This window comes from Phaeobacter sp. HF9A (assembly GCF_011806385.1).
GTDB lineage: Bacteria > Pseudomonadota > Alphaproteobacteria > Rhodobacterales > Rhodobacteraceae > Epibacterium.
In genome coordinates this window covers 1-53,945 of sequence record NZ_JAATOX010000011.1, presented here as the reverse complement: position 1 = coordinate 53,945, position 53,945 = coordinate 1, and the positions used below count along the sequence as shown (strand labels likewise).

Genomic DNA, 53,945 nt, shown 5'->3' with positions numbered 1-53,945 from the left:
AACCCATCTGCCCTTGGTCGAGGAACATATGGGCGATCTGATGGAAACGGTGGAGGCCAGCCGGGGCCTTGCCGGCGGGCCGGATGTGCCACCCCCCTATCTGCTGATCGCCACCATCACCTTCCCCGACATGGAGGCGCTGGATCAGGCCATGGGCAAGGCCGGGGGCATTGTCGCCGATGACGTGGCGAATTTCACCAATGTGCGCCCGCAGATCCTGGTCGGCGATGTGCTGATGAGCTGAGCAAAAAAGGGCCGGCGGCATGTGTACCTGCCACCGGCCCAGATACCCGGCTCTCAGAAAACCGGGGCCCCCGTGAGTGGGGCAACAAGCGACAGGCAAGGCGCTTGTTAAGAGATCAAACGGGCGCGCGGCGGAGATCCGTCGCATGGTTTGACATTTTTTGGCGCCAGAGCGGCAGCCTCGCTCACCACATCGTCTTGGCGGCGCGCGGGGCCCAGGCTTCGTCATAGGCGCGGCCGCCCTCTTCGCCTGCGGTCTGCTCGGCGAGGATTTCGCCCACGGAGGGCAGCTCTGCGCTCTCGTCGCCGCTGCTCCAGGTGCGGGCGCGCATCAGGGCGCGGGCGCATTGGCTGTAGATTTCGCCGATCCTGATCACGATCACCGTCGCGGGCTGTTTGCCATTCTTGTCAAAGCGCGCCCGCAGCTCGGCGTCCGCCGTCACCTGCGCGCGGCCATTGACCCGCACCACATTGTTGGAGCCGGGCACCAGGAACATCAGCGATACCCGGTCGTCGCGCACGATATTGCGCAAGGAGTCGATCCGGTTGTTGCCGCGCCAGTCCGGCAGCGCCAGCGTGCCGGGATCGAGCTCCAGCACCACCGGGCCATCATCGCCGCGCGGGCTGTCGTCGGTGCCCTCGGGACCGACGGTGGCCAGCATGCAGAGCCGCGAGGCCATGATCCATTTGCGATAGAGCGGCGTCATCTGCCGCGCCACCTTACGTAACGAAGGCGCCCCCGGTGTCCCGTAGAGCGCCTCCAGATCTTCAACCGTCTTGAGGAAGTCCATCCTGTTCAAATCCCAGTTCAGCCATCAATGTATTGGATTTGGCCTCGATCCGTTTTTCCAGCTCGGCCATGAAACTATGGCGCTCCATGCCCGGCGGGATCGGGTCGAGGAACTCTACCACCCCCAGCCCCGGTTTGCGCAGGATGCCGGTGCGGGGCCACAAGAGGCCCACGTTGGTCGCCACCGGCACGCAGGGCTGTTTGAGTTCGGTATAGAGCACGCCGCTGCCCGCCTTATAGGGTTTCTGCGCGCCGGGGGCGACGCGGGTGCCCTGCGGGTAGATCACCAACTGGCCCGGCTCGGTGAACTCGCGGGCGACATCCTGCACCATCTTGGCGATCGCCGCGCCGCGCTTGCCGCGATTGACCGGGATGCAGCCGAGGCGTTTGGCGTAGACGCCGATGATCGGCGTCCACATCAGCTCGCGTTTCATGATGAACTTGGCCTGCGGCAGCGCGTTGAAGATGACCATGATATCCAGAAAGCTCTGGTGTTTGGCGGCCACGATCACCTCGCCCCGGGGCACCGGACCGCGCACCTCGCAGCGCAGCCCCACCATCCAGCGCGCCGACCAGATGGCCCAGCGGGCATAGGTCTTGCAGGCCTGCCGCGCGCCGTTTTTCGAGAGCAGCGCATAGGGGGCAAAGAGGATGCCGATGATCAGCATCATCGCATAGATCTGCACCACATAGAGGATGGATCGCAGATATTGCAGGGCGGTTGTCATGCCAGCTCTCCCAATCGTTTGCGGGCGGCGCGGGTGGTGGCGGCAAAGGCCACCAATGCGGCAAGGGGCGGGATCACCAGCGGCAGCAGCCAGCCCCAGCTCTGGAAGCTCAGCCCGGTGAGAAAGCCCCCTTCGGCGGAGGCTTCGGGCATCAGCCAGACACCGATCAGGCCCAGCACGACACCCACGGCCGCGCCAGAAAGCGCCCGCAGGGTAAACCGGCGCACAAAGGCCTGCGCGATATAGTGATCCTGCGCGCCGACCAGCCGCAGCACCTCGATCACCTGCGCATTCGCGGCCAGCGCCGCATTGGCCGCCAGGGTAATCATCGCCGCCATGGCGCCGCCAATCAGCAGGATCGACACCACGCCAAGGCGGCGCAGCGCAATCGCCGCCTCCACCAGGGGGCGCCGCCAGCGGGTGTGATCGTCCAGCACCGCGCCCGGCACCTCGGCCTGAAGCCGCAGCCGCAGCCCCTGCGCGTCATAGCCGGGATCGCCCTCGGTGACCTCGATCAACTGCGGCACTGGCAGCGTGTCGAGCGGGATATCGGCACCGAACCAGGGTGCCAGCAGCGCGGCTTGTTCATCGTCGCTGAGCGCGCGGGCATTGGCAACGCCGGGGGTCTGGCGCAGGATCGCCAGCGCCGCCTCGGTCTGGGCCGCGCGTTGTTCCGCCGGCGCGTTGATGCGCAGGGTCGCGGCGCGGGCGAGCTCTTCGGACCAGCGATGCGCCACCCGCCCGGAGGCCATCGACAGCGCCAGCGCAAAAACGCAGAGAAAAGCCATGGCGCCGGAAACAAACAGGGTCAGATGCGCGGTAAATCCCGAGGGCGGCACCACCCGGTCGGCCTGCGCATCCCCGAGGATCAGCTGCTTGAGCGCGTTCATAGATCCGCCCCCGCCGAGATGATCCGCCGGTTTGACAGCCGCAGCACCCGCGCCTGCACCTGGTTCTTGGCAGCGCGAATAAGCGGCAGATCATGGGTGGCCACCAGAATGGTCTTGCCCATGTGGTTGAGTTCGACGAGGAGGCGCAGCAGCCGCTGCGACATTTCCCAATCAACGTTGCCGGTGGGCTCGTCGGCGATGATCACCTCGGGGCTGAGGATCACCGCGCGGGCCAGGGCCGCCCGCTGGCGCTCGCCGCCCGAAAGCTCTGGCGGCAGGGCGTTCATACGGTCAGAGAGCCCGACCCAGTTCATCAGCTCGGCGAGGTTGGCCTGCTCATCCTGCAAGCCGCGCCCCGATACGGTCAGCGGCAAGGCGATGTTTTCCACCACCGGCAGGTGATCCAGAAAGCGGCAATCCTGATGCACCACCCCGACGCGCCGGCGCAGGAATGCCATCTGATCGCGGTCCAGCCCCTTCACATCCATATTGAAGGCGCGCACATGGCCGGTGGTCGGCGTCAGCGCGCCGTAGCAGAGCTTTAGCAGCGTGGTCTTGCCCGCGCCGGACGGGCCGGTCAGAAAATGAAAGGAGCCGGGCGCCAGCTGCACCGAAAGATTGCTGAACAGCTCTCCCCCGCCATAGTTGTAACCCACATCTTCGAGTTCGATCACGTCTGGTCCCCAGTCGGCCTGCTGGCCGGTTTGTCCTGCGGTGGTCTTGCCGCCGTCGCGGTGTTTTGCACGAGCTCAGCCGCAGTTTCAATGGCCCCGCAGGGCCACGGCGGACGCATTCTGCACGGTGGCCGGGGATTGGCTCTTTCTTGCCTTTCAGGAAGTTACTATGATTGCGGGGAAATTCACCCATTTCACGGTGACGCCGCGCACCAAGGAGACCGGATGAGACTGATTTGCCCCAATTGCGGCGCACAGTATGAGGTGCCCGAGGATGTGGTCCCGGACGAGGGCCGCGACGTGCAATGCTCCAATTGCGGCGAAACCTGGTTCCAGCCCTCGGCCCGCATGCTGGCGCAGGAGGCCACCGCGGCCCCCGCCCCAGATCCGGCGGCAGATCCGGCGCACGAGACCGCCCCGGAAGAGGCGCCCGAGGCCGAGACCACCTGGCCCACCGCGCCCGAGGCGGATGTTGTGGCCCAGGATGACGACGCCCATTGGCAAGAAGACCCCGACGCCCCGGAAGAGGACGAGGAGGAGGAAGACACCCCCGCCCCAGCCGCCTTTGGTGCAGAGCCGCCGGTCAAGCGGCAACTCGACCCGGATATCTCCCGCGTGTTGCGCGAAGAGGCCGAGCGCGAGGCCAGCCTGCGATCCCGTCGCGAACAGATCGAAACCCAGACCGAGCTGGGCTTGCATGATCCCGACCGCCACCCACAGCCCGGCCCCGCCGACGCGGAGCCATCGGCCCCGCCCCGGCGCTCCAGACTGGATGATGGTGATGTGCGGGCGCAGGAAGCACAGGAGCGTCTCACCCGGATGCGCGGCCCCGAGGCCACCGCAGGGACCATCCCCGCCGGCTCGCGCCGGGGCTTGTTGCCGGATATCGAGGAGTTCAGCTCCAGCCTCAGCCCAAGAGCGGACGGCCATGTGGACAGCAGCGAAGATGTGGCAGCGGCGCCGGCCCGCACCAGCGGGTTTTCGCGCGGCTTTGTGCTGGTGATCGTGCTGATGTGCCTGGCCATTCTGACCTACAGCAATGCCAGCAGCATCGCCGCGCATGTGCCCCAGGCCGATCCCTATCTGAACGCCTATGTGGCCTGGGTCGACCAACTGCGCCTGTGGCTGAGCACCAAGGCCAACGCCCTCGCCGCAGAATAAGCGGCGAGCCGCGGGCAGATCCCGCCAGCCCTTGGGCTCCGGCACGACGGATGCGCTGGCGGTGGCATGGTGGCGTTCACGGTTCCACAGATCCCGTCGACTGTCACTTGCGGGACAAATCCGCCACCTCTCATTCTGCCTTTCGACAAGGAGCCGTTTCCCGCGAGATGATGTGGGGTTCGCACGCTTAGAGGAGCAAAACTGACATGGCCACGACCCTAAGCGATCTGAAATCGCGCTACCCATCGGCTGAAACATTCAGATTTGGAGATAGCCCAGCTCTAAGCCGCGCATTGTTGTCATTGGTACGCAGTGGAAGGAAGGTCGCAACCTGTAGCGCGTTGCATGAGTTCCAAGATGGCGAGCCTTTTCCAAAGGTAGGCCGGCGCGATATCTGTCTCAATTGGGACGGCACTCCCGCTCTCGTGATCGAGACTCTTGAGTTGATCCGGTGCAGGTTCGATGAAGTGACCGAGGATATGGCTCTTGCCGAAGGCGAGGATGACAGCTTGGAAGACTGGCGCGTGGGACATCGTGACTATTTCGAACGGAACGGCGGGGTTTTATCGGGTATGCAGCTGATTTGGGGGCGGGTCGCTCTTTTCGAAGACTTTTCGCAAGATGGATTACCCACTTGAAGGACACACCCGCCTGAACGCACAGAGACCCAAACGACCCGGTCGTTCTGATCCCCCAATACGACGGTCTGCAAACGAAGCGGTATATATGTTCACGCCGCTTCACGCTGCGCGACATGGGTCCGGCTTTGCGTGAAACGGCGCAACATTCCGGCCAATTATTCGGGCCAATTATTCGGGCCAGTTTTGCGGGGCGCCGCCCGTTGGTCACACACATCAAATTCGCCCTGCGGTATCACACCTGTGTGAATGCCAAAGGGATGGCGCCGTGTCAGAACTGGTCCAGCAGCCGTTGCAGGTAGCTGCGTTCGGTGTCGCTGCGGCCGCGATCTCCGGCGCGGCGGCGGATTTCTTCCAGAAGGTCCCAGGCGCGGCGATAGGCTTGCCCGTCGCCCAGCGTGTCGCGGCTGAACATGTCGCTGCCCTGCCCGCCCCGGTCCCGGCCAAGCGGGTCGAGCGCATTGCCCTGACGGCTGGATTGGCCGCGCTGCGTGCCGCCGGGTTGCTGGCCGGGCTGCTGTTGCTCCGCCATCGCATCGCCCAGCGCTCGCATGCCGTCGCGCAGCGCCTCCATCGCCTGGGACTGGCGGTCGATGGCCTCGGCATAGTCGCCCTCGCGCAGGGCCTGCTGCGCGCCCTCCATGGCGCGTCCGGCCTGATCCAGCGAGTCGCGGGCGGCCTCGCCCTCGGCGCCGCCCAGTGGCAGCCCGTCACGTTGCTGTTGAAGCTGATCGCGCAGGGCCTGCTGTCGCTGGGCCAGATCGCCGGGGCTGCCCGGCTCCGAGCCACCGCCCTGCCCCTGACCGCCCTCGGCGCGGTCCTGACCGCTGCCCTGCTCGCCCGGATTTTGGCCCTCGCCCGCGCCCTGACCCCCTTGCCCGCCCTCGTGGCTCTGGCCCCGGCCAAGCCCGCCGTTGCGGCCCTCGTTGCCCTGTGACTGGCCCCGTCCGGCGTTGGGATTGAACTGTTCCTGAAGGTCGCGGAAGGCCTGATCCGACAGGCCCTGCTGTTCGCGCAGGGTCTCGGCGAGCCCCTCCATCGCCTGTTCGCCGGGGCTGCCGCCCTCGCCGCCCTGGCCCTGGGTGACCTGCATATTCTCCATCATCTGCTGGAACTCGCGCAGCGCCTGCTCGGCCTCGGCCATGCGGCCCTGCTCCATCAGCTCCTGAATGCGGTCCATCATCGCTTGCAGATCCTGCTGGCTGAGTTGCAGGCTCTCCTGTCCGGCCTCGCCCTGCTGGGAGTCGTCATTCTGCTGCTGCGCCTGACGCGAGATCTGGCGCAGGTAGTCCTGCGTTGCCTCGCGCAGCTCCTGCATCAGCCGGGCGATTTCCTGATCGCTGGCGCCATCGCGCATCGCCTGACTGAGCCGCTCCTGCGCCTGCCGCATGCGTTCAAGCGCATCGCCCACGTCGCCCTCTTCAATCTGATTGGCCAGCGCCCAGAGCGCGGCGGCGATTTCCTCCTGCCCGGAGGGTTGTAAGCCCTCTGGCGCCCGGTCGTAGGCTTCCAGCCGTTTCAGAATGGTGCGCAGTTGCAGGTAGATGCCCATATCGGCAAAGACCTCCTCGGGCCGGTGGCTGAGCGTGCGCAGGATCTGCGCCACCCGCGGCCCATTGGCGCGCGCCCAGAGAAGATCCCGGCGCTGTTCGATCAGTGCCGCCGCCATCGGGTCAAAGAACCGTCGCGCGGTCAGCGGCGCCGAGAGCGTTGCGGGGGCGCTGAGCTGCCCGGAGGCATCCTCGGCCCGCAGCGTATAGGTCACCGGCATATTGGCCCAGGGATGGTCGGAGAAATCCTCCACCAGCGCCTCGGTGAACTGGCGGCGATCACCGGTCAGGGCCAGCGGCAAGGGCAGCGTGAGCGGCTCGCGCGCATCCGGCGGGGTTGCCAGCCCGTAGCGGCGATCCAGCGCGGCGGCGTCCAGGGTGATGGTCACGCTGCCGCCGACCACGCCGTAATCATCGACCACCTCAAAGGGCAGCGCCATGCTGCCATCGGAGGCGAGCTCCGGCGCGCCCGCAATGGTCAGGCCCGGCGGCGCATCGGGGATCGTTTCCACCCGCCAGTGCTGCCCGCCGGCACCGTTGATGCTCAACTCGCCCGCGCGGGTGATGTCAAAGCTCTGTTCCGGGTCGGAGGCAGAGGGCAGCTCGCCGGTGCGGCCAGAGACGGTTTCCGCAAGGGTCAGATCGCCGATTTCGCCATAAAAGCGCAGGGTCATATGGCTGCCTTCGGGCACCCGCAGCACGTCGTCTGCCATGTCGCCAAGGTAGAGCGTCGGCAGGCCGGTGTAGCGCGGCGGCTGCACCCAGCCCTCCCAGGTGGGGCCGGTGAGCCCGGCATTGGCCCGCCCCGGCAACAGATCCACGACCGAGCCCGCCCGCCAGGCACTGCCAAAGAGCGCGCCGGTGACCAGCACCAGAAGCGCCACATAGCGCAGGGCAAAGGGATCGCGGGCGGCGATGCGCAGGTTGGGCGCGGGCGCTTCGGCTTTGGCGGCGCGGGCGGCCATACGGGCCTGATGCGCCTGCCAGAGCGCGACGGAGGCGGGATCCTGCGCGCCGGAGGCCTGACTGTCGAGCAAGGCGGTGATGGGACGTCCCGGCAGGGTTTCATCGAGACGCATCAGCGCCTCGGACCGGCGTGGCCAGCGCATGCGCCAGATCCCCCAGGCCAGCGCCGCCACGGCCCCCAGCAGCAGGAGCACCGCCAGCGTCCAGGCGGCCTCGACCGGCATCCAGTCCTGCACCCCGAGCAGCAGCAGGCCGAAGGTCAGCAACACAACCGTGGCCAGCGGCCAGAAGGCCCGCCAGAGCCGCTCCGCCGCCATGCCCGCCCAGGTCAGCGCCAGCGCGGGCCGCAACGCGGCGAGCGCCATGGCGCTGTCGTCGGGACGGGCCTCAACAGGGCTCTCGGGGGGGATGTGATCGGTCATTCCGCTCTGCCTCCGCGCGCGTTCTGGCCGGAGTGCGCACCCCGGCCATCAGCCTGCCCGCCGCGGCAAATACTCAGGTCAGGACCTGCCGGGGCGTTACAGCCATTCCGGGATGGTATCGCGGTTTATCATTTCGTCAAAGCTCGGACGTTCGCGAATGACCGCAAATTGATCGCCTTGCACCAGAACCTCGGGGATCAGCGGGCGGGAGTTATATTCGCTCGACATCACCGCGCCGTAAGCCCCGGCGCTGCGGAAGGCGACCAGATCGCCCGCGCTCAGCGGTGGCATCAGGCGCTGCTTGGCAAAGGTGTCGCCGCTCTCGCAGACCGGGCCGACGATGTCATAGGGCTGCGGCTCCACCCCCGGCGCCGGTTCCTGCACCGGTACGATATCGTGATGCGCATCATACATCGCCGGGCGGATGAGGTCATTCATCGCGCCATCCAGGATCAGGAAATCCCGTCCCTCGCCCTGTTTCAGATAGATCACCTTGGAGACCATCAGCCCCGCGTTGCCCGCGATCAACCGACCCGGTTCAATCTCGATCTCGCAGTTCAGATGACCCAGCTCATCCTTGATCAGCTGGCCGTATTCCACCGGCAGCGGCGGCGCTTCGTTGGAGCGGGTATAGGGGATACCCAAGCCGCCCCCCAGATCGAGGCGGCGGATGTCATGACCATCGGAGCGCAGGGTCTGCGTGAGCTCGGCAACCTTTTGATAGGCCAGACGGAAGGGCTCCAGCTCGGTAAGCTGCGAGCCGATATGCACGTCGATGCCGATCACCTCCAGCCCGGGCAGGCTGGCGGCATGGGCATAAACTTCACGCGCGCGGGCAATCGGGATGCCGAATTTATTCTCGGATTTGCCGGTGGCGATCTTGGCGTGGGTCTTGGCGTCCACATCCGGGTTCACCCGCACGGTGATCGGCGCGGTCACACCCAGCTCCAGCGCGACGGCGTTGATGACCTCCATCTCCGGCTCGGATTCGACGTTGAACTGGCGAATGCCGCCGCTCAGCGCGCAGCGGATCTCCGCGGCGGTCTTGCCAACGCCGGAGAACACGATCTTGTCACCCGGCACATCGGCGGCCTTGGCGCGCAGATATTCGCCCTGGCTGACCACATCCATGCCCGCGCCCGCCTGCGCCAGCGTCTTCAGGATCGCCTGGTTGGAGGCCGCCTTCATCGCATAGCAGACCAGATGCTCGGTGCCCGCGAGTGCCTCGTCAAACAGGCGAAAGTGGCGCAGCAAAGTGGCGGTGGAATAGACATAAAACGGCGTGCCCACAGCCGCAGCAATCTCGGCCACTGGGACGTCCTCGGCGTGCAATGCGCCATCGCGATAGAGAAAATGATCCATGATCAGCCTTTAGGGCAAAAGCGGCGGCGGGATCAACTGGCCAGATCATGCAACCGCACAAGACATTGCGCGATCCTGACACCAATTTGGTGGCCCGGCCCCCGTTGACCCTAGGCTCAGTCGCCCCAGACCACGCCGATGCGGGCCTCACCGGTGACATGGATGCCCGGCTCGGTCGGCTCTGTCGGATCGCTGCGGCGTGGGGCGGCGCTGTCGCAGCCTGCAACAACAAGCGCCAGAACCAGCAATGCGGCGGCGCGGATCACAGGCCGACGCTCACGCTGACCGGCCCCTTGCTGACCCCCAGCGCGCCGCCCAGATGGACACCGCTGTTGGAGATCCCAAGACCCGCGTTCAGGCTGGGGCGGACCGGCTCGCCGTCCACACCGCAGGCGGCAAGCGACAGGGCAACCGCCAGAGCAAACAAGACACGGGTCATGGGCTTCACTCCTCTTTGGGCCTCAGCTCAGGATTTCTTTCCAGCGGGCCACCTGCGCGCGCACCTGCGCCGGGGCGGTGCCGCCGTAGGACAGGCGGGAGTTCACCGAATTCTCCACCCCCAGCACGCTAAAGATATCCTCGGTGATGCCCGCATGCACCCCCTGCATGTCCGCAAGGCTCAGATCCGGCAGGTCCACGCCGCGCGATTCGGCCATCGCCACCAGCGCGCCGGTCACATGGTGCGCGTCGCGGAACGGCACCTTGAGCACCCGCACCATCCAATCGGCGAGATCGGTGGCGGTGGAGAAGCCAGACCCGGCAGCGGCGGCAAGGCTCTCGCGGTTGGCGCTCATGTCCTTGACCATGCCTTCCATCGCGGCCAGCGCCAGCATCCAGTTGTCGGCGGCGTCAAAGACCTGTTCCTTGTCTTCCTGCATGTCCTTGGAATAGGCCAGCGGCAGCCCCTTCATCACCATCATCAGGCCGGTATTGGCCCCAAAGATCCGGCCCACCTTGGCGCGGATCAGCTCGGCGGCGTCGGGGTTCTTCTTCTGCGGCATGATCGACGAGCCGGTCGAGAAGCGATCCGAGAGGGTCACGAAACGGAACTGCGCCGACGACCAGATCACCAGCTCCTCGGCAAAGCGCGACAGGTGCATGGCGCAGATGGAGGCCACCGACAGGAACTCCAGCGCGAAATCGCGATCTGACACCGCATCAAGCGAGTTGGCGGCGGGGCGATCAAAGCCCAAGGCCTTTGCGGTCATTTCGCGATCAATCGGGAAGGATGTCCCGGCCAGCGCTGCCGCACCCAGCGGAGATTCGTTCATCCGCGCGCGGGCATCGCGTACACGGCTGAGATCGCGGCCGAACATCTCGACATAGGCCATCATATGGTGACCCCAGGTCACCGGCTGCGCGACCTGCAAATGGGTAAAGCCCGGCATCACCCAATCGGCGCCCGCCTCGGCTTGCTCAACCAGAGCACGAATCAGGGCTTCGATCCCCTTTTCGGCGGCGTCGAACTGATCGCGCACCCAGAGTTTGAAATCGGTCGCCACCTGATCGTTGCGCGACCGGCCGGTGTGCAGACGGCCTGCGGGCTCGCCGATGATCTCTTTCAGGCGGGCCTCCACATTCATGTGGATGTCTTCCAGCGCGGTGGAGAAGTTGAAATTTCCGCCCTCGATTTCTGACAAGACCGTGAGCAGCCCTTCCCGAATGGCCTCGGCATCGGTATCGGTAATGACGCCGGTGGCGGCCAGCATCGCAGCATGCGCCCGCGAGCCTGCAATATCCTGCGCGGCCATGCGCTGGTCGAACCCGATCGAGGCATTGATCGCCTCCATGATCGCGTCCGGTCCGGCGGCAAAGCGGCCGCCCCACATCTGGTTCGAGGTCTTGTCTGTCATGGCCCAACCCTGGAGATACTATGCGTCTGTTTCGTCATCTTTCCCTTTATATGGCCCTTGCTCTGGGTGCAAACGCTGCCTTTGGCGCGGATCTGAGCGCCGTCGAGGCGCTGCGCGAGGGCGATATGAAGAAGCTGGTGTTTCACAGCGAGGCCCAGCCCGTCTCGGACAATAGCTTTGAGCTGGCCGATGGCGCCGGTCAGGCGCAGCTTTCGGATTATCGCGGCAAATATGTGCTGGTGAATTTCTGGGCCACCTGGTGCCCGCCCTGCCGCAAGGAAATGCCGATGCTCTCGGCCCTGCAAGAGGAATTCGGCGGCGATAATTTCGAAGTTTTGACGCTGGCCACCGGCCGCAACAACCCCGCCGCGATCCAGAAATTCTTTGACGAGATCGGGGTGACGAATCTGCCGCGCCATCAGGACCCCCGCGGCGCGGTCGCCCGCGACATGGCGGTGCTCGGCCTGCCGATCACGGTGCTGCTGGACCCGGAAGGCCATGAAATTGCACGGTTACGTGGCGAGGCGGACTGGAGTTCGGACAGCGCCCATGCGGTGATCGGCGCCTTGCTGGCCGGGTCCTGACCGCCGGCCCCGTGCGCGGCGCGCGGCACGGCGCGCAGCCTCATATCCAAATTTGCTAAATTCTTATCCTTAATCCCCACGCAACTCTTTTGAGAGATTGTAGGATGAATTGATAACTCGGACGGCAACGCCTTTTGGTGGCGGTCGCAAACCGATGGGGTTTTGAAGGTGAAGAAACGGCATTTCTGGAAAGCAGACATCCCGGAAGGGGCGGAAAACCCACTTTCTGCGGCCATTGTGGCCCGCGACCGCAATGTGGTCGATATGGTGGCGGATGCGGTCAAGCACGACCAGACGCTGCTGGCCTATCAGCCCATTGTCCAAAGCCACGCGCCGGATATGGTTGCCTTCTATGAGGGCTACATCCGGGTGATGGATTCCACCGGGCGCATCATTCCCGCGCGGGAATTCATGTCTGTCATCGAAGAACGCGAACTGGGCCGCAAGCTGGACTGTCTGGCGCTGGAACAGGGGCTGCGGGTGCTGCTGCGCAATCCGAATGTGCGCCTCTCGATCAACATGTCGGCCCGCTCGATCGGCTACAGCCAATGGAACAAGGTGCTGGAGCGTTTCCTGGAACGCGACGAGTTCCTCGGCGAACGGCTTGTGCTGGAAATCTCCGAAGCCTCGGCCATGGCCGCGCCAGAGCTGGTGATCGACTTCATGGACCAGATGCAGCAACACGGCATCGCCTTTGCACTGGATAATTTCGGGGCCGGCACCACCGCCATCGGTCATTTCCGCGAGTTCTTTTTTGACGCGGTCAAGATCGACGGCCAGTTTGTGCGCGGCGTGCATGGCAATCACGACAACCAGGCGGTGATTCGTGCCTTGGTGGCCATCGCCAAGCAGTTCGATATGTTCATCGTCGCCGAATCTGTCGAACGGCAGGAGGATGCCGATTTCCTGGTCGATGCCGGTGTGGACTGCCTGCAAGGCTTCCTCTATGGCGCGCCCACGGTCACGCCGCCCTGGCAATCAGAAGCGGATGCGCGCGCGCGCGCCTGATCGCCATCCGGGCCGCTTGGCCCTCAATGCCGCAAGGGCATTTGAGGTCTGATTTGCCGCCCGCCCCGATCCTGCGCCTCAGGCCCCGTTCAAACGGGGCCTTTTGCTGCACTGCGGCAAGGCACCGGCCCGCATCATGAAATACCCTTGCCCGCAAGCCCGGCGCGCGCCGCGGCATTCGCAACTGTTGCTGCACGTGCATGGTTGAGCTATGCCTATGTGAGAATAGGGAGGAGACGTCGCACGGCCTGGGTGACGCTTGCGCAGCCCGGACGTCGGCATTTCCGCATTTAGTGCAGAGGACTGACCGTATGACCAACGTAGTAATCGCATCCGCCGCGCGCACCGCCGTCGGCAGCTTTGGCGGCGCATTCGCCACCACGCCCGCCCACGACCTGGGCGCCGCCGTGCTGGAGGCCGTGGTGGCCCGCGCCGGCATCGACAAATCCGAGGTCTCGGAAACCATCCTCGGCCAGGTGCTGACCGCTGCTCAGGGCCAGAACCCCGCCCGTCAGGCACATATCAACGCGGGCCTGCCGCAGGAAAGCGCCGCCTGGGGGATCAACCAGGTCTGCGGCTCGGGCCTGCGCGCCGTGGCGCTTGGTGCGCAGCACATCATGCTGGGCGATGCCTCCATCGTCGCCGCCGGTGGCCAGGAAAACATGACCCTCAGCCCCCATGCCGCCAACCTGCGGGCGGGTCATAAGATGGGCGATATGTCCTATATCGACACCATGATCCGCGATGGTCTCTGGGATGCGTTCAACGGCTACCACATGGGCCAGACCGCCGAAAACGTCGCCAACAAATGGGGCATCACCCGCGAGATGCAGGACGAATTCGCCGTTGCCTCGCAAAACAAGGCCGAGGCGGCGCAAAAAGCCGGTAAATTCGCCGATGAGATCGCCGCCTTCACCGTCAAGCACCGCAAGGGCGAGACCGTGGTGGATCAGGACGAATACATCCGCCATGGCGCCACTATTGAGGCGATGCAGAAGCTGCGCCCGGCCTTTGCCAAGGATGGTTCGGTCACGGCCGCCAATGCCTCCGGTCTGAACGACGGTGCCGCCGCCACCCTGTTGATGAGCGCCGACGAGGCCGAGAAACGCGGCATCGAGCCGCTGGCGCGTATTGCCTCTTATGCGACCGCCGGTCTGGACCCGTCGATCATGGGCGTTGGCCCGATCTATGCATCGAAAAAGGCGCTGGAAAAAGCAGGCTGGAGCGTCAACGACCTGGATCTGGTCGAAGCCAACGAAGCCTTCGCCGCCCAGGCCTGCGCCGTGAACAAGGAGATGGGTTGGGATCCTGCCATCGTAAACGTGAACGGCGGCGCCATCGCCATCGGCCACCCGATCGGTGCCTCCGGCTGCCGGGTTCTGAACACGCTGCTGTTTGAGATGAAGCGCCGCGGCGCCAAGAAAGGTCTCGCGACCCTCTGCATCGGTGGCGGCATGGGCGTCGCCCTCTGCGTGGAACGCCCGTAAGATCGTCATATCTGCATCAAATATCAGCAAATCGAAGGGCGCTCTCGGGCGCCCTTTTCTTTGGTCTTTCGCTCGTTACAATCTCCGGTTTAGTGTGACCCACACCCCGGAGGCGCATGCATTGCTGCACGTGCAGCATGGTGGTGAAATTTTATTGCGTTAATGCAATCTCATATGCAATAAGATTACGACGTGAACTAGAATAGTTGGAGGATCCTCACATGGCTCGTATTGCCCTTGTTACCGGCGGCTCGCGCGGTATCGGCGCCGCAATTTCCAAGGCGCTGAAGGCGCAGGGCTGCGACGTTGCAGCGACCTATGCTGGCAATGACGCGGCGGCCGCGCAATTTACCGAAGAGACCGGCATCAAGACCTACAAGTGGAACGTGGCGAGCTATGAGGAAAGCAAAGCCGGCATTGCGCAGGTCGAGGCCGATCTGGGCCCGATTGATATCGTGGTCGCCAATGCCGGCATCACTCGCGATGCGCCGTTTCACAAGATGACACCCGAACAATGGTCGCAGGTGATCGACACCAACCTCACCGGCGTGTTCAACACCGTGCACCCGGTCTGGCCCGGCATGCGCGAGCGCAAATTTGGCCGCGTCATCGTGATCTCCTCCATCAACGGCCAAAAAGGGCAGTTTGCCCAGGTCAACTATGCCGCCACAAAGGCCGGCGATCTGGGGATCGTCAAATCCCTGGCCCAGGAAGGGGCGCGCGCGGGCATCACTGCAAATGCGGTCTGCCCGGGCTATATCGCCACCGAGATGGTGATGGCGGTGCCGGAAAAGGTGCGCGAATCGATCATCGGCCAGATCCCTGCGGGCCGTCTGGGCGAACCCGAAGAAATCGCCCGCTGCGTGGCCTTCCTGGCCTCGGACGACGCGGGCTTTATCAACGGTTCGACCATCTCGGCCAATGGTGCGCAGTTCTTCGTCTGAGCCCCGCCGTGTGTAAGAACCAAGGGCCGGTCTGCAAAAGACCGGCCCTTTTTGTCATCCCGTAAGTGCCACTCAGAACAGCGCGCGCCTGCTCAGGCCCAGCGGGAAGCCCTTGTGCCCAGCGCCGATCTGCGGCGGCGGGCAAAAATCCAGGACAGCGCATCGCGCAGGACCTGCGCGCGGGCCTCATGGGCACGGGTCAGGCCCTGCTTCACCTCGGCTGTTGCGGCATATTCGATCATCCTGGCCCCCTTTCGGTTCAGCGCCTCTGTTGTGACAGCAATATGCGCCTTTGCAGGATTGACGACAAACGAGAGTTTTGCGAGCTTCAGTTAAGTTATTCTTGGGTATCACATGGCAACAGCACTGCCCCCTCTCACCGCCTTGCGCGCCTTTGACGCTGCGGCGCGGCACATGTCCTTTGCCAAGGCGGCGGAGGAATTGAACGTGACGCCCGCCGCCCTGTCCTTTCAGATCAAATCGCTGGAGGAGCATCTCGGCGCGCCGCTGTTTCGCCGCCTGAACCGGGCGGTGCAGCTGACCGAGGCGGGAGAGGCGCTTGCACCCGGCGCAGACGAGGGGTTTCGCGCCCTCGCCGCCGCCTGGCAGCAGGCCCGGCGGGTGCTGGATACCACCTCGCTCACGGTGACGGCGGGCCCCGCGCTGACCTCGAAATGGCTGGCGCCGCGGCTCTATGATTTTGCCCGCAGCCACCCGGATATTGATCTGCGACTGTCGGCGGGGCTGCGGATGGTGGATCTGCGCCGCGACTCCGTCGATGTGGCGATCCGATTCGGCTATGGGGTGGAGCCGGACCTGGTGTCGCTGCCCGCGCGCCAGGAGTGGTTCACCCCGGTGATGACCCCCGAGCTCGCCGCGCAATACCCCACCCCCGAAAGCCTGCGCCACGCGCCGCTGATCTATGATGAGAGCACCAATTTCCTGTTGCCGCCCTGCGACTGGCAGATGTGGTTTCGCGCCGTGGGGCTGGATTTCACCCCCGGCCATGGCACCTCTTTCTCCAACGCCGATCACGCGGTGAATGCGGCCTGCGCCGGGCTTGGCGTCGCGCTTGGGCGGCGGCCGATGATCATCAAGGACGTGCAGGAAGGCCGCCTGGTCACCCCCTTCAAGATCGCCATCGAAACGGAGGCCCGGTTTCGCTTCCTCTGCCTGCCAGAAGCGGAAGATCGCCCGCAGATCAAAGCGTTCCGCGAATGGTTCTTTGCAGAAATCGAGAAAACCGCGCATATGTGGGACGATTTTGAAATTATTCCCGCAACGGATCTCTGACCGCCCATGCCTCGCTCCCAAGCCACCGCAATCGGTTTTGTCGCTGTTCTTCTTTGGGCGCTGCTGGCGCTTTTGACGGTGGGGTCCAGCCCGACGCCACCGCTGATGCTCAACGCCATCTGTTTCAGCATCGGCGGCATCATCGGGTTGATCTGGGTTCAGGTGACGGGCAGCTGGGCGCAGCTGCGGCGGGTGCGCTGGCCTGTCTATGCCTTTGGCTCCATCGGGGTGTTTGGCTATCACGCGCTGTATTTCTCCGCCCTGCGCGCCGCCCCCGCAGCCGAGGCCGGGCTGATCGCCTATCTCTGGCCGCTGCTGATCGTGCTGCTGTCGGGCCTCTTGCCCGGCGAGCGCTTGCGTGCCGGGCATTTCCTCGGCGCGCTTTTGGGATTCGCCGGGGCCGCCTGCATCATCAGCGGTGGCGGCGTCGGTTTTCAGGCGGAATATCTCGCGGGCTACGGGCTGGCGCTGCTCTGCGCGCTGTTCTGGTCCTGCTATTCCGTCGGCTCGCGGCTGCTGGGCGATGCGCCGACCGCCTCGGTCGCGGTGTTTTGCCTGCTGAGCGCGCTGGCCTCCGCTGTCTTGCATCTGCTGCTGGAGGAGACGATCTGGCCCATCGGCGCATTGGGCTGGAGCGCGACGCTGCTTCTGGGTCTCGGGCCGGTGGGGCTGGCGTTCTATGTCTGGGACATCGGCGTCAAACAGGGCGATATCCAGATGCTGGGCACCAGCTCCTATGCCGCGCCCTTGCTGTCCACCTTGATCCTTGTGCTGGCCGGGATCGCGGCCCCCTCCTGGGGGCTGGCGCTGGCGGCGCTGCTGATCACCGGCGGAGCATTGCTGGCGGCACGGGCCTCTGGCGCCTCGAAACAGGATCTGAAATCAAGCGAGGCCCCACAGGTGTGAGGCCTCTGTCTTCGACTGTTGTGTTTGGATGACCCGCCTCCGCCTTCATACGCGGAGCTGCCGGGTCACCACAGGCGGCTGACGCGGTCTGCGTGGCGCCAGCAGGGCCGGGTGTCAGGCGTCGGTAAGACGTTCGATCTGATCCTTCAGACGCAGTTTTTCTTTTTTCAGGGATTTGATTTCCAGACGGTCGGTCGCGGGAGATCGTTCCGCCTGTTCAACTTCAAAGCTTAGATGCTCGTGCTTCTTCTTCAGTTCGGTCAGATGCGAGCTGAGGCTCATGTCATTCCTCCTTCTTCAAAGCTTGATGAAACTGTTACATGGGGATTGGAGCACGGTTTCTTCAACCTGTCACGCCGCAGACGCGTAAATTTCCTGAGTTCTTTGGTGCAAATTGCATCTTTTGGCTGTTTCCCGCCTATACGGGCGCAAATGCGGGCAGACCAAAGACTGCCAAAGACCGGGAAATCGCGAAGCCAGCGCAAAAGACCACAGCCCGCCTGGCCCGACGCGCTCAGGCCGCGGGCCAGGGCAAGGCGGCGCCCGCCCGCAGGACCTGCCGGATGGCGGGGCTGTAATCCTCGCCATCGCAGAGATGCGCGGCCCCGTCATGCAGTACCAGCGGCGCATGCAGACGAAACGCCGCCCGCCCGCCTTTGCGCGCCCGCAGCAACACCAGCTCCGCCGCGCGACCCGCGCGCGGTGCCAGTGGCAACACCTCCAGGGAGCCGAGCCGTGCCTGCACGGCGGCGATCATATCCGGCAGCCGGTCGGCGCGCTGGATCATATGCAGATAGCCCTTCGGCGCCAGACGCCGGGCGGCGGCATCGAACCACAGGTCCAGCGGCGTGCCCTCGCCCAATGCGGTGGCGCGGCCCGCATCCTGCGCCGGGCTATGGGCCCCGGGGCGGTAATAGGGCGGGTTGGCGATCACATGGTCAAAGCTCTGCTGGCGCAGCTCGGCGGGCAGATCCGCCAGATCCGCGGTCCAGACCCTGGCCTCGCGGCCATTGGCAGCGGCATTGCGCCGCGCCAGATCGGCATAGGCGGGCTGGAGCTCCACCCCGGTCAGCGCCAGATCCGCAACCCGCGCCGCCAGGCAGAGCATCGCCTGCCCCGCGCCGCAGCCAAGTTCCAGCACCCGCTGCCCCGGGCGCGCATTGACCGAAGCCGCCAGCAGCACCGGATCGACCCCGGCCCGATAGCCCGATTTCGGCTGCATCAGGGTGAGCTTGCCGCCCAGAAACCCGTCGCTGCTCAGCTCCTCTGCCGCAAATACCGCAGGCTCAGCCACGATCAGAGACCGGCAGATCATTGTCGCGCAGCGCAGTTTGCGCCGCCGCCAGATCATCGCTGCGCACCAGCAGGCGACGCGGAAAAATCCCGATGCCGCCTTCCAGCACGCTCATATTTACGTCCATTTCAAAGCAGTCTATACCCTCGCCCTTAAGGAGGGCTGTGGCAAAGGCCAGGATCGTCGGATCTGTGCTGCGCAATACTTCCTTCATGTCGATGGATCTAAGGGCAAGACCGGGGTCTTGTCGAGCCTTGCAAGCGGGAATGTGATGAACCAGGTGATGACGCAGAAACCTCATGAATTGCTGGCCGCAACGCTGGCTGGGGAACTGGACGCGGTGAATGCGCTGATCCGGGAACGGATGGCATCGGAACACGCGCCGCGCATCCCCGAGGTGACCGCGCATCTGGTCGAGGCCGGCGGCAAGCGCCTGCGCCCGATGCTGACGCTGGCAGCGGCGCGGATGTGCGGCTATGAGGGCGACCACCACCTGAAACTGGCCGCCACGGTGGAGTTCATCCACACCGCCACATTGCTGCATGACGATGTGGTCGATGAGAGCGCCCAGCGCCGGGGCCGCCCTACGGCGAACCTGCTGTGGGACAACAAAAGCTCGGTTCTGGTGGGCGATTACCTCTTTGCGCGCAGCTTTCAGTTGATGGTCGATACCGGCAGCCTGCGGGTGCTGGATATCCTCGCCAATGCCTCCGCCACCATTGCCGAGGGCGAGGTGCTGCAAATGACCGCCGCCACCGATCTGCGCACCACCGAGGCGATCTATCTGCAAGTGGTACGCGGCAAGACGGCAGCGCTGTTTTCCGCCGCGACTGAGGTGGGCGGCGTGATCGCCGCAGCGCCCGAGCCCCAGGTAAAGGCGCTGTTTGACTATGGCGATGCGCTGGGGATCGCCTTTCAGATCGCCGATGATCTTCTGGATTATCAAGGCGATGCGGCCAAGACCGGCAAGAACGTCGGCGATGATTTCCGCGAGCGCAAGCTGACGCTGCCGGTGATCAAGGCCATAGCCCAGGCCACCGAAGAGGAGCGCGCCTTCTGGGAGCGCACCATCGCCAAGGGCCGCCAGCAAGAGGGCGACCTGGAGCACGCCCTGTCCCTGATGGCGAAATACGGCACGCTGGAGGCCACTCGCGCGGATGCCTTTGGCTGGGCCGCCAAGGCCAAGACCGCCCTGGCGGAACTGCCGGAACACCCCATTCGCAGCATGCTGATTGATCTGGCCGGTTACGTCGTATCAAGGCTGAACTGACGCCCGGGCGGGCGGGCCGGTCTACGGCCCGGCCTCAGCCCAGTTCGGTTGCCACGCACCACCACTCCGGGTGTTCGGCGCCGATTTCATAGGCGGCGAAATGCGCGGCCTTGAGGGTCGGATAAAGCGCAAAACAGCTGGAGCCCGACCCCGACATCCGCGCCATCAGCGCATTGCGCGAGCTGCGCAAATCCCCCAGCGCGCGCATGATTTCGGGCGCAACAGCGATTGCCGGGGCCTCCAGATCGTTGCGTTGTTCGCTGAGCCAGGCGGCGCAGTCCTCAACGCCCGCAAAGGTCGGCAGACCCTGCGGCATTGGCGCATTGTCGCGCGAGGCCAGCGCCGAGAACACCGCCCCTGTCGGCACCTCGACACCCGGATTGACCAGCAAGGCGGGCAGTCTGGGCAAGGTGATCGGGGTGATGTCTTCGCCGATGCCCTGCATCCGCGCGGCCGCGCCCGCCACGCAGACCGGCACATCCGCGCCCAGCGACAGTGGCAACCCCAATGGCAGGTCGTGCCCCTGTTCCGCCAGCGCCCTGAGCACCGCTGCCGCATCCGAAGAGCCGCCGCCGATGCCCGCGCCATGGGGCAGAAATTTCTCCAGCTCCATCGCCCCGGCCCAGCCCGCGCCCTCGGCGGCGCGCCAGACCAGATTGCGCGGATCCTGCGGCACCCCCGCCGCAAAGGGGCCACTCACCGCCAGCGACAGGGACTCTCCCGCCGTCAATCGCAGCCGATCCCCGGCCTGCGCGGCAAAGACCACCAGACTGTCGAGCAGATGATAGCCGTCATCGCGGCGGCCCGTCACATGCAGGGTCAGGTTGATCTTCGCCGGGGCAAAGATCTCAGCTGTCGTCATTGGCCACCTGAAGCGGGGCCGCGCCTTCCTCGGCCAGCACCGCGTCCAGACCGATGTCGAGCTTGCGGCGGATGCGCTCCGGGTCGGCTTCGTCATTGGCATCGGCGGCGTCAGGAAAGGACAGCGCGCGCTTCCACTGGAATTCCGCCTCCAGGTGACGCCCGACCGCCCAATAGACATCGCCGAGGTGATCATTCACCACCGCATCCACCGGCATCAGCTCCACCGCGCGTTCCATATGGCCCACGGCGGCCTCATAATTGCCCAGCCGATAGAGCACCCAGCCCAGCGAATCGACGATATAGCCGCTGTCCGGGCGGGCGGCGACGGCGCGTTCGATCATCGAGAGCGCCTCGTCCAGTTTCACCTGCCGTTCCACCAGCGAATAGCCCAGATAGTTGAGCACCTGCGGCTGATCCGGATCGATGGCCAGCGCGGCGCGGAAATCATCCTCGGCGGCCTGCCAGTTCTTCAGCCGCTCGTTGCAGATGCCCCGGGCATAGAACAGGAACCAGCGGTTGGAGGCCGTCTCGTCGCCCAGCTCCAGCGCCTGCGTATAGGCGGCGGCGGCCCCGGCGTAGTCTTCTTCCTGCCGCTTCAGATCGCCCAGATCAACATAGACGGCCATATGCTCGGGGAAATCGCGCACCAGCTGTTCCAGCACCTCCTGCGCGGCCTGCGGGTTGGCCGCACGGCGCAGGGCCTCGGCGCGGCCCAGCTCGGCGGCGTGGAAATCCGGGTGGTCGCGGGGCACCTGCTTATAGGTCTCGATCGACAGCTCGTAGCGGCCCAGCTGGTCCAGCAGCCCGGCGCTCAGCAGGATAGCATCCACATGTTTCGGGTTCAGCATCGCGGCCATGCGGGTGTACATCAGCACATAGTCATCCGCCGCGCCGCCCGACATCGCCTGCGCCAGGCTGTAAAACACCTCGGCCATGCCGTCGCGCGCGGTGGGCGCAATGGCAAAGTCCAGCGTCTCCCCTGCGGCGAGCTGATCGGCCAGCACGCTCAGCGCCGGGTCAAAGCCGCTGCCGAAGCTGTCCACCAGCACCTCCAGCGCTTCATCATTGCGACCCAGCTGCGACAGGCTCTGCACCCGGGCGATCACCGCGCGGCGCGAGGAGCGGCCAAGCTGGCCCCCATTGGCGGCAAAGAGTTCCTCGGCGCCCTCGTAATCGCCGACCGAGGCCAGCGCCAGCGCCTTGTGATAGAGCGCAAAGAACCGCAGCCCCTCGTCGTTTTCGGCCACGCTGTCAAACTGCGCCAGCGCATCAGAGACGGCACCGCGCCCCATATAGGCCCAGGCGTCCAGCAGGCCATCCACCAGCGGGCTGATCGGGAATTGCGCCTCATCGCGCCCCAGAAGCGCGTCATAATCCTCGCTCAGGGCAAGGTTGCCGACCACCACCAGATTGGCGACCTGGCTTTGCACGCCCTGCTCCCACATCCGCTGCGCCACCGGCAGGGCGGATTTGATATCGCCCATCGCCAGCCGCGCATAAACCAGGTTCTCCATCAGCACGACATTCTGAGGGTCCCGCACCAGGGCGCGCGTGTAATATTGCGCGGAGGCGGCGAAATCGCTGTCATAGGTCGCGGCGCGTCCGGCCAGATAGGCCCCCGCCAGCCCCTCGGCGGCGACCATCGGCCCGGTGGTCAACAACAGCGCGGCGGCACAGCTCAGGGTGCGGAAAAAAGCAACGGGCACGAGGGGTCTCCCCAGCAAGGTCTGAAAAATCTGAAACAGAGCGTAGAGCCGAAGCCCTGAAACCGCAATGGGGCGCCCCCTCGGGACGCCCCATGAAATCGCATGTGATGCGATATCGCCGATCACATGTTCGGGTAGTTGGGCCCGTCGCCGCCCTGCGGCGTGGTCCAGGTGATGTTCTGGCTCGGATCCTTGATATCGCAGGTCTTGCAGTGAACGCAGTTCTGGAAGTTCACCACGAATTCCGGCTTGCCGTCTTTTTCGACCACCTCATAGACCCCCGCCGGGCAGTAGCGCTGCGCCGGTTCGTTGAACTTCGGCAGGTTGACCTGGATCGGCGTGTCGGGATTGGCCAGACGCAGGTGGCAGGGCTGGCTTTCCTCGTGGTTGGTCATCGCAAAGGACACGTTGGTCAGCCGGTCAAAGGACAAGATGCCATCGGGTTTCGGATAGTCTATGGGTTTATGCTGATCCGCCGGTTCGGTGGATTGCGCGTCGTTCTTGCCGTGGCCCAGCGTGCCAAAGAAGGAAAAGCCAAAGAGGTTGTTGGTCCACATGTCGAGGCCACCAAACACCAGCGAGGCGGTAAGACCCCATTTCGACCACATCGGCTTGACGTTGCGCACCATCTTGAGGTCCTTGCCGATGGCACCGTCGCGCACCTCGGCCTCATAGGCGGTCAGCTCGTCAGAGGCGCGGCCCGCCTTGATCGCGTCATAGGCCGCTTCGGCCGCAGCCTTGCCCGAGAGCATCGCATTGTGGTTGCCCTTGATGCGCGGCACGTTGACCATACCGGCGGAACAGCCCAGCAGCGCGCCCCCGGGGAAGGTCAGCTTCGGCATCGACTGATAGCCGCCCTCGGTGATCGCCCGCGCGCCATAAGCCACGCGTTTGCCGCCCTTCAGCAGTTCAGCGACCATCGGGTGATGCTTGAAGCGCTGAAACTCCATATAGGGGTAAAGATGCGGGTTCTTGTAGTTCAGGTGGACCACAAAGCCGACATAGACCTGATTGTTATCAAGGTGATAGATGAAGGACCCACCGCCCGCGTTGGAATTCAGCGGCCAGCCCATGGTATGGGTGACGGAGCCTTCCTTGTGCTTGGCCGGGTCGATCTCCCAGATCTCTTTCATGCCGACGCCGTATTTCTGCACCTCTTTGCCGGCGCCGAGGTCATACTTGGCGATCACCTCTTTTGACAGCGAGCCGCGCACGCCCTCGGAGAGGAAGACATATTTGCCGTGCAGCTCCATGCCCGGCTCGGTGTTGGGACCATAAGAGCCATCGGCCTCCAGCCCAAACACGCCCGCAACCACGCCTTTGACTTCGCCATTGTCGCCGTAGATCAGCTCCGAACAGGACATGCCGGGGAAGATCTCGACGCCCAGCTCCTCAGCCTGCTCGGCCATCCAGCGGCAGACATTGCCCATGGAAACGATGTAGTTGCCGTGGTTGTTCATCAGGGGCGGCATCGGCGCATTGGGGATACGGACTTCGCCCGCCTCGCCCAGCATGAAGAAGTTATCATCCTTCACCGGCACATTGAGCGGCGCGCCTTTTTCCTTCCAGTCGGGAATCAGCGCGTTCAGGCCGCAGGGATCCAGCACCGCGCCCGACAGGATATGCGCGCCAACCTCGGAGCCCTTCTCCAGCACCACAACGTCCAGATCGGCGTCCAGCTGCTTGAGGCGGATCGCGGCCGACAGACCGGCGGGACCGGCCCCGACGATCACAACGTCGTATTCCATTGCTTCGCGTTCAATCTCGGCCATTCGGGGTGCTCCTTGGCTATCGTATGGACCTGCGCGTCTGGTCCTTGGCTGTTTCGCGCCTTTGCAGTGCGCGGGCGGAAGGGCGCAACATTCTTGCGCGGTTGCTTAGCTGTTGCAGCATGGAGAGGTCAATCCATACCCTACGTAGGAATAGGCACAGACCCGGAAAAACCGTCAAAATCGCGCCGGATATCGGCACCAGATGCACCAATAGCGGCGCGAACAGACAGTTGTGTCAAGTCTCGGGGCTGTCGCCCATCAAATAGCGCGGCCCCGCCCCTTTTTTCGCCGCTTTATCGGCCGGATTATAAAGCGCGCAGCTCGGCAGCGACAGGCAGCCGCAGCCGATACAGCCATCCAGATCGTCGCGCAGTTTTTCCAGCATTTTGATTCGTGCATCCAGATGGGCGCGGAACTGCTGTGACAGGCGCGTCCAGTCCTCCTTGGTGGGGGTGCGCCCGTTCGGCAGGCGCTGCAACTGGTCGCGAATCTCCGGCAAGGTGAAACCGAATTTCTGCGCGATCATCACAAAGCTCAGCCGCCGGATATCGGCGCGATGAAACCGGCGCTGCCCGCCCGCATTGCGCCAGGGCTCCAGCAAGCCCTGCGCCTCGTAATAGCGAATGGCCGACACCGCGAGCCCGGTGCGCTCTGCCAGAAACCCGATCGACAACCCATGCGAAGCAGACATCTCACCCTCCGTGCGGCCCCGATCCGCGATCAGACGCGGGGCGAAAAAAACTGCGGCGACCCTCAAGAAAATGCTTGAGCTAAAGTTAGGTTTAGAAATTACCAAGGATCTAGGCAAGCAAAATCAAAAGGAGCATCGCCATGACTGCAACGCTTGAACACGCCAATATTTGCGTCAGCAACCCGGAGCAAACCGCCGCCTGGATGCAAAAGATCTTTGGCTGGCACATCCGCTGGCAGGGTCCGGCAATCAACGGCGGCTATTCGGTGCATGTGGGCACCAAGGACCAGTATCTGGCGCTTTATGCCCCGGATAAGGACCTGATTGAGCCCGCGGAGCGCTATGCCCACAAGGGCGGGCTCAACCATCTGGCGGTGGTGGTCGATGATCTCGACAAGGCCGAGGCCGCCGTGCGCGAGGCCGGGTTTGAGCCAATGAACCATGGCGACTACGAACCCGGCCGGCGGTTTTACTTTCTGGACGGCGAGGGGGTGGAATATGAGCTCGTGCAATATGATTGAGCTGTTGTTTCTCGCCACCTCCCGGCCCGCCCGCCTGAGCAGGTTTGCCCCCCCCCGCGCGACAGTACGCGGGCCGGGATGACCCCACCGCAACCCACCTTCTGCGGCGGCTGGCGTCGTTAAACACCCCCGGTCAGCAGCAAAACCCCGCACAAGACCCCTAGCCCCCCTTGCAATTGCATCCCCGATTGGGTCAGGTATTTGCCAACACGACGGCTCGCCCCGCTGCACATCGCGGCGGGGCGGTGGCGTTCATAAGGTACGCAACAACAAAGAACGAACCACGGAAGCGGACACGACCATGGAAAAGATCCCGATGACGCCGGCGGGCTTTCAGGCCCTCGAAGTCGAGCTGAAAACCCTCAAGAGCGTTGAGCGCCCGGCCATCATCCGCGCCATCGCCGAAGCGCGCGAGCTCGGCGATTTGTCGGAAAACGCCGAATACCACTCGGCACGCGAAAAACAGTCTTTCATCGAGGGCCGCATCAAGGAACTCGAAGGGGTGCTGTCGCTGGCGGATGTGATTGACCCCACCAAGCTCTCCGGCGCGATCAAATTCGGCGCCAAGGTCACCGTGGTGGACGAAGACACCGACGAGGAAAAAACCTGGCAGATCGTGGGCGAGCATGAGGCCAATATCGAGGCAGGCCTCTTGAATGTGCGCTCTCCCATCGCGCGTGCCTTGATCGGCAAGGAAGAAGGCGACAGTGTAGAGGTACGCACGCCCGGCGGCGACCGATCCTACGAGATTCTCAAGATCGTCTACGCCTGAGCAACGCCAAGGACTCCAAGGGACAGAGCGGGCCGGACATGACCAGTACCCCCAGCGATACACATACGCCCAAAGCCTCTGGTCAGCCGGATCTGGCGCTCCCGGATCTGGACAGCAACAGCCGCACCCCGCTTGGCTTGCCGGAAGTTCTGGCGCTGGCGCTCGGGGTGCTCTGGCTCTTGGTGGTGGTCGCCGTCTATGTGCTGGCCCCCGACATGGCGCTCTCGATCGAATGGAACGCGCCCCTGGTGCGCCTGCTCGCGGTAATGATGCCGGTGCTGCTGCTGTTTGTCGCGGCCATCGCCCTGCGCGCCACCCGCATCATGCAGGAAGAGACAGAGCGCCTGCACGCGGCAATCTCCAGCCTGCGGCATATGTATCTGGCCCATTCCCAGGCCGCCGCCGTGGTCAGCGAACCCTCGGTGACCAAGAAACTCGAAGAGATCGCCGCCACCGCCCGAAAGACGGAAACGGTTTTGGCGACCTTCCAAACCAGCCGCCGCACGCCCGAACGGCTGGCAATTCCCTCCAAGGCGATGGAGGCGGTGACCGAACAGGGCTCGCTGGAGCTTGGCACCCCCGCCGAAGACATGGCGCCGCCGCTCTCCAACGAGCATTTCATCCGCGCCCTGAACTTCCCCGAAACCTCCGAGGACGAGGAAGGCTTCATCTCGCTGCGGCTGGCGCTCAAGGACCGCCACGCCGCCCAGGTGATCCGCGCCGCCCAGGATGTGCTGACCCTGCTGAGCCAGGAAGGCATCTATATGGATGACCTGCGCCCCGACCGCGCCCGCCCGGATGTCTGGCGCCAGTTTGCCCATGGCGCGCGGGGCCGCGCGGTGGCCGCACTTGGCGGCGTGCGGGATCGCTCCTCCCTGGCGCTTTCCTCTGCGCGGATGAAACAGGACCCGCTGTTTCGCGATTCCGCCCATCACTTCCTGCGCCGCTTTGATCAGATGTTCACCCGCTTCGAGGCCGAGGCCACGGACGAGCAGATCTCCGCCCTCAGCGACACCCGCACCGCCCGCGCCTTCATGCTGCTGGGCCGGGTGGCGGGCACCTTTGACTAGGCTCAGGACCGCCACGCCCTCGGACGCCTCCAGCCTGGCGGCGCTCTCCATCGAGGTCTGGATCGGCACCTACCTGCGCCAGGGCATCAGCGGCCAATTTGCCGACTATGTGCTCTCGACCTTCACCAGACAGCGCTTTCTGGACCTCCTGCACGCCCCGGACGAACAGCTGATCGTCTCGCAAAACCGTAGCGGCATCGACGGCTACATCCGCCTGACGCGCAACCAAGGAAACCCGGTGACCGCGGCAGCGGGATGCGAGATTTCAACCCTCTACGTGCAACCGCGCCACCAAGGTACCGGCATCGGCCGCGCGCTGTTAGACGCCGGGCTGGCCCAGGCCCGGCGCTGGGAGCAAGAAACCGCCTGGCTGACGACCAATTCGGAAAACACCGCCGCCATCGGCTTTTACCTGGCGCAGGGATTTGAACGCATCGGCACCACTGCATTTATGCTCGGCAATGACGCCTACCCAAACGATGTCTTCAACTATCAGCTCGCCCCCTGATCGCGCCCGCCACTTTTTCTTCTAACCGCAAATATCCCGGGGGTGAGCGCCCATGGCGCGAGGGGGCAGCGCCCCCTTCTTTGCAACAGCCACACAGTCACCCCGCCCCCGGCGACAGATCCCCCAGGCTCACTCCCCCAAGGCCCAATCACTCAGGCTCATTCACCCCATGCCAAAGCTGGCATAGGGGATAAACCACATCACCCGGGCGGATCTCGGCGGCCTGATCGGGCAGTTCCACCAGCCCCTCGGCCCAGCTCAGCCCGGAGATCCGCCCCGACCCCTCGGATTTGAACACTTCGGCCTGCCCCGCGCGCAGCCGGGCGCGCAGATACTCCCGCCGCCCCGGTTTCTTGTTTTTGGAAAACGCCGCTGGCACCTCAAACCCCAAGGGCTCCGACCAGCCCGCCCCCGCCATCAGCCCCATCGCTGGGCGGGCAAAGATCAGCGTGCAGACCAGCGCCGCCACCGGGTTGCCCGGCAGGCCAAAGACCGGCGTGCCGCTCCACATGCCCAGCGCCAGCGGGCGGCCCGGTTTCAGCGCGATCCGCCATTCCTGCATCGCACCCGCCGCGCGCAAGAGCGCCGAGACATGGTCCTCGTCCCCCGCCGAGGCACCGCCGCTGGTCAGGATCACATCCGCCCGCGCCGCCGCCTCATCCAGCGCCTGCCGCAGGCTCTCGCGATGATCCGCAATGCGACCCATATCCAGCACCTGAAAGCCAAACTGCTGCATCAGCGCCAAAAGCATCGGGCGATTGGCGTCATAGATCTGCCCCAACCCGGCCACAGCCCCCGGCTCCACCAGCTCGTCGCCGGTGGAAATCACCGCCACCCGCAGGGGTTTGCGTACCGCAAGCTTCGCCAGACCGGTGGCCGAGGCCAGCGCCAGATCGGCAGGCGTCAACACCCGCCCCGCCGGCAGGATCACCTCGCCCGCCATCACATCCTCGCCCGCCGCCCGCGCATTGGCGCCGCGCTTTAGTGGCCCGTGAAAGGCGACCTGCCGCCCATCGATGCGCACGTCCTCTTCCAGGATCACCGTATCGGCCCCTTCGGGCAGCGCCGCGCCGGTCAGGATACGGATCGCATGGCCCTCGGGCACGACATCCGCATAGGGCACCCCCGCCGCCGCGCGCCCCGCCACCAGCGGCAGCACATGCGGCCCCGCGTCCCGCGCCCCGGCGAAGCCATAGCCATCGACCGCGGAATTGGGCTGCGGCGGGTTGGAGCGCCGCGCCACCGCCTCCTGCGCCAACACCCGGCCCAATGCCTCCGCCAGCGGCAGCGTCTCAACGCCCGTGACCGGCGCCAGCCTGTCTCGCAGCAGCGCCAGCGCCTCCTCCACGGGCGTCCAGCTCACCCCCTGCGGCAGGGCAAAACAATCGTTGCGCAGGGGCGGCGGCGTCACGGTCATTGCGCAGCCTCCGCGTTCAGGCTCAGCTCCGCCGCGATGAAATCGGCAATCGCCCTCGTGTCATCCAGATCAAAGACCGGGCGATCCAGATCCAGCGGGATGTCGGCGGCCACGGCGCGGATGCTGGCATCCTGCGGCGCGATCAGCGCGCTGCCAGCGGCGGTGCGATAGACTTCGATCTTGGGATGCGGCTCCCGCTTGAACCCCTCGATCAGGATCAGATCCACCGGGCGCATCCGGGCCAGCAGCGCGGTCAGCGACGGCTCCGGCGCGCCGCGCAGCTCCTGCATGATGGCGACGCGGTTGGGCGAGGCCAGCACCACCTCCTCTGCCCCCGCAACGCGGTGGCGATGGCTGTCGGTGCCGGGCTGGTCCACATCGGTGCTGTGATGGGCGTGTTTCAGGGTGGAAACACGCAGCCCCCGCGCGGTGAACTCCGCCACCAGCCGCTCCATCAGGCCAGTCTTGCCGTTGTTCTTCCAGCCGGTCACACCATAGAGTTTCATCGCAATAGCCCCTCTGCCCGCGCCAGATCGTCGGGCGTGTTGACGTTAAAGAAGGGATCAAAGGGCGTGGCGTCAAACAGCGCCTCGCGCCCGCCATGCCGGTCGGTCCACAGCACCACCTTGCGCAGCCCGTCGTTCAGCGCCGCCCGCAAATCATCTCGCAGCGCCACCGGCCAGAGACCAAAGGTCGGGTGGCGATTGACGCGGCCACGGCCGCCGGATTTCAGCATCTCATCGCCGCTCTTGGGCGTGGTGGCCAGCACCAAGGGATGCGCCTGCCCCGCCGAGGCCGCGACCAGCCGTGCCACCAGATCGGTGGGAAAGAACGGCGTGTCGGCGGCGGCGGTGACAATCGCCTCCGCCCCCTGCTCCGCCGCCCAGTCAAGCCCCGCCAGCACCCCGGCCAGCGGCCCGGCAAAGCCCTCGATACTGTCGGCAATCACCGGCAGGCCCAGATCCGCAAACCGCGCCGCATCGCCATTGGCGTTCAGCGCCAGCCCCGCAACCTGCGGCGCCAGCCGATCAACCACCCGCGTCAGCAGGCTCCGTCCGCCAAGACGCAGCAGCCCCTTGTCGCCGCCGCCCATCCGGGTGGCCAGCCCACCTGCCAGGATCACTCCAAGAACCTGTGTCATGCTGCATCCTTTCCACTTGCGCCCAAGCGGCATCGCCGCGCCGCGCGCCGAGCGGGCCTCGATGGCCCCGAGGCGCGCCCCTGCCCCGGGCGGCTCATTCTGCGCTCTTTCGGCGATGTTTCTTCTCTTCCATTGGCACCGCGCCGGGGTCCATGTCACGCAGCAGGCGTTCTTCGCCCGCAAGGCAGACAAACCGCTGCCCGCGCATCCGGCCAATCAGGGTGAGGCCGATCTCCTGTGCGATCTCCACCCCCCAGGCGGTAAAGCCCGAGCGCGAGACCAGCACCGGAATGCCCATTATCGCAGTCTTGATCACCATCTCCGAGGTCAGCCGCCCGGTGGTATAAAGGATCTTATCTGCCGCCTCGACGCCCTCCGACAGCATCCAGCCCGCGATCTTGTCCACCGCGTTGTGGCGGCCCACATCCTCCATATAGACCAGCGGGCGATCCTGATGACACAGCACCGTGCCATGGATCGCTCCGGCCTCCAGATAGAGCGAGGGTGTGCGGTTTATCGTAGCGGACAGCGCATAGAGCCAGGAGGTCTTTACCTCGACCGGCGGCAGCGTAACCCCCTCCAGCCCGGCCATCATATCGCCAAACACCGTGCCCACCGCGCAGCCCGAGGTGCGGGTCTTCTTTTGCAGCTTTTCCTCATGCGAGGTCTCGACCTCGGTGCGCACCACCACGGTCTCCACCTCCTCGTCGTAATCAACGCGGGTCACCACATCAGTTTCCGACAGCATGCCCTGATTTTTCAGAAACCCCAGCGCCAGATATTCCGGGTAATCGCCAATGGTCATCGCCGTGACGATCTCCTGACGATTGAGGTAGATGGTCAGCGGGCGTTCCTCGACCACCGAAATCTCGGTGGCTTGCCCCAGGTGGTCGGTGCCGCGCACCACACGGGTCAGCCGGGAATTGCCCGGATCAGGAGCAATTACGTAGTTTTCCGACATTGGATCCAATTTCGCCAATTGCCAAGCTCCTCCAAGACGCGTAGCCATACACCTGTTAACTTAAGGGCCGGGCATGGCAATCTCCACCACGAAATCCGCCTTTTGGAAAGGCCTGCGCGACAGCGCCCCCTTTGTTTTGGTCTCGGGCCCCTTTGGGTTGCTCTTCGGGGTGCTCGCGGCAGAGGCCGGCCTGCGCGTCGGAGAGGCGATGTCCTTCTCGCTGGCGGTCTTTGCCGGATCGGCGCAGTTCACCGCCTTGCAGCTGATGCAGGAACACACGCCGACACTGATCGTGCTGATTTCCGCCCTGGCCGTGAACCTGCGGGTGGCGATGTATTCCGCCTCGCTGACGCCTTACCTCGGCGATGCGCCCCTGTGGCAGCGCGCCTGCGCCGCCTATCTGACGGTGGATCAGGCCTATGCGCTCTCGATGATCGAATTTGAGCGTCGCCGCGACTGGGGCACCCGCGAGCGGATGGCCTATTTCTTTGGCACCAACGGGCTGGTCGCCCCGGCCTGGATGGCCGCGACGCTGACCGGCGCCTGGGTGGGGGCGGCAGTGCCGGATAATCTCGGGCTCGACTTCGTGCTGCCGATTGCCTTTCTGGCGATGATCGGCCCGATGCTGCGCACCCCGGCCCATGTGGTCGCCTGTTTCACCGCCTGCGCAGTGGCACTGCCTGCCGCCTTCCTGCCCTATAATCTGGGGCTGATCGTGGCCGGACTGGCGGGCATGATGGCCGGCGCACAGGCGGAGCTTTGGTTTGCACAGCGCCAGCAAGAAATCTCACCGGAGGCGCCGGAATGAGCGAGACCGCCATGGCCTTTGACCGCACAACCCTGTGGATCGTGATTGCCGGGCTGGCGATCGGGAGCTTTGCGCTGCGCTTTGCCTTTATCGGGCTGGTCGGCAACCGCGCCATGCCCGACTGGCTGATGCGGCATCTGCGCTATACGGCGGTGGCGATCATCCCGGCGCTGGTCGCGCCGCTGGTGGTCTGGCCCGCGCCCACTGACGGCGCGCCGAGCCTGATCCATTTTTCTGCCGCCGCCCTGACCCTGGCCGTGGCAGTGCTGACCAGAAACGTGCTGATCGCCATGGTCAGCGGCGCCACAAGCCTTTGGGCGCTGATGTATTTTCTGGGATGGCGCTTACGCCGCCCGCCTCACCTAGGCTCAGGACCCGTTCATCCTGCGTCAGTTACCGGTTCCGGCGGCGGCGTTCAGCTTGGCGTTGGTCTGGGCCAGTCCGGCCTTCAGATCGTCGCTGTCATTTTCATAATAGGTGTCGGTTTCCACCCCCGGGATCTGCGCGAACTGCTCTTGCAGCTTCACCGGGTAGTAGGTCACCTTGATCTGCTCAAACCCCGGGATCCGGCTCAGGATATTCGAGGTGGCATTGGCGCAAAACGCCCCCGGCACGCGGCCGTTGGTGGTGACCAGCTGATAGGCCGCCTGCGCCTGCTCCGGCGTCAGGTCGACCTTTTGCGATACCACATGGAAGGTTTCCCGCGCATGGGCGCCGCGATAGGCCTGATAGAGCCGCGGGGTGATGCCATAGAGCACATCCTCGCGCTCCGGCACGATATCGGCATAGAAGGACCCCGCCGGGTCAAAGATCACCTGCTCGGAGGCATTGACCATCAGCGCCGTATGGGCGCCCGCGCCGCTGCGGTTGTTGACCACGGTGATCAGCGTCATCGAGGGATGCGCCGGGTCCCGATAGGCCGCCTGCGCTGCCGCCTCGGGCGAGGCATCCGGCCGGTCAGGCTTTTGTGCACAGCCCGCAAGTGCCGCGCAGAGCGCAAGAATAAGGATCGGGGTCCGCATCAGTAAACGCTCCGCGCAATTTCGTCTGTCAGAACTGCAATAGGTCTCGGCTTAGCTGGCAAATACCGCCAGGAAGATCCCGAAACACACCAGGAAGATGCAGAAGCGGGAGACAAAAGTCATGAAGCTGTTGAAGGTTTGCTCCTGAACGGAGGTATCCATGGTGCCGTGCTTGTGTTCAGCCATTTGAATGGTCCTGTTCGCGTCTTTTCACTTGCAGGCGGTGATACTGGATTTCTAAACCGCTGTCACCACCTCTATCGCCTCAGTTCTGCCATCCCGAAGGGCACTGTTGCAGCGACCCCAGGATATCAGCGCCCGCCCCCCTGGCAACGCGCATAAATTGTATCAACAGGCCTGACCCATTGTTTCGTACGCGAAACATCAGGTCAGCATCACTGACCTATATCGGCGACCCGATTGCCTGCCTGACCCCGGAATTCACCCCGTTCAACACATGCCTCACCGGCGGGGTGAAACAGAAACCGGGGCGCTCCCGACCCTTTGTGCATGAGGCAAAGCCTCCCGCAAAAGCGTTGGGCCCGGCAGGGGCGGCGCCGAAGGCGCCGCCCCTGCCCCCGGCGATTTGCAAAGCAAAGCGCAATCCCTCCAGCCGGGCTCTCTTGTGTCGCGCCGCTAGTTGGAAGCGGCGCGCAGAACAGGGTCACGCCTGATCTTCCAGCTCCGCAACAAGGCGAAAACCGATCCGCTTGGCCGGCTCCTCCGGTTTGGGCTTTGTCATCGCGCGCAGAATCACATTGAGCTGGCTCACGTGCTGCACCAGTTGCGTCCGCGCGCCCGCCGAATCGCTTCCGTAGAAGGTCACGATATCGGGGTCGAAATAGCCCATGCCCTCGATCCGCAGCACACCGGCATCGCCCCCGGCAAAGCCCATCGCAACCTCGTGCTCGCCGTCCAGCGTCTTTTCAAAGTTCTGGATATAGAGGATCAGCCGCTCATAGGCCCAGCGCGCCGGGCTTTTCTGTTCTGCGGTGGGCACCTTTTGCATCGGTTCCGGCACGTCCCGCAGCGCTTCGGGCGCATTGGGGTCGCTGTGTACCTCGCGATGACAGGGCAGCGCGGCGGCCTCTGCCACCTCGGCGCTGGTTGCGATCTTGTTGTCCATGGGCAAATCCTCGGGCTGAGCTCTGCGGACAGAGTGGCAGCCTCAGGCGCGGCGGTAAACCCAGGCCTCATCCGCGCGGCGCTCGCGCGTGACCTGGCCGGTGCGGTAGAGGTGATTGACATGGGCCACCGCTTCCACCAGCGCCAGCCCGTATTCCCCGGCTCCGATCTGGCGCTTGAACAGCAGCCCGAAACACTCCGCCGCGCTTTTGGGGGTCTCCAGGTGATCGAGCAGCCGCTCCAGCGCGCCGTGATGATTGTCGATGAGCTGGCGCATGCGCAGGGGCAGCCGGGTAAAGGGCAGCTTGTGGCCGCCCAGCGCCAGATGGTCGGGACGCGCCAGCGCCGCCAGACGCTCGCAGGCCTCCAGCCATTCCGCCAGCGGATCCGCCTCCGGTTCGGTCGCGTAGACACCGATGTTGGGGCTGATCGAGGAGAGCACCTGATCGCCGGTCAGCACCAGATGATCGTCGCGGCTCCAGAAGGTTGCATGTTCCGGCGCGTGGCCGTTGCCCATATGCACATCCCATTCGCGCCCGCCCATGCGCAGCACATCGCCCTGCTGGATCCGGGTGAAGCCCAGCGGCATCGGATAGACGGTATCTGCAAAATTGAACGGCCGGTCGGCCTTGCGCGCGGCATAGATCGCGGGATCCATGCCCGCGCTGCGATAATAGGCCAGGGTTTCCTCGGGCCATTCCTCCTGCACATCCAGCGTCAGCATGCGGGCAAACAGCCAGGCGGTGCGGGTGGTCACAAGCTCGGCGCCATGTTCGGACTGAAACCAGCCCGCATTGCCGATATGGTCCGGGTGGTGATGGGTCACCACCACACGGCCCACGGGTTTGCCCGCCAGGGGGCCCGCCATCAGCTCGGCCCAGATCCGGCGGGTCTTGTTCGACGACATCCCCGTGTCGATCACCGTCCAGCTGTCGCCCTCGTCCAGCGCATAGACATTGACGTGGTCGAGCTTCATCGGCAGCGGCAGGCGCATCCAGAGGACGCCCTCGGCCACCTCGATGGCCTCGCCCATGGCGGGCGGCTCTTCCCAGGGGGTGCGCGGTGCGACGTCAGCGACAGAGACCATCAGCTTGCCAACTCTTCAACCGTCAGCGCAAAGGCCCCGGCAGCGCCTTCGCGCGCATGGGTCAGATAACCCGCGTGCTGGGGCAGCATCCGCTTGATATAGAACCGCGCCAGTTTCTCGCGCGCGCCCCCCCGGTCGGCCAGCGCCGCGGCGAGGTGGTAGTGCCCGCCCAGAACCCGGGCAAAGGCCATCAGATAGGGCACAGCGCCAGCAAAACGGTCCTGCATCTCTGCCTCGACCAGCCAGTCGGTGGTCTCGCGCAGGGTCTCGCAGGCCTGCCAGACCGCTTCGGCCATATTAGGATGAGTCGGGCGGGCGCGCTCGGCCTGTTCCTCGATCTCGTCGATCAGGCGGTTGGCCATTTCGCCGCCATCCATCATCTTGCGCCCCACCAGGTCCATGGCCTGAATGCCATTGGTGCCCTCATAGATCGCGGTGACCCGCACATCACGGTAGAATTGCGCCGCACCGGTTTCCTCGATGAAGCCCATGCCGCCATGCACCTGCACGCCCTGTTCGGCGACGCGGATGCCGGTCTCGGTGCCGAAGGCCTTGGAGATCGGGGTCAGGAACGCGGCGCGGCTCTTCCACTCCGCCTCGCCCGTGGCGCTGCCCATGTCGATGGCGCTGGCACAGGCCAGCATGATCGCCCGGGCGGCAAAGACATCGGCCTTCATCTCCATCAGCATGCGGCGCACATCGGCGTGGTCGACGATGGTGCCACTGCCATCCGCCACCGGGGTGCGGCCCTGCTTGCGCTCCAGCGCATAGGCCAGCGCATGTTGATAGGCCCCCTCGGCCGCGCCGATGCCCTGACCGCCGACGCCAAGCCGGGCGTTGTTCATCATGGTGAACATGGCCGCCATGCCGCCGTGTTCCTTTCCCACCAGCCAGCCGGTGGCCCCGTCATATTGCATCACGCAGGTGGGCGAACCATGCAGCCCCATCTTGTGCTCCAGGCTGACCACGCTCAGATCATTGGCCTTGCCCGGGTTGCCGTTTTCATCCGGCAGGTATTTCGGCACCAGAAACAGCGAGATCCCCTTGGTGCCCGCCACCCCGTCGGGCAGCCGCGCCAGCACCAGATGGCAGACGTTCTCGGTGAAATCATTATCGCCCCAGGAGATGTAGATCTTCTGCCCGGAGACCGCATAAGTGCCATCGCCATTGGGCTCGGCCCGGGAGCTGAGCGCGCCGACGTCCGATCCCGCCTGCGGTTCGGTCAGGTTCATGGTGCCGGCCCATTCGCCGGAAATCAGCTTGGGCAGGTAGAGCTGTTTCAGCGCGTCAGAGGCGTGATGCTCCAGCGCCTCGATCTGGCCCTGGCTCATCAGCGGTGCCAGTTGCAGGGCAAGGCAGGCCCCCGCCATCATCTCGTTCACTGCGGTGGTCAGCGCCATCGGCAGCCCCATGCCACCAAACTCGGGCGCGGCGCTCATGCCGATCCAGCCACCGGTCGCGATCGCCTTGTAGCCCTCGCCAAACCCGGGCGAGGTCCGCAGCACGCCGTTTTCCAGATGCGCCGGGTGCAGATCGCCATTGCGTTGCAGGGGCGCCAGCACCTCGTCGCACATCTTGCCGGCCTCCGACAGGATCGCCGCCATCACATCGGCGTCAGCCTCTGCGAATTTTTCGGTGGCGCTGATCTGGTCAAAGTTGAGGATCTGTTCCAACAGGAACTGGTGGTCGGATGCGGGCGCACGAAAGCTCATGGGCGGGGCCTCTTTCTGGTCTGCGGGCGTCTGATCAAGACAGGGGCGGCGGGGCACCGGAGGCGGCAACGCGGTCGCTTGGCATTGCCACCACACTCGGGTATTTACTGTGCTTTGGCTATTTTCGTAAACAGCTGCCGTATCCGTGCAATCAAAACGCCGCGTCACCGGGGCAAGTGACGGTACGGCCACCCCGTTCAGACGCCCCAAGGCCGCGCTATGACAGAGACCCATCATGAAACGGAATTGCTGACGCCTTCGCCCGAGGGTTTGGCCCGCGCGGCTGCGCTGCTGCGCGCGGGCGCGCTCGTCGCCTTTCCGACCGAGACGGTCTATGGGCTTGGCGCCGATGCCCGCAATGGCACGGCGGTGGCGGCGATTTATGCCAGCAAGGGGCGGCCCAGTTTCAACCCGCTGATCGCCCATGTGGCCGATGTGAGCGCGGCGCAGGCGCTGGTGGAGTGGAACGCCTGGGCCGAGACACTGGCAGCCGCCTTCTGGCCCGGGCCGCTGACGCTGGTGCTGCCCCTGCGCGCGGGTCATGGCGTGTCGCCGCTGGTGACGGCGGGGCTGAGCACGCTGGCGGTCCGGGTTCCGGCCAAGGCCTGCGCCCGGGATCTGCTGGCCGCGTTTGGCGGCCCGGTCGCGGCGCCCTCGGCCAACCCCTCGGGCCGGATCAGCCCCACCACCGCCGCGCATGTGGAGGCAGGCCTTGGCGGCAGGATCGCGGCCATTCTGGACGATGGTCCCTGCGGTGTCGGGGTGGAGTCCACCATCCTCGGTCTGGCCGGCGAGGCGCCGATGCTGCTGCGCCCCGGCGGCCTGGCGGCGGAGGAGATCGAGGCGGTGCTGGGCCAGCCGCTGGCGCTGCGCGACGCTGCCGATCCGCTCTCCGCGCCCGGGCAGCTGCTGTCTCATTACGCGCCCCGCGCCAGCGTTCGGCTGAACGCAGGGAGTTTCGCGCCGGGCGAGCTTTCGCTGGGGTTCGGCCCTGGCAGCTATGATCTGAACCTGTCGGAAACCGGCGATCTGGCAGAGGCCGCCGCCAATCTCTTTGGTCACCTGCACCGGCTGGACGCGCAGGGCCAGCCTATCGCCGTGGCGCCGGTGCCGGAGCGGGGTCTTGGGGTTGCCATCAACGACCGGCTGCGGCGCGCGGCGGCTCCCCGCTAGACGCCCGATTGCGGCACGGGGAGGATGCGAGGCTCTGCCTCGCGCTCCGGGATATTTGGAAAAAGATGAATATCGGAGCCACTCTGCGCCGCGCCAGCGGCGCCGGGCCCAACGGGAGCGCCTGCATCTTGATGCAGGTTGCGACGGGCGGGAGAGCCCCCGCCCCGGCGGCCTCAGGCGCGACCGGCATCCATGGAGAGGTTCAGCGGCGTCACGCCAAGGCTGGCCAGCGCCGCCTCCCATTGCTCCTCTGCCGGGTTGGAAAAGATCGTCTCTGGCTCGGCGTCGGCGGTCAGCCAGCCGTTCTGGGCGATTTCCTCTTCCAGCTGCCCGGCGCCCCAGCCGGCATAGCCCAGCATCACCAGGAATTGCTCGGGGCCGCGCCCTTCGGCGATGTCTTCGAGGACATCCAGCGTCGCCGTCATGGAAAATCCCGGCTTCACCGCCAGGGAATTCACGCTGGAGACATAGTCATCGGAATGCAGCACAAAGCCGCGCTGGGTTTCCACCGGCCCGCCGAAATGGACCGGCACCCGGCCTGCCTTGGGTTTGGTCTTGATGTCGAGCTGGTCGAACAATGTCCGGAGCAGCACCCCGGGGGCGAGCTTGTTGATGATCAAGCCCATCGCCCCTTCGTCGCCGTGCGAACACAGAAAAACCACCGAATTGTCGAAGCGGGGGTCCCCGATTCCCGGCATTGCGATCAGCAACTTGCCTGTCAGTTCCATATAGCTGCCTCTGTTGCGGCGCGTGGCCCTTGGGATCAGCATGACGCGGCAGGCGCGCGGTTGCAACCCCGCCACGCAAGAGGGAGAGACACCGCGATTGTCACGTTTGGGTGACAATCGCGGCGTCTCTCCGGGATGTGACTTGGCTTTATCGCCCGATCTGGCGATAGCAGGAGCCATGACATCCTTGTTGCGCCCTTTGCTGAGCTCTCTCACGCTGTTGATCGCGGCCCTTGTGGCTGCTGCCGCCCCGGTTCAGGCCGGGGGTCTGGATCATGTCGCCCGCATCGAGGTGCTGGACGGCGGGCCCAGCAGTGACGGGCGCTATCTTGGTGCCTTGCATCTGCGGCTGGAGCCGGGCTGGAAGACCTATTGGCGCGCGCCGGGGGATGCCGGTATTCCGCCACGGTTTGACTGGCGCGGATCGCGCAATGTGGCGGATCTGCGCATCATCTGGCCAACGCCCGAAGTGTTCCAGACCTCGGGGTTTCGCACCATTGGCTATCATGACGAATTGATCCTGCCGATCGAAATCACCCCCCGCACCCGAGGCGCGCCAATCCGCCTGAAGGGCGAGATGGAGCTGGGCCTGTGCAAGGATATCTGCATCCCTTCGGCGCTGCGGTTTGATCATCGGGCCGATCTGGACGCTGCCCGCAATCCGCTGATCAGCGCCGCGCTGGCGTCGCGGCCCTATTCGGCGGCGGAGGCCAAGGTGCGCGGCGTCACCTGTCGGCTCTCGCCCACCGCCTATGGCATGAAGGTTTCGGCCCGCATCGCCATGCCCTCTGCCGGGGCGACGGAAGTCGCGGTGATCGAGGGCGACGGGCTGCGGATGATGGCGGGGGAGACCAAATCCTGGCGCGAGGGGCGGGATCTGATTGCCGAAGCGGAGCTGCTGCCCACCGGCGAGGGGCCATTGACGGTTGACCGCTCGGCGCTGCGCTTTACGGTGCTGGGCACATCGCATGCGGTGGATATCCGGGGCTGCACGGCGGGCTGAGACCTGCAACATGCGCGCTGCCCGCACCGCTGCCGACTGCCCTGACCCAAAGGCCCGCCGCGCTTATGAGCACTGACACCCCCCTATTGCCCCGCCGCCCCGTTCTGGGGGCTTTGGCGGTTGTCTGCGCCGAGATCGACGGCGCTGACAGCGTCATCCTGGTCAAGCGGAAGAACCCGCCCAATGCCGGCACCTGGGGCTTTCCCGGCGGTCATGTGGAGCTGGGCGAAACCGCCGCCGAGGCCGCCGCGCGGGAATTGCAGGAGGAAACCGGCGTGGTGGCGGAACCGGGTGCCCAGCTGATGACGCTGGATGTGATCCCGCGCAATGCGGATGGCAGTGTCGGGGCGCAGTATTTCCTGGTCGCGACGCTCTGCCATCATGTCTCTGGCCAGCCGGTGCCCGATGATGATGCGCTGGAGGCCCGCTGGGTGTCGGTGGCGGAGATGGAGCATCTCGGGCTTGAGCTGCTGGACCGGGTGGCAGAGCTGGCGCGGGTGGCTCAGACCCGCTGGCGCGACAGCCCGCGTATGCCGCCCAGCGCGCCGATCACATAGGTCACAAGCGCCAGCACCGCCAGGCCAGAGAGGCAGAGCAGCAGCGCTGCTTTCATCGGGGCCATATCGGCCAGCCCGGGCAGCGCCCGCAGAAACAGTCCGTTCAACGCGCCGGTGATCATGGTCTGGCCCAAGGTCACCGCCAGCCAGCCCAGCTGTGCCAGCACGCTCAGCCCCATCAAGGCCCGCAAGCCGCGCGCGCCCCGGTGTTGCCCGGTCTGCAACGCGCGTTTCACCGATTGGATCGGGCGCGCGATATCCGCCTGAATCGCCAGCAGGGCGGGAACCACCAGAAGCACGAGGAACATGCCAAAGCCCAGCCCGTAGACCAGCGTGATCACCGTCGGTTTCAGGAATTGCGCCTGCTGCGAGGTCTCGTACATCAGGGGCGCGAGGCCCAGCACCGTGGTCAGCGTCGTCAGCATCACCGGCCGCAAGCGGTCCGCCGCGCCGTCGATGATCGAGGGGATCAGCCCGCGCTCCTTTGCGTAATCGTCGATGGTTGAGACCAGAACGATGCTGTCATTGATGATGATCCCGGTCATGCCCAGAAGCCCCACAACCGTGAACATGCTCATCGGCAGATCCCACAGGTGGTGGCCCCAGATGGTGCCCACCAGACCAAAGGGAATGATCGCCATCACCACCAGAGGCCGCGTCCAGCTGGAGAAGATCCAGCAGAGCACCAGATAGATTCCGGCCAGACAGAGCACCAGCCCGTTGCCCGCATCGCTGAGGAATTCATCCTCCTGCTCGCTCAGCCCGGCGAGGCGGAATTCCACCTGCCGTTCCTCGGCGATCTTGGGCAGGATCTCTGTTTGCAGCGCTTCCATGATGGCCTCGGCCTGAACCGGGTCGTCCTCGGAGATATCGCCGGTGACGGAGATCAGCCGGACGCCGTTTTCCCGCCGCACGGTGGAAAAGCCGGTGCGCTGGCTGACGGTGACGATATCGGCCAGCGGCACGTAAATGCCGGAGGGTGCGCGCATCCGGGTGCGTTCCAGGAAATCCGCCGTCAGCTCGCCCTTGGGCAGCTCCACCCGGATCTGCGCCGAGCGCGGCCCGTCCGGGTAGGTGGCGGCCTCGATCCCGTTCAGGCGCTGGCGCAGGGCGCGGCCCAGCCCGTCGATGGTAAAGTTCAGCGCCTGGCCCTGCGGGGTCAGATCGAGCACCAGCTCTTCCTTGTCATAGGCGAGGGTATCCTCCACCGCCGAGACCTCCGGGTAGCGCGCCACGGCGGTCTTCAGATCCTCGGCGGCGGCTTTGAGCGTGGAGACATCGGCGCCATAAAACTGCACGTCCAGCGCGTCACCGCCGGGGCCGGAACGCCAGCTGCGGAAGGAGACCACCTCGGTCAGGGGCAATTGCACCAGCCGCTTTTGCAGCTCTCCGACAAAGGCAAAGCTGGAATAGGGGCGCAGGTCGGCGTCGATCAGCTCGATCGCGAGGCCGCCCAGAAGATCGCTGTCCTTGGTGTCGGTTCCGGCCAGACCGCGGCCGGTGTTGCCGCCGACCTCGGCCATGACGAAATCAACCGGGTTGCGGCCATAGCGCGCCTCATACTCGGCGCCGAGTTCCTCCACCGCGCGCTGGAATTCGCGCATCTGCTGCAAGGTATCGGCGCGGCTGGCGCCCTCCACCATGGCGAAATTGCCCGAGATCGACGCCCGCTCCGGCGCGTTGAAGAACCGCCAGGTGACATCGCCCCGGATGAACAGCGCCATCTGGCTCGCCAGGATCACAAAGGCCCCGGCGACCACCACATAGCGCGCCCGCACCACCCCCGCCATCAGCGGCCGGAACAGGTGATCGCGGCCCCAGCGAAAGCCCCGGTTCACCACACGGCTGGGCGCGTCATACCAATGCTCTTCCTTGCTGTGGGTCAGCGCATGCGCCATGTGGTTGGGCAGGATCAGGAAACATTCCACCAGGCTCGCCCCCAGAACCGCGATCACCGTATAGGGGATATCCGCGATCAGCTCGCCAAAGCGCCCGCCGATGATGGTGAGGCCAAAGAAGGCGATGATGGTCGTCAGCGTCGCGGCAAAGACCGGCATCGCCATGCGCCGGGCGGCCCGTTCCGAGGCGGTGACCGGGTCCTCGCCCAGGCGGCGGGCGCGAAAATCCGCGTGCTCGCCCACCACGATGGCGTCATCCACCACAATCCCGAGGGTGATGATCAGGCCAAAGAGCGAGATCATATTGATCGTCAGCCCGCCCATATACATCAGCGCAATGGCGGCAAACATCGAGGCCGGAATGCCCGCCGCCACCCAGAAGGCGATGCGCGCATTGAGGAAGAGGAACAGAAGCACCACCACCAGCGCCAGCCCCATCAGCCCGTTGTCCACAAGGATATCGAGCCGCCCGGTGATCGCCTCGGCGCGGGTGCGGATGAGCGAGATCTTCACCCCCTGCGGCAGCGAGAGGTTCATCTCGTCCACCACCTCCTGCACCTGATGCTGGATCCGAATCGCATCGCCCTGATCCGAGCGGTCCACCCGCACCGACATGGCGCGGTTGTCGCCGACGAAATAGCTGCGCTGGCGGTCCACGCCCTCGACGCGAATCTTCGCCACATCGCCGATGGTCAGCGTCGAGCCATCCGCCTCGGAGCGCAGCACCACCGCTTGCAGCTCGTCGGGGCTGCGTTTCTGGGTGCCGGTGCGCACCCGGGCATTGGCGCCCTCGACCTCGCCCGCCGGGTTGATGTCTACCTCGGCGGCGATGACGCTGGCGATCTCGGCCATGGTGATGTCATGGGCGATGAGCTGGCTTGAGGGGACCTCGATGATGGTGCGCGGCGCGGCAAGGCCGCGGATCGTGGTGCGGGTCACCCCGGCCTGAAACAGCCGCAGGATCAGCTCGTCCGCCAGAAGGCCCAGCTGCTGCGCCCCGACCGGGCCGGTGATGACGATATCGGTGACCCGGTCCCGCCAGACCGCACGCTCCACCTCCGGCTCCTCGGCCTCTTCGGGCAGGGTGGTGACCGTGTCCACCGCGTTTTGCACATCATCCGTGGCCCGCGCCATATCGGTGCCGGGCTCAAAGTCGATGCTGATCTGCGCGCCGCCCTCGCGCGAGGAGGATTCGGTATCCTCGACGCCATCCACCGCCAGAAGCGCCGGTTCCAGCACCTGCACGATGGCGCTGTCCACATCCTCTGGCCCGGCGCCTTCCCAGGTGACCGAGACCCGCACGGTCTCGACGATCACATCGGGAAAGAACTGCGCCCGCATATTGGGAATCGCCGCCGCGCCGCAGATCAACAGCAGCATCAGCACGAGATTTGCAGCCGTGCGGTGACGGGTGAAATAGCTCAGGATGCCATGGGCCTTTTCCGTCGAGTGCTCTGCCATCTGGGTCACCTGTTGTCGCCGCTTGGGGCGAGGGGGCATGGGGGAAAGGGGGCGTATGGGCGGGCTCAGCCGCCCTTATTCTCTTCGATCTGCAAGACCAGCGCGGCCGGAACCCGGGGCTGTTCCAGCTGCGCCAGAACGCGGGCCTTGGCGGATTTTGGCATCTGGTCGTTGCCTGTGACCATCGCCACCAGGCGCTGCCGTCGCTCCGCGCTGAGCTCGATCAGCTCTGCATCCTCGGTGACGGCGGCCTCAGCGCCATTGGTGAGCGGGCGCACCTTGATCCCGGCGCCCAGCAGCGGCGTGCGCCCGGTGACAACCCGGGCCCCGTCAAGCCCCGCCCCGCGCACGAGGATATCATCGCCCTGTCGGCGTACCAGCTCGACCGGCAATTCCTCCAGCCGGTTGTCCTCGCCCAGAACCAGCACCGTCTGGCGCGCATCCATGGCCGAGGCCGGCAGGCGGGCCAGACCGGCAATCGCGGGTTCGCGCACGGTCACGGTGACAAAATCGCCGGGCTTGAAGCCGGCGGTGCGCTCCATTCGGGCATAGATCAAACGGCCCGACTGGCCGTCGCCAACCGCGCCGCTGGCCCGCGCCAGGGTGCCGGGCGCGCTGATCCCCGCCCCCGCCGCATCCAGCCGCACGGTGACCGGCGCCGGGATCAGCCGCCCGCTGTCGTCCAGCAGCCGGGCGTATTGGGTGGTGGAGATGCGAAAGGCGACCTCCAGCTGATCCGGGTCCACCAGCTCCGCCAGGATTTCATTGCCCGCCACCAGACGCCCCTCCACCAGCGAGACCGATTGCAGCGTGCCGGTAAAGGGCGCGGTGATGCTGGTGTCGTTCAGATCGCGCTGCGCCTCGTCCAGTGCGATCTGCGCCCGTGCCACCAAGGTGCGCGCCTGATCCACCCGCGCCTCGGCCTGGCTGACGGCCTGACGCCGGGTCAGCACCGCCTGACGCGCCTGGGTGGCGGTGAGCTCGGCGGCTTCGACCGCCGCATCGGTGCCGACACCGCGGGTTTTCAGATCCACCTGCCGCTGATAGGCGCGCTCTTGCAGATCGGCCTGCATCTGCGCCGTTTTCAGCTCGTCGCGGGCCAGATCCAGCGCCCGCGCCGCATCGCGGCTCTCGGCCTTGGCATCCATCATATCCGCATCGGCGCGGTCCCGCGTGGCCTGGGCATCGGCTGTGTCGATCTCGACCAGCGTGTCGCCCGCCTGCACCCGCCCACCATCCTGAAACCCTTCGGCCAGCCGGACCACACGGCCCGACACCGCCGCGCGGAGCTCCAGCGTGCGGCGGCTTTCCACATGGCCAAAGCCGACCAGTTCGGGGTGTTCTTCGCCCAGCACTGCCGTCACCACATTGACCGCAAAAACCCGCTCTCGCGCGGGCGGCGCCCGGTGCTCCTCAGAGAGGCTGGCCTGAATGGCGGAGCTGATCAGCTGCGCCGCATAAAGCACCAGCGCCGCCGACAGCCCGAGCAAGAACAGCCCAATCACGCTATGACGCAGAAATCGCATCCAAATCCCTTTCATCGGGCGCCACATGAAGCTGCCCTGGCTGCGGGCAGTGTACCACGCCCATACCCATTATACGCTTATACGTGCCGTCGGATCACTTCCGTCGCAAATGTTCGTCAAGTCTGGGCATTATTTCCACGAAATTGCAGGGCAGATGGCGATAATCGAGCTGTTTTTGCAAAATCTCGTCCCAGGCATCCTTGCAGGCCCCCGGGCTGCCGGGCAGCGCAAAGAGATATGTGCCCCCGGCCACCCCGCCAGTGGCCCGCGACTGCACTGCCGAGGTGCCGATTTTCTGCATCGACACGATGGTAAAGACGGTGCCAAAGGCGTCGATTTCCTTCTCGTAGACATCGCGATGCGCCTCCACCGTGACATCGCGCCCGGTCAGCCCGGTGCCGCCGGTGGAAATCACCACGTCGATGTCGGGATCCGCGATCCAGGCGCGCAGCTGGGCGGCGATTTCGGCGCGCTCATCGCGCAGGATCATGCGGTCAGCGAGCGTGTGACCCGCCGCCTGAAGCCGATGCACCAGCAGCTGACCGGAGCGGTCCTGCGCCAGGTCGCGACTGTCAGAGACGGTGAGGATGGCGATGCGAACCGGGATAAACGCTTTGCTGTCGTCGATGCGGGACATGGCTGTCAGGCCCTTTCCATAAGCGCAAGCCTCAGCGCGAGGCCGGCAAAAATTCCACCGGTGATACGGCTCATCCAGCGCGCGGCGCGGCCCTCTCCGGCAAACAGGCGGCGGGCGCGACCGGCAAAGATACCAACGCCACCATTCACCAGCACGCCGCCAAGCCCGATGATGGCGCCAAAGACCAGAAACTGCCCCAGCACCGATCCCGCCTCGGGGCGGACAAACTGCGGCACAAAGGCGAGCACAAAGAGAATCACCTTGGGGTTGGTCAGATTGACCATCAAACCGGCCCGAAAGGCGCGCGCGGCGGGCACCAGCTGGCCCGGCGCCTGCGCGCCACCGGGGCGCATGATCGCCCCCCAGGCCAGATAGAGCAGATAGCCCACGCCGAGCCAGCGGATCGCGTCAAACAGCGCCGGTTGCGTCGCCACCACGGCCGCCACCCCAAGCCCCGCCAGCGCCACATGCACCATGCCGCCAAGCGCAACGCCAAGGCTGGCGGCGACGGCCGGGCGCGGACCGGAGCGCAAGCCCTGACCGAGGCAGAACATCATATCCGCCCCGGGGGTGATATTGAGCGCCAGCGCGGCGGGAACAAAGGCGGCAAGGGTGGTCAGGCTGATCATGCGGCGACCTCGAACCAATTGGGCCGGGGGCCAAGGTTGGCGCAAGAGGTCGCGCCGATCTGGCCGCGATAGCCCCAGCAGTCATGCACATGACCATAGACCGCGAGTTTCGGCTGCACCTGGCTGATGGCGTCGCGAATGCTTTTCGAGCCAATCGACAGCCCCGCAGAGGTCACATCGCCCGCGCCCCTGGGCGGGGAATGGGTGATCAGTATGTCGGCCCCCTCCATCCCGGCCAGTTCCCGCGCCGCGTCTTCTTCCGAGAGATCATAAGACCAGGCGCCAAAGGGGGTCTGCGGGATGCCGCCGCCCAGCCCGAAGAGGCGCAGCCCCCCGACCTCGGCCGCCTGCCCGTGCAGCACGGTCATAGAGGGCAGCGCGCAGCTGCGCAGTTCCTCGGCGCTTTCGGCATTTCCCGGAACCACCACGGTGGGGGCGCTGAGCCCCGCCAGCATCTCCATCGCCCGCGCCAGCCCCTTGCGCATATTGCAGAAATCCCCGGCGCCAATGATCAGATCCGCCGCGCCGCTGGCGGCCACCAGATCGGCGGCCAGATCCTCGGCCAGATGCAGGTCGGAAAACGCCATGATTTTCATGTCAGCCTCTCCCTAGTTCAGCGCGCTCAATCGCGCCTTCAGCTCCAGAAGATCCGCCCAGGCCTGCCGTTTGGCATGTGCCTGCCGCAAGAGATAGGCCGGGTGGAACATCGGGATCACCGGCTTGCCCCAGGCCTCTGCCCACTGGCCCCGCAGCCGGGTGATGCCGCGTTTGCCCAGCACCGCCTGACAGGAGATATTACCCATCAAAACAAGCACATCCGGCTGCGCCAGCGCCACATGGCGCTCAAGGAAAGGCACCAGCATGGCGATCTCGGCGGGCAGCGGGTCGCGGTTCTGCGGTGGCCGCCAGGGCAGCACATTGGTGATATAGACGTTCTGCTCGCGGCTCAGGTCAATGGCGGCAAGCATCTTGTCCAGAAGCTGCCCGGCCCGGCCCACAAAGGGTTTGCCCTGCAAATCCTCCTCGCGGCCCGGCGCTTCGCCGATGATCATCACCCGCGCCCCGGCCTGCCCGTCCGAGAACACCAGATTGCGGGCGCCACGTTTGAGATCGCAATGTTCGAACTGTTCCATCGCGGCGCGCAGCGACGGCAGCGCATCCGCGGATCTGGCCGCCTTGGTCGCCTCGGCCACCGGATCCACCTCTTTGGGTTTGACCGGCGCGGGCGGCGCCTCCGTGCCAGTCGCGGCGCGCGCGGCCGCCTTAGGCTTTTGGTCTTCCAGCGCGTAGCGATCCACGGGCGCGTCAAGCAGCGCCTCGGTGGCGCCAAGCTCCACCTGCCACTCCAACAGCGCCTTGGCGCTCCAATAATCCAGTTCCGATTCCATGGGGCTAACCTAGCCCTCTCCCGGACAAAGGAAAACGCCCCATTCGGCGCTTTCATCTTTTCCCAAATATCCAAATTCCGCCGCCGCCCCAAACACAACCGCTGCGGGCCGCCCCACCGCTTGCCCCATAGGCGCGGCCCTCCTATAAGGGCCGAAACAGCGCGGAGTTCGCCCATGCAGCCCCCCTCTTTCGACCAGCGCCACCTTCTCGGGATCGAGCCGCTTCGCCCGCATGAGATCACAGCGATCCTGGATCTGGCGGATGACTACGTGGCGTTGAACCGGCAGACGGAAAAACACTCCGAAGCGCTGGCCGGGCTCACCCAGATCAACATGTTCTTTGAAAACTCCACCCGCACCCAGGCCAGTTTCGAGCTGGCCGGGAAACGGCTCGGCGCGGATGTGATGAACATGGCGATGCAGGCCTCCTCGATCAAAAAGGGCGAAACCCTGATCGACACCGCGATGACGCTAAACGCGATGCACCCCGACCTGCTGGTGGTGCGCCATCCGCATTCCGGCGCGGTGGATCTGTTGTCGCAGAAGGTCAATTGCGCGGTGCTGAACGCCGGCGATGGCCGCCACGAACACCCGACGCAGGCGCTGCTGGATGCGCTGACGATCCGGCGCACCAAGGGGCGGCTGCATCGGCTGAATATCGCGATCTGCGGCGACATTGCCCATTCGCGGGTGGCGCGCTCGAACCTGATCCTGCTTGGCAAGATGGAAAACCGCATTCGCCTGATCGGCCCGCCGACCCTGGTGCCGCAGCAATTTGCTGAGTTCGGCGCCGAAATCTATGACGACATGCGCGAAGGGCTGAAAGACGTCGATGTGGTGATGATGCTGCGCCTGCAAAAGGAACGGATGGACGGTGGTTTCATCCCCTCCGAGCGGGAATATTTCTACCGCTACGGGCTGGACGCGGAAAAGCTGGCGCTGGCCAAGCCCGACGCCATCGTGATGCACCCCGGCCCGATGAACCGCGGCGTGGAGATCGACGGTCAGATCGCCGATGATATCAAACGCTCGGTCATCCAGGAGCAGGTAGAGATGGGCGTTGCGGTACGCATGGCGGCAATGGATCTTCTGGCGCGCAACCTGCGCAATGCCCGGGCCGAGGCGGCGGGCTGAGCGATGACAGCGGTGATCGAGCTTCCCCGGGGTGCACGCGATCAGGTGCTGGTCTTTGCCCTCGACATGCCCCCCGAGCAGGCCAGGTTCCTGCGCGACGAGCCGGGCGCGCTGGCGCAGGTTCTGGGGCTGGAGACGCAGGGCCTTCAGCCCGATATGGAACAGGTGGAGATCTTTCCGGTCTCCGACCTCGAAGAGCTGGGGCTTCTGGGCTATCTGCACGACGGTCTGGGCGTCAGCGAGGATGACCTCTCGGCCCAGGGCATGGCGCTGGACGGGATTTCCGGCTGGGTGCTGATCCTGCGCGCCCGCGCCTTTGATGCCACCTTGCAGCATTCGGACGTGCGATTGGTCCCGGCGCAGAGCCTGCATCTGGTCGCGCGACTGGGCGAGATCAAGACCGACTGGAGCGCGCAGGGACTCATCCCCAGCGCCGCCGCGCAGCCGAGTTTTGACCGCTCCCCCCGCGCCGCCCGCAACAGGGCGCGGCGCATTGGCGCGACCCTGTTTGCGGCGGTGATGCTGCTGCTCTGCCTGCTGATCTGGGTGATTGCCACATGAGCGCCCCCCGCCCGCTGCCCCAACTGACCAAGACAAAGGACCCGGCCCGATGACGACGCTGTTCAAAAACGCCCGCCTGATCGACCCGGAGGCGGGCACCGACGCCCCCGGCGCGCTGCTGGTTCAGGGCGGCGAGATCCTGGCCTGCGACACCAGCGATGCCAGCGGCGCCGCCCTTCTGGCGGCGCATGATCTGCGCGCGGACGAGATCGAGGTGCTGGATTGCCGAGGCAAATGCCTTGCGCCCGGCATCGTCGATATCGGCGTCAAGGTCTGCGAGCCCGGCGAGCGCCACAAGGAAAGCTATAAATCCGCCGGGCTGGCCGCGGCGGCGGGTGGGGTCACCACCATTGTCACCCGCCCCGACACCAGCCCGGCGATCGACAGCCCCGAAACGCTGGAATTCGTCACCCGCCGCGCCCAGGTCGATGCGCCGGTCAATGTGTTGCCCATGGCCGCGCTCACCAAGGGGCGCGAGGGGCGCGAGATGGTCGAGATCGGCCTGATGATGGATGCCGGCGCCGTGGCCTTTACCGATTGCGATCATGTGGTTGGCGACACCAAGGTGTTTTCGCGCGCGCTGACCTATGCGCGCAGCTGCGGCGCGCTGGTCATCGCCCATCCGCAGGAGCCGGGGCTTTCGGCGGGGGCGGCTGCGACCTCGGGTAAATTCGCCGCCCTGCGCGGCCTGCCTGCGGTCTCGCCCATGGCGGAGCGCATGGGGCTGGACCGCGATATCGCGCTGCTGGAGATGACCGGCGCCGCCTATCACGCCGATCAGATCACCACCGCCCGCGCCCTGCCCGCGCTGGAACGCGCCAAGGCCAACGGGCTGGACATCACCGCCGGGACCTCGATCCACCATCTGACCCTGAACGAACTCGACGTCGCCGACTATCGCACCTTCTTCAAGGTCAAGCCGCCGCTGCGCTCCGAGGATGACCGGCTGGCGGTGGTCGAAGCCGTCGGCAGTGGCTTGATCGACATCATTTCCTCGATGCATACGCCGCAGGACGAGGAAAGCAAGCGCCTGCCCTTTGAGGAAGCCGCCGCCGGAGCCGTCGCGCTGGAGACATTGCTGCCAGCGGCGCTTCGGCTCTATCATGCCGAGCTTCTGGACCTGCCCACCCTGTTCCGCGCCATGGCGCTCAATCCCGCGCGGCGGCTGGGGCTGGCCTCGGGTCGGCTCAGCGCAGGCGCGCCGGCGGATCTGGTGCTGTTTGACCCGGATGTGCCCTATGTGATGGATCGCTTTGCGCTGCGCTCGAAATCCAAGAACACCCCCTTTGACACCCAGCGCATGCAGGGCCGGGTGCTGGCCACCTATGTGGCGGGCGATGCCATCTACCGGAGGGATGTCTGATGTGGCCAGCAATTGAAACATCTATGCCCCTGCTGCTGATCTGGGCCGGGATCGGCTATCTTCTCGGCTCGATCCCCTTTGGCATGCTGATCACCCGCGCGCTGGGGCTTGGCAACCTGCGCGAGATCGGCTCCGGCAATATCGGCACCACCAATGTCTTGCGCACCGGCAGCAAGGGCGCTGCCGCCGCGACGCTTCTGTTGGACGGGGGCAAGGGCGCGGTGGCGGTGTTGCTGGCGCGGTCCATGGCGGGTGAGGATGCGGCGCAACTGGCCGCGCTTTGCGCCTTTGCCGGCCATTGCTACCCGGTCTGGCTGGGGTTTCGCGGCGGCAAAGGGGTCGCGACCTTTCTCGGGCTATTGCTGACGCTGGCCTGGCCGGTTGGCATCGCCTGCTGCCTGAGCTGGCTTGTTGCGGCGCTGGTCAGCCGGATTTCCTCGATGGGGGCGCTGGGGGCTGCGGTGAGCGCGCCCATCTGGTGCCTCCTGCTGGGCTATCCCGGCGCGGTGCTGCTGGCGCTTGTGCTGGCCCTGATGATCCTGTGGCGGCACAAGGAAAACATCGCCCGCCTGCGCGCCGGGACCGAGCTCAGGATCGGCCAGAAGTAACCCGCAGCGGCGCGGCCCGCGCCTGCCCGGCCTGCCAGGGGCGCCCCCCTGTCAGACGCCGCCAAGACCAACAGTGGCAAGAAAAAGGGGCGTCCCAGCGGCGCCCCCTTTTCACATTCTCTCATCCCGTCTGATCAGTAGCTGTAATCGCCATAGATCCGGGTCAGATCCCCATTCCAGTCGCCGTGGTAGCGCTCCAAAAGCTCGTCGGCGGGCACCTTGCCGCTTTCCACGCTTTCCTTCAGCGCATTGAGGAAATGGGTCTCATCCGGGATCAACCCGCCCGCGCCGGGACGGGCCCGCGCCTTCAGCCCGCTTTCGGCGATCTCCAGCACCTCTTTTGCCAGCTCATGCATCCGAATGCCGCCGACCTCGGCCTGAAGCCCCGCAACCGCCGCCTCGACGCGCAGGTTTTCGCGGGTCTCCGCATCCCAATCCTTGACCAGATCCCAGGCCGCATCGAGGCTGGATTGATCATACATCAAGCCGACCCAGAAGGCCGGCAGCGCGCACAGACGCCGCCAGGGGCCGCCATCAGCACCGCGCATCTCCATGTATTTCTTGATCCGCGCCTCGGGAAAGGCGGTGGTCAGGTGATCGGCCCAATCGCTGAGGGTCGGCATTTCACCCGGCAGCGCGGGCAGCTCGCCCTTGAGGAAATCGCGGAAAGACTGGCCCAGCGCGTTGATGTATTTTCCGTCGCGGTAGACAAAATACATCGGCACATCCAGCGCATATTCCGCGTAGCGCTCAAAGCCCATGCCATCTTCAAACACAAACGGCAGCATGCCGGTGCGCGCATCATCCAGGTGCCGCCAGATATGGCTGCGCCAGGATTTCATGCCGTTGGGTTTACCCTCAAAGAAGGGCGAATTGGCAAACAGCGCCGTGGCCACCGGCTGCAAGGCCAGCGCGACGCGCAGCTTTTGCACCATATCGACCTCGGAGGCGAAATCGAGGTTCACCTGCACGGTGCAGGTACGGCGCATCATCGAGCGGCCCATGGTGCCGACGCGCTCCATATAGTCGTTCATCAGCTGATAGCGCCCCTTGGGCATCAGCGGCATTTCCTCGTGCTGCCAGATCGGCGCGGCACCAAGACCGATGAAGCCCACGCCGATCTCGTCGGCGATGTCCTTCACCTCGCGCAGGTGGGTGTTCACCTCGTCGCAGGTCTCGTGGATGGTCTCCAGTGGTGCGCCCGAAAGCTCCAGCGCGCCGCCGGGCTCCAGGCTGACATTGCCCATGCCCTTGGTCAGGCCGATGAGCTTGCCACCCTCCGTGACCGGATCCCAGCCGTGACGATCCCGCAGCCCCTCCAGCACCGCCAGAATCGAACGCGTGCCCTCATAGGGCAGCGGTTTCAGCGTGTCCTTGCAGTAGCCGAATTTCTCGTGCTCAGTGCCAATGCGCCAATCGGCGCTCGGCTTGCAGCCGGACGCCAGATATTCCGCCAGCTGTGCATGGCTTTCGATCGGTCCGCCGCCGGACTGGGGAATGGACATGAGGAGGCCCCCTTTGGTGGTCGCCGCCGGTGGCGGGCGACGCATTTCTGACAAAGGGCCCAGGGCCCGGGTTTCAACTGGTGCTGCGAAATGCCGCCCGTGTCAATGCAAGCGGTGTCAATGCAAGCGATGCAGGCCTCGCGGCTCCGGTGTTCGCTGCCATATCACGACCTGATGCGGGCCTTTATGATGTAGTTCACTTAACATACGTTCTGTTTTCAATCCCGGCAGGCTGGAAAACACATCAAACAGCGCATCGGCACCGCTGGCCGTCACCGGGATCGCCAGGGGCGCCTGGCCGGGTTGTTCGAGCACCCAATGCGAGGGGCGCGCGGTGTGATCCAGCCGCACCATCTCGATTTCAGATCGCGCCACGACGCCACCGGTGAGCGGGCCGAAATAGCTGATCTGCCCTTCGGTGACCTGCACCACCCCCGGCCCGCCGGACCCAAGCCGAAACCGCATGCGCTGCGCCGCGACCACCGCCAGCACCACCGACAGACAGACGCAGGCCCAGCCCGCAACCGCATAGGA

At 65.3% G+C, this 53,945-nt stretch carries 57 protein-coding genes and 1 pseudogene (1 of these 58 running past the window's edge); 23 read left to right on the top strand and 35 right to left on the bottom strand.

Annotation, left to right across the window (positions count from 1 at the left end):
• Positions 1 to 244, top strand: the 3' portion of a protein-coding gene (locus HCZ87_RS03675) for an EthD family reductase (RefSeq protein WP_167642420.1). The gene continues 71 nt to the left of window position 1, outside the view; 244 of the gene's 315 nt are visible here — the last part of the coding sequence; the start codon falls outside the window, past its left edge; its stop codon occupies positions 242 to 244.
• A gap of 184 nt (positions 245 to 428) precedes the next feature.
• On the opposite strand, the gene HCZ87_RS03670 is transcribed toward HCZ87_RS03675, so the two are convergent.
• Genes HCZ87_RS03670 through HCZ87_RS03655 form a run of 4 tightly spaced genes read right to left on the bottom strand, consistent with a single transcriptional unit; the run spans position 429 to position 3,325 of the window.
• Positions 429 to 1,034 carry a pyridoxamine 5'-phosphate oxidase family protein gene (locus tag HCZ87_RS03670; RefSeq protein WP_167642419.1) on the bottom strand — a complete coding sequence of 202 codons (606 nt, stop codon included), beginning with the start codon at positions 1,032 to 1,034 and terminating at the stop codon, positions 429 to 431.
• The gene (locus tag HCZ87_RS03665; protein WP_167642418.1) at positions 1,012 to 1,761 is read right to left on the bottom strand and encodes a 1-acyl-sn-glycerol-3-phosphate acyltransferase; all 750 of its coding nucleotides are present in this window, start codon (positions 1,759 to 1,761) and stop codon (positions 1,012 to 1,014) included. Before HCZ87_RS03665 ends, HCZ87_RS03670 begins: the two co-directional genes overlap by 23 nt.
• Positions 1,758 to 2,651 carry an ABC transporter permease gene (locus HCZ87_RS03660; RefSeq protein ID WP_167642417.1) on the bottom strand — a complete coding sequence of 298 codons (894 nt, stop codon included), beginning with the start codon at positions 2,649 to 2,651 and terminating at the stop codon, positions 1,758 to 1,760. Before HCZ87_RS03660 ends, HCZ87_RS03665 begins: the two co-directional genes overlap by 4 nt.
• Positions 2,648 to 3,325, bottom strand: a complete 678-nt coding sequence (locus HCZ87_RS03655; protein WP_167642416.1) for an ATP-binding cassette domain-containing protein — start codon at positions 3,323 to 3,325, stop codon at positions 2,648 to 2,650. The genes HCZ87_RS03660 and HCZ87_RS03655 overlap by 4 nt, the downstream gene beginning before the upstream one ends.
• 225 nt (positions 3,326 to 3,550) lie before the next feature.
• Here HCZ87_RS03655 and HCZ87_RS03650 point away from each other — a divergent pair, with 225 nt between their 5' ends.
• Positions 3,551 to 4,486: a zinc-ribbon domain-containing protein gene (locus HCZ87_RS03650; RefSeq protein WP_167642415.1), complete on the top strand. Its 936-nt coding sequence runs from the start codon at positions 3,551 to 3,553 to the stop codon at positions 4,484 to 4,486.
• A gap of 206 nt (positions 4,487 to 4,692) precedes the next feature.
• Complete coding sequence (locus tag HCZ87_RS03645; protein WP_167642414.1) at positions 4,693 to 5,124, top strand: ASCH domain-containing protein; 432 nt, start codon at positions 4,693 to 4,695, stop codon at positions 5,122 to 5,124.
• 271 nt (positions 5,125 to 5,395) lie between these two features.
• On the opposite strand, the gene HCZ87_RS03640 is transcribed toward HCZ87_RS03645, so the two are convergent.
• The 5 genes from HCZ87_RS03640 to argH form a co-directional block, all read right to left on the bottom strand.
• Complete coding sequence (locus HCZ87_RS03640) at positions 5,396 to 8,062, bottom strand: TIGR02302 family protein (protein WP_167642413.1); 2,667 nt, start codon at positions 8,060 to 8,062, stop codon at positions 5,396 to 5,398.
• A gap of 96 nt (positions 8,063 to 8,158) precedes the next feature.
• Positions 8,159 to 9,424 carry a diaminopimelate decarboxylase gene (gene lysA / locus HCZ87_RS03635; RefSeq protein WP_167642412.1) on the bottom strand — a complete coding sequence of 422 codons (1,266 nt, stop codon included), beginning with the start codon at positions 9,422 to 9,424 and terminating at the stop codon, positions 8,159 to 8,161.
• Between the two features lie 116 nt (positions 9,425 to 9,540).
• Positions 9,541 to 9,690, bottom strand: coding sequence for a hypothetical protein (locus tag HCZ87_RS03630; protein WP_167642411.1), 150 nt, complete (start codon positions 9,688 to 9,690; stop codon positions 9,541 to 9,543).
• A complete protein-coding gene (locus HCZ87_RS03625) occupies positions 9,687 to 9,863 on the bottom strand; it encodes a hypothetical protein (RefSeq protein WP_167642410.1) in 177 nt (58 codons plus the stop codon). The genes HCZ87_RS03630 and HCZ87_RS03625 overlap by 4 nt, the downstream gene beginning before the upstream one ends.
• Positions 9,864 to 9,885: 22 nt before the next feature.
• Positions 9,886 to 11,277, bottom strand: coding sequence for an argininosuccinate lyase (gene argH / locus HCZ87_RS03620; RefSeq protein ID WP_175582138.1), 1,392 nt, complete (start codon positions 11,275 to 11,277; stop codon positions 9,886 to 9,888).
• A gap of 20 nt (positions 11,278 to 11,297) precedes the next feature.
• On the opposite strand from argH, the gene HCZ87_RS03615 reads away from it, so the two are divergent.
• The 4 genes from HCZ87_RS03615 (at position 11,298) to phbB (ending at position 15,300) form a co-directional block, all read left to right on the top strand.
• On the top strand, positions 11,298 to 11,861 hold the full coding sequence (locus tag HCZ87_RS03615; RefSeq protein WP_167642409.1) for a TlpA disulfide reductase family protein: 564 nt from the start codon (positions 11,298 to 11,300) through the stop codon (positions 11,859 to 11,861).
• A 168-nt stretch (positions 11,862 to 12,029) separates the two neighbouring features.
• Positions 12,030 to 12,869: an EAL domain-containing protein gene (locus tag HCZ87_RS03610; protein ID WP_167642408.1), complete on the top strand. Its 840-nt coding sequence runs from the start codon at positions 12,030 to 12,032 to the stop codon at positions 12,867 to 12,869.
• Positions 12,870 to 13,180: 311 nt separating this feature from the next.
• Positions 13,181 to 14,356, top strand: coding sequence for an acetyl-CoA C-acetyltransferase (locus HCZ87_RS03605; RefSeq protein WP_167642407.1), 1,176 nt, complete (start codon positions 13,181 to 13,183; stop codon positions 14,354 to 14,356).
• A gap of 221 nt (positions 14,357 to 14,577) precedes the next feature.
• Positions 14,578 to 15,300, top strand: a complete 723-nt coding sequence (gene phbB, locus HCZ87_RS03600; protein WP_167642406.1) for an acetoacetyl-CoA reductase — start codon at positions 14,578 to 14,580, stop codon at positions 15,298 to 15,300.
• Positions 15,301 to 15,392: 92 nt separating this feature from the next.
• Here phbB and HCZ87_RS03595 read toward each other — a convergent pair whose 3' ends face one another.
• Positions 15,393 to 15,542, bottom strand: a complete 150-nt coding sequence (locus HCZ87_RS03595; protein WP_167642405.1) for a hypothetical protein — start codon at positions 15,540 to 15,542, stop codon at positions 15,393 to 15,395.
• Between the two features lie 112 nt (positions 15,543 to 15,654).
• Here HCZ87_RS03595 and HCZ87_RS03590 point away from each other — a divergent pair, with 112 nt between their 5' ends.
• Both HCZ87_RS03590 and HCZ87_RS03585 read left to right on the top strand, forming a co-directional pair.
• Positions 15,655 to 16,593: a transcriptional regulator GcvA gene (locus tag HCZ87_RS03590; protein ID WP_167642404.1), complete on the top strand. Its 939-nt coding sequence runs from the start codon at positions 15,655 to 15,657 to the stop codon at positions 16,591 to 16,593.
• Positions 16,594 to 16,599: 6 nt separating this feature from the next.
• Positions 16,600 to 17,499, top strand: coding sequence for a DMT family transporter (locus HCZ87_RS03585; RefSeq protein ID WP_167642403.1), 900 nt, complete (start codon positions 16,600 to 16,602; stop codon positions 17,497 to 17,499).
• A 114-nt stretch (positions 17,500 to 17,613) separates the two neighbouring features.
• On the opposite strand, the gene HCZ87_RS03580 is transcribed toward HCZ87_RS03585, so the two are convergent.
• From HCZ87_RS03580 to HCZ87_RS03570, 3 genes are all read right to left on the bottom strand, one after another.
• Entirely contained in the window at positions 17,614 to 17,781 is a 168-nt protein-coding gene (locus HCZ87_RS03580; RefSeq protein WP_167642402.1) for a YdcH family protein, read from the bottom strand.
• Positions 17,782 to 18,013: 232 nt separating this feature from the next.
• A complete protein-coding gene (locus HCZ87_RS03575; RefSeq protein ID WP_368484078.1) occupies positions 18,014 to 18,793 on the bottom strand; it encodes a tRNA1(Val) (adenine(37)-N6)-methyltransferase in 780 nt (259 codons plus the stop codon).
• On the bottom strand, positions 18,786 to 19,007 hold the full coding sequence (locus HCZ87_RS03570; protein WP_167642400.1) for a DUF2007 domain-containing protein: 222 nt from the start codon (positions 19,005 to 19,007) through the stop codon (positions 18,786 to 18,788). The genes HCZ87_RS03575 and HCZ87_RS03570 overlap by 8 nt, the downstream gene beginning before the upstream one ends.
• Positions 19,008 to 19,064: 57 nt before the next feature.
• On the opposite strand from HCZ87_RS03570, the gene HCZ87_RS03565 reads away from it, so the two are divergent.
• Positions 19,065 to 20,063, top strand: a complete 999-nt coding sequence (locus tag HCZ87_RS03565) for a polyprenyl synthetase family protein (protein WP_167642425.1) — start codon at positions 19,065 to 19,067, stop codon at positions 20,061 to 20,063.
• Positions 20,064 to 20,097: 34 nt separating this feature from the next.
• Here the strand turns inward: HCZ87_RS03565 and HCZ87_RS03560 are convergent, their stop codons facing one another.
• The 4 genes from HCZ87_RS03560 to soxR all read right to left on the bottom strand — a co-directional run bounded on the left by HCZ87_RS03560 (position 20,098) and on the right by soxR (position 25,096).
• Positions 20,098 to 20,925 (bottom strand): 4-(cytidine 5'-diphospho)-2-C-methyl-D-erythritol kinase, encoded by an 828-nt coding sequence (locus HCZ87_RS03560; protein WP_167642399.1) that lies wholly within the window; start codon positions 20,923 to 20,925, stop codon positions 20,098 to 20,100.
• On the bottom strand, positions 20,912 to 22,633 hold the full coding sequence (locus HCZ87_RS03555) for a tetratricopeptide repeat protein (protein WP_167642398.1): 1,722 nt from the start codon (positions 22,631 to 22,633) through the stop codon (positions 20,912 to 20,914). Before HCZ87_RS03555 ends, HCZ87_RS03560 begins: the two co-directional genes overlap by 14 nt.
• Positions 22,634 to 22,755: 122 nt before the next feature.
• Entirely contained in the window at positions 22,756 to 24,405 is a 1,650-nt protein-coding gene (locus HCZ87_RS03550; protein ID WP_167642397.1) for an electron transfer flavoprotein-ubiquinone oxidoreductase, read from the bottom strand.
• A 235-nt stretch (positions 24,406 to 24,640) separates the two neighbouring features.
• The gene (gene soxR, locus HCZ87_RS03545) at positions 24,641 to 25,096 is read right to left on the bottom strand and encodes a redox-sensitive transcriptional activator SoxR (RefSeq protein ID WP_167642396.1); all 456 of its coding nucleotides are present in this window, start codon (positions 25,094 to 25,096) and stop codon (positions 24,641 to 24,643) included.
• 140 nt (positions 25,097 to 25,236) lie between these two features.
• Between soxR and HCZ87_RS03540 the strand changes: the two genes are divergently transcribed.
• From HCZ87_RS03540 to HCZ87_RS03525, 4 genes are all read left to right on the top strand, one after another.
• A complete protein-coding gene (locus tag HCZ87_RS03540; protein WP_167642395.1) occupies positions 25,237 to 25,617 on the top strand; it encodes a VOC family protein in 381 nt (126 codons plus the stop codon).
• Positions 25,618 to 25,918: 301 nt separating this feature from the next.
• The gene (greA, locus tag HCZ87_RS03535) at positions 25,919 to 26,389 is read left to right on the top strand and encodes a transcription elongation factor GreA (protein WP_167642394.1); all 471 of its coding nucleotides are present in this window, start codon (positions 25,919 to 25,921) and stop codon (positions 26,387 to 26,389) included.
• Positions 26,390 to 26,427: 38 nt separating this feature from the next.
• Positions 26,428 to 27,459, top strand: coding sequence for a hypothetical protein (locus tag HCZ87_RS03530; protein WP_167642393.1), 1,032 nt, complete (start codon positions 26,428 to 26,430; stop codon positions 27,457 to 27,459).
• Entirely contained in the window at positions 27,452 to 27,967 is a 516-nt protein-coding gene (locus HCZ87_RS03525) for a GNAT family N-acetyltransferase (protein ID WP_167642392.1), read from the top strand. The genes HCZ87_RS03530 and HCZ87_RS03525 overlap by 8 nt, the downstream gene beginning before the upstream one ends.
• A gap of 148 nt (positions 27,968 to 28,115) precedes the next feature.
• Here the strand turns inward: HCZ87_RS03525 and glp are convergent, their stop codons facing one another.
• From glp to HCZ87_RS03505, 4 genes are all read right to left on the bottom strand, one after another.
• On the bottom strand, positions 28,116 to 29,384 hold the full coding sequence (glp, locus tag HCZ87_RS03520; RefSeq protein WP_167642391.1) for a gephyrin-like molybdotransferase Glp: 1,269 nt from the start codon (positions 29,382 to 29,384) through the stop codon (positions 28,116 to 28,118).
• Positions 29,381 to 29,890 carry a molybdopterin-guanine dinucleotide biosynthesis protein B gene (mobB, locus tag HCZ87_RS03515; protein ID WP_167642390.1) on the bottom strand — a complete coding sequence of 170 codons (510 nt, stop codon included), beginning with the start codon at positions 29,888 to 29,890 and terminating at the stop codon, positions 29,381 to 29,383. Before mobB ends, glp begins: the two co-directional genes overlap by 4 nt.
• On the bottom strand, positions 29,887 to 30,525 hold the full coding sequence (gene mobA / locus HCZ87_RS03510) for a molybdenum cofactor guanylyltransferase MobA (RefSeq protein WP_167642389.1): 639 nt from the start codon (positions 30,523 to 30,525) through the stop codon (positions 29,887 to 29,889). The genes mobB and mobA overlap by 4 nt, the downstream gene beginning before the upstream one ends.
• A 94-nt stretch (positions 30,526 to 30,619) precedes the next feature.
• Positions 30,620 to 31,504: a formate dehydrogenase accessory sulfurtransferase FdhD gene (locus tag HCZ87_RS03505; protein WP_167642388.1), complete on the bottom strand. Its 885-nt coding sequence runs from the start codon at positions 31,502 to 31,504 to the stop codon at positions 30,620 to 30,622.
• A gap of 55 nt (positions 31,505 to 31,559) precedes the next feature.
• Here HCZ87_RS03505 and HCZ87_RS03500 point away from each other — a divergent pair, with 55 nt between their 5' ends.
• A complete protein-coding gene (locus HCZ87_RS03500; protein WP_167642387.1) occupies positions 31,560 to 32,294 on the top strand; it encodes an AzlC family ABC transporter permease in 735 nt (244 codons plus the stop codon).
• Positions 32,291 to 32,632, top strand: a pseudogene (locus tag HCZ87_RS03495) (AzlD domain-containing protein); the annotation flags it as partial. The gene HCZ87_RS03500 and the pseudogene HCZ87_RS03495, both read left to right, overlap by 4 nt.
• A 51-nt stretch (positions 32,633 to 32,683) precedes the next feature.
• Here HCZ87_RS03495 and HCZ87_RS03490 read toward each other — a convergent pair.
• The 5 genes from HCZ87_RS03490 to HCZ87_RS03470 form a co-directional block, all read right to left on the bottom strand.
• Positions 32,684 to 33,316: a hypothetical protein gene (locus HCZ87_RS03490; protein ID WP_167642386.1), complete on the bottom strand. Its 633-nt coding sequence runs from the start codon at positions 33,314 to 33,316 to the stop codon at positions 32,684 to 32,686.
• A gap of 51 nt (positions 33,317 to 33,367) precedes the next feature.
• Positions 33,368 to 33,502, bottom strand: a complete 135-nt coding sequence (locus HCZ87_RS03485) for an aa3-type cytochrome c oxidase subunit IV (RefSeq protein WP_167642385.1) — start codon at positions 33,500 to 33,502, stop codon at positions 33,368 to 33,370.
• Positions 33,503 to 33,980: 478 nt separating this feature from the next.
• Positions 33,981 to 34,442 (bottom strand): DUF6173 family protein, encoded by a 462-nt coding sequence (locus HCZ87_RS03480; protein ID WP_167642384.1) that lies wholly within the window; start codon positions 34,440 to 34,442, stop codon positions 33,981 to 33,983.
• Positions 34,443 to 34,484: 42 nt separating this feature from the next.
• A complete protein-coding gene (locus tag HCZ87_RS03475; RefSeq protein ID WP_167642383.1) occupies positions 34,485 to 35,528 on the bottom strand; it encodes an MBL fold metallo-hydrolase in 1,044 nt (347 codons plus the stop codon).
• Entirely contained in the window at positions 35,528 to 37,240 is a 1,713-nt protein-coding gene (locus tag HCZ87_RS03470) for an acyl-CoA dehydrogenase (RefSeq protein ID WP_167642382.1), read from the bottom strand. Before HCZ87_RS03470 ends, HCZ87_RS03475 begins: the two co-directional genes overlap by 1 nt.
• Before the next feature lie 219 nt (positions 37,241 to 37,459).
• Between HCZ87_RS03470 and HCZ87_RS03465 the strand changes: the two genes are divergently transcribed.
• Positions 37,460 to 38,413, top strand: a complete 954-nt coding sequence (locus tag HCZ87_RS03465) for an L-threonylcarbamoyladenylate synthase (RefSeq protein ID WP_167642381.1) — start codon at positions 37,460 to 37,462, stop codon at positions 38,411 to 38,413.
• Positions 38,414 to 38,586: 173 nt separating this feature from the next.
• Here the strand turns inward: HCZ87_RS03465 and HCZ87_RS03460 are convergent, their stop codons facing one another.
• Complete coding sequence (locus HCZ87_RS03460; RefSeq protein WP_167642380.1) at positions 38,587 to 39,141, bottom strand: YqgE/AlgH family protein; 555 nt, start codon at positions 39,139 to 39,141, stop codon at positions 38,587 to 38,589.
• 178 nt (positions 39,142 to 39,319) lie between these two features.
• On the opposite strand from HCZ87_RS03460, the gene HCZ87_RS03455 reads away from it, so the two are divergent.
• Together HCZ87_RS03455 and HCZ87_RS03450 are read left to right on the top strand one after the other, a co-directional pair.
• Positions 39,320 to 40,144, top strand: a complete 825-nt coding sequence (locus HCZ87_RS03455; protein ID WP_167642379.1) for a protein-disulfide reductase DsbD domain-containing protein — start codon at positions 39,320 to 39,322, stop codon at positions 40,142 to 40,144.
• A 65-nt stretch (positions 40,145 to 40,209) separates the two neighbouring features.
• Positions 40,210 to 40,701, top strand: a complete 492-nt coding sequence (locus tag HCZ87_RS03450) for an NUDIX hydrolase (RefSeq protein ID WP_167642378.1) — start codon at positions 40,210 to 40,212, stop codon at positions 40,699 to 40,701.
• On the opposite strand, the gene HCZ87_RS03445 is transcribed toward HCZ87_RS03450, so the two are convergent.
• From HCZ87_RS03445 to HCZ87_RS03420, 6 genes are all read right to left on the bottom strand, one after another.
• Positions 40,647 to 44,060 carry an efflux RND transporter permease subunit gene (locus HCZ87_RS03445; RefSeq protein ID WP_167642377.1) on the bottom strand — a complete coding sequence of 1,138 codons (3,414 nt, stop codon included), beginning with the start codon at positions 44,058 to 44,060 and terminating at the stop codon, positions 40,647 to 40,649. The two genes, HCZ87_RS03450 and HCZ87_RS03445, sit on opposite strands and share 55 nt — an antisense overlap.
• 65 nt (positions 44,061 to 44,125) lie before the next feature.
• The gene (locus HCZ87_RS03440; protein ID WP_167642376.1) at positions 44,126 to 45,586 is read right to left on the bottom strand and encodes an efflux RND transporter periplasmic adaptor subunit; all 1,461 of its coding nucleotides are present in this window, start codon (positions 45,584 to 45,586) and stop codon (positions 44,126 to 44,128) included.
• A gap of 94 nt (positions 45,587 to 45,680) precedes the next feature.
• Positions 45,681 to 46,223 carry a molybdenum cofactor biosynthesis protein B gene (moaB, locus tag HCZ87_RS03435; RefSeq protein ID WP_167642375.1) on the bottom strand — a complete coding sequence of 181 codons (543 nt, stop codon included), beginning with the start codon at positions 46,221 to 46,223 and terminating at the stop codon, positions 45,681 to 45,683.
• Positions 46,224 to 46,228: 5 nt separating this feature from the next.
• Positions 46,229 to 46,852 carry a LysE family translocator gene (locus HCZ87_RS03430; RefSeq protein ID WP_167642374.1) on the bottom strand — a complete coding sequence of 208 codons (624 nt, stop codon included), beginning with the start codon at positions 46,850 to 46,852 and terminating at the stop codon, positions 46,229 to 46,231.
• Positions 46,849 to 47,448, bottom strand: a complete 600-nt coding sequence (locus tag HCZ87_RS03425; RefSeq protein ID WP_167642373.1) for a metallophosphoesterase — start codon at positions 47,446 to 47,448, stop codon at positions 46,849 to 46,851. The genes HCZ87_RS03430 and HCZ87_RS03425 overlap by 4 nt, the downstream gene beginning before the upstream one ends.
• A 12-nt stretch (positions 47,449 to 47,460) precedes the next feature.
• On the bottom strand, positions 47,461 to 48,240 hold the full coding sequence (locus HCZ87_RS03420) for a uracil-DNA glycosylase family protein (protein ID WP_167642372.1): 780 nt from the start codon (positions 48,238 to 48,240) through the stop codon (positions 47,461 to 47,463).
• Positions 48,241 to 48,414: 174 nt separating this feature from the next.
• On the opposite strand from HCZ87_RS03420, the gene HCZ87_RS03415 reads away from it, so the two are divergent.
• From HCZ87_RS03415 to plsY, 4 genes are read left to right on the top strand one after another with little or no spacing between them, the layout of a single operon-like run.
• Complete coding sequence (locus tag HCZ87_RS03415) at positions 48,415 to 49,374, top strand: aspartate carbamoyltransferase catalytic subunit (protein ID WP_167642371.1); 960 nt, start codon at positions 48,415 to 48,417, stop codon at positions 49,372 to 49,374.
• Between the two features lie 3 nt (positions 49,375 to 49,377).
• Positions 49,378 to 49,935, top strand: coding sequence for a hypothetical protein (locus HCZ87_RS03410; protein WP_167642370.1), 558 nt, complete (start codon positions 49,378 to 49,380; stop codon positions 49,933 to 49,935).
• A gap of 49 nt (positions 49,936 to 49,984) precedes the next feature.
• Complete coding sequence (gene pyrC, locus HCZ87_RS03405; protein WP_167642369.1) at positions 49,985 to 51,298, top strand: dihydroorotase; 1,314 nt, start codon at positions 49,985 to 49,987, stop codon at positions 51,296 to 51,298.
• Positions 51,298 to 51,906, top strand: a complete 609-nt coding sequence (plsY, locus tag HCZ87_RS03400) for a glycerol-3-phosphate 1-O-acyltransferase PlsY (protein ID WP_167642368.1) — start codon at positions 51,298 to 51,300, stop codon at positions 51,904 to 51,906. Before pyrC ends, plsY begins: the two co-directional genes overlap by 1 nt.
• Before the next feature lie 134 nt (positions 51,907 to 52,040).
• On the opposite strand, the gene HCZ87_RS03395 is transcribed toward plsY, so the two are convergent.
• Together HCZ87_RS03395 and HCZ87_RS03390 are read right to left on the bottom strand one after the other, a co-directional pair.
• Positions 52,041 to 53,411 (bottom strand): glutamate--cysteine ligase, encoded by a 1,371-nt coding sequence (locus HCZ87_RS03395; RefSeq protein WP_167642367.1) that lies wholly within the window; start codon positions 53,409 to 53,411, stop codon positions 52,041 to 52,043.
• Positions 53,412 to 53,528: 117 nt separating this feature from the next.
• A partial coding sequence (locus HCZ87_RS03390) for a hypothetical protein (protein ID WP_167642366.1) occupies positions 53,529 to 53,945 on the bottom strand: 417 nt, incomplete at its 5' end.

Excerpts from the sequence above, each read along its gene's own strand:
- HCZ87_RS03650 (WP_167642415.1), top strand. The coding sequence starts at position 3,551 with ATGAGACTGATTTGCCCCAATTGCGGCGCACAGTATGAGGTGCCCGAG.
- HCZ87_RS03410 (WP_167642370.1), top strand. The coding sequence starts at position 49,378 with ATGACAGCGGTGATCGAGCTTCCCCGGGGTGCACGCGATCAGGTGCTG.
- HCZ87_RS03450 (WP_167642378.1), top strand. The coding sequence starts at position 40,210 with ATGAGCACTGACACCCCCCTATTGCCCCGCCGCCCCGTTCTGGGGGCT.
- HCZ87_RS03475 (WP_167642383.1), bottom strand. The coding sequence starts at position 35,528 with ATGGTCTCTGTCGCTGACGTCGCACCGCGCACCCCCTGGGAAGAGCCG.
- HCZ87_RS03440 (WP_167642376.1), bottom strand. The coding sequence starts at position 45,586 with ATGCGATTTCTGCGTCATAGCGTGATTGGGCTGTTCTTGCTCGGGCTG.
- glp (WP_167642391.1), bottom strand. The coding sequence starts at position 29,384 with ATGACCGTGACGCCGCCGCCCCTGCGCAACGATTGTTTTGCCCTGCCG.
- HCZ87_RS03605 (WP_167642407.1), top strand. The coding sequence starts at position 13,181 with ATGACCAACGTAGTAATCGCATCCGCCGCGCGCACCGCCGTCGGCAGC.
- HCZ87_RS03445 (WP_167642377.1), bottom strand. The coding sequence starts at position 44,060 with ATGGCAGAGCACTCGACGGAAAAGGCCCATGGCATCCTGAGCTATTTC.
- HCZ87_RS03645 (WP_167642414.1), top strand. The coding sequence starts at position 4,693 with ATGGCCACGACCCTAAGCGATCTGAAATCGCGCTACCCATCGGCTGAA.
- plsY (WP_167642368.1), top strand. The coding sequence starts at position 51,298 with ATGTGGCCAGCAATTGAAACATCTATGCCCCTGCTGCTGATCTGGGCC.
- mobA (WP_167642389.1), bottom strand. The coding sequence starts at position 30,525 with ATGACACAGGTTCTTGGAGTGATCCTGGCAGGTGGGCTGGCCACCCGG.
- HCZ87_RS03595 (WP_167642405.1), bottom strand. The coding sequence starts at position 15,542 with ATGATCGAATATGCCGCAACAGCCGAGGTGAAGCAGGGCCTGACCCGT.
- HCZ87_RS03465 (WP_167642381.1), top strand. The coding sequence starts at position 37,460 with ATGACAGAGACCCATCATGAAACGGAATTGCTGACGCCTTCGCCCGAG.
- HCZ87_RS03560 (WP_167642399.1), bottom strand. The coding sequence starts at position 20,925 with ATGACGACAGCTGAGATCTTTGCCCCGGCGAAGATCAACCTGACCCTG.
- HCZ87_RS03455 (WP_167642379.1), top strand. The coding sequence starts at position 39,320 with ATGACATCCTTGTTGCGCCCTTTGCTGAGCTCTCTCACGCTGTTGATC.
- HCZ87_RS03460 (WP_167642380.1), bottom strand. The coding sequence starts at position 39,141 with ATGGAACTGACAGGCAAGTTGCTGATCGCAATGCCGGGAATCGGGGAC.
- HCZ87_RS03625 (WP_167642410.1), bottom strand. The coding sequence starts at position 9,863 with ATGACCCGTGTCTTGTTTGCTCTGGCGGTTGCCCTGTCGCTTGCCGCC.
- HCZ87_RS03420 (WP_167642372.1), bottom strand. The coding sequence starts at position 48,240 with ATGGAATCGGAACTGGATTATTGGAGCGCCAAGGCGCTGTTGGAGTGG.
- HCZ87_RS03485 (WP_167642385.1), bottom strand. The coding sequence starts at position 33,502 with ATGGCTGAACACAAGCACGGCACCATGGATACCTCCGTTCAGGAGCAA.
- HCZ87_RS03570 (WP_167642400.1), bottom strand. The coding sequence starts at position 19,007 with ATGAAGGAAGTATTGCGCAGCACAGATCCGACGATCCTGGCCTTTGCC.
- HCZ87_RS03395 (WP_167642367.1), bottom strand. The coding sequence starts at position 53,411 with ATGTCCATTCCCCAGTCCGGCGGCGGACCGATCGAAAGCCATGCACAG.
- HCZ87_RS03615 (WP_167642409.1), top strand. The coding sequence starts at position 11,298 with ATGCGTCTGTTTCGTCATCTTTCCCTTTATATGGCCCTTGCTCTGGGT.
- pyrC (WP_167642369.1), top strand. The coding sequence starts at position 49,985 with ATGACGACGCTGTTCAAAAACGCCCGCCTGATCGACCCGGAGGCGGGC.
- mobB (WP_167642390.1), bottom strand. The coding sequence starts at position 29,890 with ATGAAACTCTATGGTGTGACCGGCTGGAAGAACAACGGCAAGACTGGC.
- HCZ87_RS03490 (WP_167642386.1), bottom strand. The coding sequence starts at position 33,316 with ATGCGGACCCCGATCCTTATTCTTGCGCTCTGCGCGGCACTTGCGGGC.
- HCZ87_RS03590 (WP_167642404.1), top strand. The coding sequence starts at position 15,655 with ATGGCAACAGCACTGCCCCCTCTCACCGCCTTGCGCGCCTTTGACGCT.
- HCZ87_RS03585 (WP_167642403.1), top strand. The coding sequence starts at position 16,600 with ATGCCTCGCTCCCAAGCCACCGCAATCGGTTTTGTCGCTGTTCTTCTT.
- phbB (WP_167642406.1), top strand. The coding sequence starts at position 14,578 with ATGGCTCGTATTGCCCTTGTTACCGGCGGCTCGCGCGGTATCGGCGCC.
- HCZ87_RS03500 (WP_167642387.1), top strand. The coding sequence starts at position 31,560 with ATGGCAATCTCCACCACGAAATCCGCCTTTTGGAAAGGCCTGCGCGAC.
- HCZ87_RS03470 (WP_167642382.1), bottom strand. The coding sequence starts at position 37,240 with ATGAGCTTTCGTGCGCCCGCATCCGACCACCAGTTCCTGTTGGAACAG.
- moaB (WP_167642375.1), bottom strand. The coding sequence starts at position 46,223 with ATGTCCCGCATCGACGACAGCAAAGCGTTTATCCCGGTTCGCATCGCC.
- lysA (WP_167642412.1), bottom strand. The coding sequence starts at position 9,424 with ATGGATCATTTTCTCTATCGCGATGGCGCATTGCACGCCGAGGACGTC.
- HCZ87_RS03580 (WP_167642402.1), bottom strand. The coding sequence starts at position 17,781 with ATGAGCCTCAGCTCGCATCTGACCGAACTGAAGAAGAAGCACGAGCAT.
- soxR (WP_167642396.1), bottom strand. The coding sequence starts at position 25,096 with ATGTCTGCTTCGCATGGGTTGTCGATCGGGTTTCTGGCAGAGCGCACC.
- HCZ87_RS03430 (WP_167642374.1), bottom strand. The coding sequence starts at position 46,852 with ATGATCAGCCTGACCACCCTTGCCGCCTTTGTTCCCGCCGCGCTGGCG.
- HCZ87_RS03530 (WP_167642393.1), top strand. The coding sequence starts at position 26,428 with ATGACCAGTACCCCCAGCGATACACATACGCCCAAAGCCTCTGGTCAG.
- HCZ87_RS03550 (WP_167642397.1), bottom strand. The coding sequence starts at position 24,405 with ATGGCCGAGATTGAACGCGAAGCAATGGAATACGACGTTGTGATCGTC.
- HCZ87_RS03660 (WP_167642417.1), bottom strand. The coding sequence starts at position 2,651 with ATGAACGCGCTCAAGCAGCTGATCCTCGGGGATGCGCAGGCCGACCGG.
- HCZ87_RS03540 (WP_167642395.1), top strand. The coding sequence starts at position 25,237 with ATGACTGCAACGCTTGAACACGCCAATATTTGCGTCAGCAACCCGGAG.
- HCZ87_RS03480 (WP_167642384.1), bottom strand. The coding sequence starts at position 34,442 with ATGGACAACAAGATCGCAACCAGCGCCGAGGTGGCAGAGGCCGCCGCG.
- HCZ87_RS03670 (WP_167642419.1), bottom strand. The coding sequence starts at position 1,034 with ATGGACTTCCTCAAGACGGTTGAAGATCTGGAGGCGCTCTACGGGACA.
- HCZ87_RS03415 (WP_167642371.1), top strand. The coding sequence starts at position 48,415 with ATGCAGCCCCCCTCTTTCGACCAGCGCCACCTTCTCGGGATCGAGCCG.
- argH (WP_175582138.1), bottom strand. The coding sequence starts at position 11,277 with ATGACAGACAAGACCTCGAACCAGATGTGGGGCGGCCGCTTTGCCGCC.
- HCZ87_RS03425 (WP_167642373.1), bottom strand. The coding sequence starts at position 47,448 with ATGAAAATCATGGCGTTTTCCGACCTGCATCTGGCCGAGGATCTGGCC.
- HCZ87_RS03565 (WP_167642425.1), top strand. The coding sequence starts at position 19,065 with ATGAACCAGGTGATGACGCAGAAACCTCATGAATTGCTGGCCGCAACG.
- HCZ87_RS03665 (WP_167642418.1), bottom strand. The coding sequence starts at position 1,761 with ATGACAACCGCCCTGCAATATCTGCGATCCATCCTCTATGTGGTGCAG.
- HCZ87_RS03640 (WP_167642413.1), bottom strand. The coding sequence starts at position 8,062 with ATGACCGATCACATCCCCCCCGAGAGCCCTGTTGAGGCCCGTCCCGAC.
- greA (WP_167642394.1), top strand. The coding sequence starts at position 25,919 with ATGGAAAAGATCCCGATGACGCCGGCGGGCTTTCAGGCCCTCGAAGTC.